The sequence below is a fragment of the Curtobacterium sp. MCBA15_009 genome (assembly GCF_001864895.1).
Taxonomy (GTDB): domain Bacteria; phylum Actinomycetota; class Actinomycetes; order Actinomycetales; family Microbacteriaceae; genus Curtobacterium.
Window position 1 is genome coordinate 309,122 of record NZ_MJGO01000039.1, and the last position, 41,995, is coordinate 351,116.

Consider the following 41,995-nt stretch of genomic DNA (forward strand, 5'->3'; position numbering starts at 1 on the left):
GGACTCGGCGAGGTAGCGGTAGGCGGCCGGGTTGCTGCTCGACAGCCGGGCGATGCCGGGGAGCACCCGCTTGAGGTAGGTGCCGTAGCCGACGCGCAGCAGCGCACGCGGCGGCGTCGAGAACTCGCAGATGACGACGCGGCCACCGGGCTTGAGGACCCGGAGCATCTCGGCGAGCGCCTGCTTCGGGTCGTTGACGTTGCGCAGGCCGAACGAGATCGTGACGGCGTCGAAGGTGTCGTCGTCGAACGGCAGGCGCTCGGCGTCGCCCTCGACGAAGGTGATCTCGGGGTGACGCTCACGCCCGACGGCGATCATGCCGGCCGACAGGTCGAGTGCGGTGACCTCGGCACCCTTCTTCGCGAAGGCAGCGGCGCTCGTGCCGGTGCCGGCCGCGATGTCCAGCACCTTCTCGCCGGGTTGCGGGTCGATCGCCCGGACCGTCGCGACGCGCCACAGCGGGGCGTTGCCCGCCGACAGGATGTCGTTCGTGAGGTCGTACTTGGCCGCGACGTCGTCGAACATCGCCGCCACCTCGTCCGGCCGCTTGTTCAGGTCCGCTCTGCTCACACCAACGATCCTAGAGGTCCCGGCCGGACGTTCACCGGACTCGCAGCGACCCGGGCGGTGCGCGCGGGACGTCGGGCGGTCGCGGAGCCGGGACACCGCCCGTGCACGGCCCCGTCACCGACCGCGTACGGCCCGGTCACCGACCGCGCACGGCCCCGTCGCCGACGGCGCACGGGCCTGTCGCCGTCCGCGCGTAGCATCGGACCCGTGACCCGAACCACCACGGCGGCGCCCCCGCTGACGGTCTCGACCCGGATCCTCGACGACCCGGGCGCCGTCCTCCGACACACCCTCCGCGACCGTCCGCTCGCCTTCGTCCGGAACGGCGACGGCATCGCCGGCATCGGCGAGGCGCTCCGGTTCACCTTCACCGGCCCGGACCGGATGCGCGACGCGGCGGCCGCCTGGCGCGCCGTCGTCGCGTCCGCGACCGTGGACGACCCGGTGCAGCTGCGCGGCTCCGGCCTGGTGGCGTTCGGGTCGTTCGCCTTCGCCGACGACTCGGCAGAGGAGAGCGTGCTCATCGTGCCGCGTGTCGTCATCGGCCGTCGCCGGGGCAAGGCCTGGCTCACCGCGATCGACACGACCGCCGGCGCCGAGCCGCTCGCGTTCTCGCGCACCTCGGTGCCCGTCCCCCTCGTCGGACCGCACGTGTCCGTCGCGCTGCGGGCCGGACACACCGACGAGGCCGCGTACGCCGCCGCCGTCGACGAGGCCGTCCACCGGATCGTCGCCGGTGAGGCGCAGAAGGTCGTGCTCGCGCGCGACCTGGTCGGCACCCTGCCCGACGGCGCCGACCGGCGTGCGGTGCTCCTCGACCTCGCGGCGTCCTACCCGCAGTGCGTCGTGTTCGCCGTCGACGGGCTCGTCGGGGCGACGCCGGAGACCCTCGCGCGGACGGACGGCACCCGACTGACCGCCCGGGTGCTCGCCGGCAGCGCGGCGCGCGGCGACGACGAGGTCTCCGACCGCGCCGCGGCCGAGGCCCTCGCGTCGAGCGCGAAGGACGTCGAGGAGCACGCCTTCGCGATCGACAGCCTGCTCGCGGCGCTCCGGCCGCTCGCGACCGACCTGCGGGCCGATGCCGAGCCGTTCCGGTTGCAGCTGCCGAACCTGTGGCACCTGGCGACCGACGTGCAGGCGACGCTGCCGCCGGACACGACCTCGCTCGACGTGGCGGACGCCCTGCACCCGACGGCCGCGGTCGCCGGCACGCCGACCGACGTCGCCGTGCGCCTGGTCGCCGAGCTCGAGGGCGTCGACCGCGGGCGGTACGCCGGGCCCGTCGGCTGGATGAGCGCGACGGGTGACGGCGAGTGGATGCTCGCCCTGCGGAGCGCCCGCATCGACGACGACGGCACGGTTCGCGCGTGGGCCGGCGCCGGGATCGTCGCCGGGTCCGACCCGGCGCGCGAGGTCGCCGAGACCGCCCTGAAGTTCCGCCCGATCGCCGACGCCCTGGCCTGACGACGGCCGGGAGGCGCGGCGCACGCCCGTCACGTCGGCCGCGGCCCGACGCGGTGCGGCTGGGCGAGACGCCACGGCCCGCGTGGACCGCCGCTCAGTCGGAGGCTCCGTGCGGTCCGCGCCCCGGTACGGCCGTCGCGCCCCGACTCACCGGGGCGCGACGGCTGTGAGCGGGCGCGGTGCTGCCGGATCGCACCCGGGCGCGCAGTGACGGTGCGACGCTCCGCCGGGCATCCCCGGTCAGTCGACCAGCGGGACCTCGATCACCACGCGTTCGGCGGGGTCGGTGAGCACGCGCTCCAGGTCGCCCCAGGTCGCTGCCCGGCGGTACTCCCACCCGAGCCCGGTGACGACCCGTTCGACGTCGACGTGCTGCGGCGTCGACATCATCCGTCGCATGTCGGCGTCCGGCGTGGTCTTCGCGACCTCGAGCCCGCGGAAGATCGCGCCGCCGTGGTCGTTGCCGACGACGACCTGCACCCGGTGCGTCGGTTCCTCGGTGCCGGTGACGAACGCGCCGAGGTCGTGCAGCAGCGTCAGGTCGCCGAGCAGCACGCGTGTGGTGCCGACCGACGCCGAGGACCGCTCGAGCGCCGCCGCGATGCCGAGCGCGGTCGAGACGGTCCCGTCGATGCCGGCGAGGCCGCGGTTCGCGTGCACCCGGATCTTCTTGCCGAGCACGCGGGCGTCGGCCTCGCGGATGAGCTGCGAGGCGCCGAGGACGAGCCGGTCGTGCGGCCACGTCACCCCCCAGACGGCCTCGGCGAGCATCACCCGGTCGACCGGTCGGCGACGGAGTGCGACCTCGTCACGGAGGAACTTGTTCCGCTCGGCGCGGTCGGCCGAGCGCTTCGCGTCGAGGTCCGGGCCGGCGTCGCCGTCTCCGAGCACCCGTCGGCTCGCGCCGACCCACCGGCCGACCCACGCACGGTGCTCCGGCCGGGTGCGGCCCGTCACACGGACTTCGGACACGAAGGTGGTCGCGGCGTCCGGACGGGAGGCACGGGCCGGGTCGAACGGGTCGGCCGTGTGTCCGCGGACCACGATCGTCTCCACGTCGGCGCGCTGCAGGAGTGCCGGGACCTCGCGGCTGAGCGTCGGGTGCCCGAGCACCACGGCGCGGCGCACCGCGCCGCCGAACGCCGCGTCGCGCAACAGTTCGCGGTAGGTGATGACGAGGTTCCGGCCGAAGCGCGCGCCGCTGGTCACCTCGGCGAGCAGCGGCGCTCCGAGCTCCCACGCGATGCGCTCGGCGTCCTCGCCGGCGTCGTGCCCGGCGATCACCACGGTGGCCGGCTCGTCGTCGGGCGTGAGGTCCGCGACGGGCAGGCCGGTGTGTGCACGACGGGTGGCGTGTGCCAGGTCGACCTCGTCGTCGGGGACGCCGTCGACGCCCTCGTCCGGGAGCCCGGCGGAGAGCGGTTCGCGGAAGGCCACGTTGAGCTGCGCCGGACCCGGCTGGCCGGTGTGTCCGGCGGCGGCCGCCACGGCCTGTCGCGCGAGGGTGCGCAGCGCGGTGCGCGCGGACTCGTCGAGACGGTGCGCGGACGGGGCCTCGACGTCGCGGACGAACGGCACGGCCGGGCCGAAGATCCCTGGCTGGACGGTGGTCTGGTTGCTGCCGATCCCCCGGAGCTCGTCGGGGCGGTCGGCGCTGAGCACGATCATCGGGACGCCCGAGTGGTGCGCCTCGAGCACGGCGGGGTGCAGGTTCGCGACGGCCGTGCCCGACGTCGTCACGACCGCGGCCGGCCGGTTGCTCTCGACCGCGAGGCCGAGGGCGAAGAACCCTGCGGTGCGCTCGTCGAGCCGCACGTGCACGGAGATGCCGCCGGCACGCTCGAGGGCGACGGCGGCCAGGGCGAGCGCCTGGGAGCGCGAACCCGGGCTGACGACGACGTCGGTCACGCCGGCGCGGGCGAGTTCCTGCAGCAGCGCCAGCGCGGCGTCGGTCGCCGGGCTGCCCGACCCGACGGGGCCGTCAGCGATCGGCGCGGCCGTCGTCGTCGCGGTCGTGGAACTGGTCTTCGAGGTCTCGGAGGGTGGCGTCGTCCTGGTCCTTGTCCGTGAGGGTGGAGCCCGGCGCAGGCGTGCCGCCGAGGAAGTCCGGGTCGTCTTCCGGTCCACGGTACCGGCGCCCGGTGCCGGGGTCGGTCGCCGGTGCGCGGCCGAGCAGGAACCAGAGCAGTCCGCCGAGCACGGGGAGGACGATCACGAGGAGGATCCAGATGCCGCGCCGCAGGGAGCGGATGCGCTCACGGGGCATGGTGGCGCAGTCGATGGCCGCGTACACCGTGAAGGCGACGGCTGCCACGGCGACGATCAACCACAGTCGGACCATGCCGGCGAGTCTAGGAGCCGACCCTGTGATCGTCCTGCCCGCCGACCGTCCGTAGACTTGCCGCGTGAAAGCGTGGCTCCTGTACACCCTCGCCCGGCTCGGCATCTTCGCGGCAGCCCTGGTGCTGCTCCTCGCGCTGACCCCGATGCCGTGGTACTGGGCGACGATCGTCGCCGCGCTCGTCGGGCTGCTCGTCTCCTACATCGCACTGGCGCGGCTCCGCACGCAGGTCGCGACGAGCCTGGCGAACCGCCGCACCGCGCCGGCCGCCGACGCGGACTCCGACTTCGAGGACGGCGTCGTCGACGCCTCGGCCGCCGACCAGCGGTTCGCGCCCGAGGTGCGTCCGGTCTCCGACGCCGACCGGCACGCGGCGCGGAAGGACGACGGCGCCCGCTGACCCGTCAGGCGCGGCCGGCCGCGCCGCTCAGGGCTGGACGGCCAGGGTGGTGCCGAGCACGACGCCGAAGACGAGCGACGCGAACGAGGACAGCTGCAGCGCGGTGATGAGCTCTCGGGGCTTCCGCGAGGTCACCCCGATCACGAGTGCCGGCAGGGCCAGCAGCAGCGAGAAGTACGTGAACCCGCTGCGGAAGTAGAGCAGCACGAACCAGAGCAGCACCACGTACGGCAGCATCAGGAACAGGCCGTAGAGCACGCGGGCGACCGGTCGGCCGACCACGACCGCGAGCGTGCGCTTGCCGGCCGCGGTGTCCTCGTCGATGTCGCGGATGTTGTTCACCATGAGCACGGCGCAGGCGAAGGACCCGGCCGCGACCGCGGCCGCCCACCCGCTGACCGTCACCTGCTCGATGAGGACGAACTGCGTGCCGAGGACGGCGACGAGTCCGAAGAAGACGAACACGAAGACCTCACCGAGGGCGTTGTACCCGTAGGGCTTCTTGCCGCCGGTGTAGAACCACGCCGCGACGATCGCGGCGGCACCGACGAGCAGCAGCCACCACAACTGGGTGAGGACGACGATGACCAGTCCGGCGACGGCCGCGAGCCCGAAGAAGGTCAGGGCGACGGTGAGGACCGTCCGCGGCTTCGCCATCCCGGCACCGGTCAGGCGGGCCGGTCCGACGCGGAACTCGTCGGTGCCCCGGACGCCGTCCGAGTAGTCGTTGCTGTAGTTCACGCCGATCTGCAGGAACAGTGCGACCGCCAGGGCGAGCAGGGCGATGGTGAGGTGCCCGTCCTGCCCGATCCACGAGCCGAAGTCACCGGGGGTCGTGCTGTCGACGAACGCGACCGCGGTGCCGAGCACCACCGGCACCACGCCGAGCGTCAGGGTGCGGAGGCGGGCACCGCCGATCCAGTCGCGAGCCGTCGCACCGCCCTTCGCGCGCTGGGGGGCAGCGGCCTTCGCCGGGTTGCCGGACCGGCCCTTCTTCTGGGTCGCGTTCTTCGTTCGTGCCACGACCATCGATCCTATCCGCGACCCGGCGGCGCCGGGCTCGCCGTCAGTCGGATGCGAGGGCCTGGACCGCGCGACGGTCGGGCTTGCCGGTCGGGAGCATCGGCATCCGCTCCACCAGGACGACGGCGGTCGGCCGGGCAGCGCGGCCGAGGGCGGACCCGACGTGCTCGCGCACGGTGTCGAGGTCGAGCGGGCGCTCCGTCACGACGACCGGGACCTCGCCCCACTCCCCCGACGACCGCCGCGTGACGACCGCGCCGTCCTGCCCGGGCAGGTCCCGCACGAGCCGTTCCACCGCGCCGAGCTGGACCTTCTCGCCGCCGGAGATGACGACGTCGTCGAGTCGACCGAGGACCTGGACGCGGCCGTCGTCGAGCGTCGCGGCGTCCCCCGTCCGGTACCAGCGGGCGTTGTCGCGCTCGACGAAGGCCGCGGCCGTCCGGCGGTCGTCGTCGAGGTACCCCTCGGCCAGCATCGGACCGGACAGCAGCAGCTCGCCGTCGTCGAGCGCGGTCCGCACGGTGCCGAGCGGCGTGCCGTCGTACACGCAGCCGCCGCTCGTCTCGCTCGCCCCGTACGTGGTCACGACGCGGACCCCGACCCCGAGCGCCCGTTCCCGGAGCGCCGCCGGGGTGGCCTGTCCGCCCACGAGCACCGCGTCGAAGCCGGCGAGGGCCGCCGTCGCACGCTCGTCGTCGAGCACCCGGGCGAGCTGGACGGGCACGAGCGACGTGTACCGGCGCGGGGCGGCCGGCCCCGTGACGAGCCGGTCGGCGGCGTCCGCGAACGCCGCCGCGTCGAAGTGCCCCGGCGGGACGACCGCGGGTTCCGTCCCGGCGGTGATGGACCGGGTCAGCACGTTGAGGCCGGCGATGTAGTGGGTCGGCAGCGCGAGCACCCAGCCGCCGGGGCCGCCCAGTGCGGCGTCCGCTGCCGCGGCACCGGCGAGCAGGGCCTCGGACGAGAGCGCCACGCGCTTGCCGGTGCCGGTGGACCCGCTCGTCTCGACGACCAGGGCGACCCCCTGTCGGACGTCGGCCGGTGGCGGGGTCGGCAGCGCCGGGGCGTCCGGTGCGACGGGGAGCAGTGCGGGGCCGCCGGCGAGGGCAGCCTCCAGGCCGCGGAGCACGACCAGCGGATCCGACGTGCCGAGCGCGACCAGCGGACGGGGCATCAGTAGTGCCAGGGGAACGCGGTCCACTCGGGTGCGCGCTTCTCGAGGAAGGAGTCGCGTCCCTCGACGGCCTCGTCGGTGCCGTAGGCCAGGCGGGTCGCCTCGCCGGCGAAGACCTGCTGGCCGACCATGCCGTCGTCGACCGCGTTGAAGGCGTACTTGAGCATCCGGATCGCCGTCGGCGACTTGCCGAGGATGGTCTCGCCCCAGCGGACGGCCTCGCGCTCGAGGTCCGCGTGCGGCACGACCTTGTTCACCGCGCCCATCTCGTACGCACGCTGCGCCGAGTACTCCTCGGCGAGGAAGAAGACCTCGCGCGCGAGCTTCTGACCGATCTGCTTCGCGTAGTACGCGCTGCCGTACCCGCCGTCGAACGAGCCGACGTCGGCGTCGGTCTGCTTGAACCTGCCGTGCTCCGCACTCGCGATGGTCAGGTCGCAGATGGCGTGCAGCGAGTGCCCGCCGCCGGCGGCCCAGCCGGGCACGACGGCGATGACGACCTTCGGCATCATCCGGATGAGGCGCTGCACCTCGAGGATGTGCAGCCGGCCCATCGACGCCTGCGCCGCGGCGGGGTCGACGCCCTCGGGTGGTGCGCCCTCATCGCCGACGTACTGGTAGCCGCTCCGGCCACGGATGCGCTGGTCGCCGCCGGAGCAGAACGCCCAGCCGCCGTCCTTCGGGCTCGGGCCGTTGCCGGTGAGCAGGACGACGCCGACACGGGGGTCCTGACGGGCGTCGTCGAGGGCCCGGTACAGCTCGTCGACCGAGCGCGGGCGGAACGCGTTGCGCACCTCGGGGCGGTCGAACGCGACGCGGACGATGCCCTTGGAGACGTGCTTGTGGTACGTGATGTCCGTGAAGTGCTCGGCGATCGGGGCCTCGGCCCAGACGGCGGGATCGAACAGGTCGGAGACGGGGGCAGCCATGCTCCCAACGTACCGCCGCGGCACGGGCGGGCGTCGCGGTCGGTGCGGGTCAGCCGCCCATGTCGGTGAGGACCTCGGGGGCCACGAACACCAGGATCACGATGAGGATCACGGGGTTCGCGAAGAACGCCACGACGACCCCGACCGCTCCGTACCACCGGCCGAAGGACCCGACGGCGGCGACGAAGCCGAGCACGGCGGCGATGAGGGTGAGGAACACGACGACGAAGCAGATGCCGAACGCGAAGTTCGTGTCGCCGCCCATGAAGACCGCGAACGCGCTGGCGTCGACCGCTGCCGACACCACCGCGAGGCCGAGGGCGATCTTGCCGACGACCGGGTTGCGGCGACGACGGTCGGCGGTGTGCCGGACGTCGACGGTGTTCTGCTGGAGCAGGCGCGAGAACTCGTCGGGGTCGCGGCCCGGGGCCTTCGCGGCGGCTCCGCGGGCGCCGGGGTTGCGGGCGACCGACGGGGCGGGCGCTCGCCCGGTCTCCGGTCGCGACGAGCCGGTCGGTCGCGGGTTCGACGAGCGCGAGTTCGACGAGCGCGGTGTCGACGCACGCTGCTGCGGATCCGGCGCCACCGAGCCTCCCTCGTTCCGGTTCGTTCCACCGTCGACCTGGGCCGACCGGTGCATGCTAGTGCCCTGCCCTGGCGGTCGGCTCCGAGGAACCGGCGGGTGGGCTGGACGGCGTCCGGACTGGGATGATGGCGACGTGCTCCCCGACCTCGCCGACCTCCTCGCCGATGCGCACGTCGTCGCCCTGCCCATGCGCGTCCGGTTCCGCGGCATCACCACCCGCGAGGCCCTGGTGCTCCGCGGGCCGGCCGGCTGGACCGAGTTCTCGCCCTTCGTCGAGTACGACGACGCCGAGGCCGCGTCCTGGCTCCGGGCCGCGATCGACTTCGGCTGGACCGACCACGCCGCCGCCGCCGAGTCGGTGCCGGTGAACGCGACCGTCCCGGCGATCGCCCCCGGTGCCGTCGCCGACCTGCTCGCGCGCTACCCGGGCTGCACGACCGCGAAGGTCAAGGTCGCCGAACCCGGCACCACGCTCGACGACGACGTCGCCCGGGTCGCCGAGGTCCGCCGGGTGATGGGTCCCTCGGCCACGGTGCGGGTCGACGCCAACGGGCTCTGGAGCGTCGACCGGGCCACCGCCGCCCTGGAGCGGCTCGCCCCCTACGACCTGCAGTACGCCGAGCAGCCGTGCGGCACCGTGCCGGAGCTCGCCGAACTCCGCTCCCGCACCGCCGGGCTCGGCGTCCGGATCGCCGCCGACGAGAGCGTCCGCCGTGCCTCCGACCCGCTCGCGGTCGCCCGGGCCGGTGCCGCGGACGTGCTCGTGGTCAAGGCGCAACCGCTCGGCGGCATCACCGCTGCCCGCTCCCTGGTCGCCGAGGCCGGGCTGCCCTGCGTGGTGTCCAGTGCACTCGACACGTCGGTCGGGCTCGGCATGGGGGCGTTCCTCGCGGCCGCCGCGATGTCGCCGGGCTACGCCGCCGGGCTCGGCACGGCCGCGATGTTCGACACCGACGTCACGACCGAGCCCCTGCTGCCCGTTGACGGCCGGGTGCCGGTGCGCCGCGCCGCGGTGTCCCGTGACCTGCTCGAGCGGAACGCGGCCTCGCCCGAGCGCACGGCGTGGTGGCAGGCACGGCTCGAGCGCGTGCACGCGGTGCTCGCGGACGCGTAGGCGCGGCAGCCGAGCGGCGGGTGGCCGGGCGGGCGGCCGCGCGGGCCGATCGCGCTCGGCCGGGGTCGCACGACGCGCCGCTCGCGTCCGCCGGGGTCGCACGTCCGGCCGCTCGGCGGCGGACGGAGCGGCAGATCGCGCGGCCTCGAGGGGCAGCCGGCCGGCCGGCGGGTGGCCGGCGGGTGGCCGGGCGGCCGGCCGGCGGGTGCCCCGCCGACCGAGCCGATCGCGCGCGCCGCGGTCGCACGACACGCCGCTCGCGTCCGCCCAGGTCGCACGTCCGGCCGCTCGGCGACGCCCGGAGCGGCAGATCGTGCGACCTCGGCGCTCCGCCGAGCGACTGCGCGCCAACGGTCCGGACGGGGCCGGCACCTGCGCGGATCGGGCCGGACGACGGACGGGAGGCACGGTGCCAGCTGGCACCGTGCCTCCCGTCCGGTCGTGGTGGCGACCCGGCCCCGTCAGCGGACCCGGCGACTCACAGACCGGAGTAGCTGTGCAGCCCCTTGAAGAAGACGTTGACCACGGAGAAGTTGAACATGACCGCGGCGAAGCCGATCAGGGCGAGCCACGAGGACCGGGCGCCCCGCCAGCCGCGGGTCGCGCGGGCGTGGATGTAGCCAGCGTAGATGACCCAGATGATGAAGGTCCAGACCTCCTTCGTGTCCCAGCCCCAGTAACGGCCCCAGGCGCTCTGCGCCCAGATCGCACCGGCGATGAGCGTGAAGGTCCAGAGCACGAAGCCGACGAGCAGGACGCGGTAGGTCAGGACCTCGAGCCGGTCGGCGTTCGGCAGCGTCGCCATGAAGCGGAGCTTCTGCTCGGCCGAGCGGCCCTGCCGGTAGGTCTGCACGAGCTGTGCGATCGCGAGGCCCGCGCCGAGGGCGAAGAACCCGGTGCCGGCGATGGCGACGAACACGTGGATGACGAGCCAGTAGGACGTCAGCGCCGGCACGAGCGGCCGGACGGGGACGTAGTAGTTCACCGTCGCGATGCCGAGCAGGATGATCGTCAGCCCGCTGATGAAGACGCCGAGGAACTTCAGGTTCTGCCAGAACTGCACGAGCAGGAAGATCAGCGTGATGAGCGCCGTGCCCGTCAGCGAGAACTCGAACATGTTGCCCCACGGCACACGGTCGGCCGCGATCCCGCGCAGCACCACCGCTCCGACGTGCAGCACGAGCGCGAGGACGGTCATCGCCATCCCGACCCGCTCGAACGTCGTGCCGCGGCCGGACGCACCGCTGCCGTTCGCGGGCGGAGCAGTGACCTGCTCGAGGACGACCGTGCCGCCGCGGACGGTGGCGACGGTCTTGCCGGACCGGGCGGCCGTGGTGGTCGCCGTGTCGTCGGCACCGTCGGTACCGACCGCCTTCGCAGCGGCCGCGACCTCGCCCGATCGTTTCGCCATGTCCAGCGCGAACGAGATGAACGCGATGACGTAGACCGACATCGCGGAGTACGTCAGCACGACCGAGTAGGTCGCCAGGTTCGTGGTCAAGTCGCTCACTGGGGCATCCTAACGCCGAGGTCCGACAGGTGGCGGTGTGCGAGGTCCGCGACGGCACGCTCGAGGTTCGGGTCCTCGCCGCGGGCCAGGCCGGCGTACTCGAGGTCGTACTCGCCGTGCTCGGCGCCCGTCCGGGGCACCGCCTTCACCCACACGCGGCGGCGCGGCACGAACAGCGACGTGAGCAGGCCGAGCGTGGAGAGCAGGGCGAAGCCGGCGACCCACACCGAGGACGGGTCGTGGTGCACGTCGAGCGAGACGTACCGCTTCACGCCGTCGAAGGTGATCGACCCGGCACCGTCGGGCAGCTGCTTCGTCTGGCCGGGCTTCAGCATGATCGAGGGCGCGTCCGACTGACGGCCGGCGATCTGCTGCAGGCCGCCGGTGTCGAGCGTGTAGACGCTCTGCGGCACACCGCTGTCGAGGCCGAGGTCGCCGGTGTAGACCTGCAGGCTCAGCAGCGGGTTCTGGGCGTCCGGGTAGGCGCTCCTGAAGGCGCCGGAGGCCTGCTTCGTCGCCGTCGGGTAGAAGAACCCCTGCATGCCGAGCTGGTCCGGTACCGAGTCCGGCACCTTGATGACGCCGACCGAGGTGTAGTTGGAGTCCTCCGGCAGGAAGGGCACGACGTCCTGGAAGGCGACGTCGCCCTTGCCGTCGCGCACCGTGACGGACATCGCGTACCCGTTGCCGAGCAGGTAGACGTTCGTCCCGCCGACGTGCAGCGGGCTGTTCACGCCGAGCCGCTTGGTCGCGGCCTCGCCGCCCTGCTCGCGGGTGGTGACGGTGGCGGAGTAGTCGAGCGCCTGCCCGAGGGCGTCGAGGTTCTTCTCCTCGTACGTCGTCGTGAACTTGTCGAGCGTCAGGTTGTAGCCCTGCAGGTCGGACTGGTGGAACCAGCGCCCCGGGTTGAACGAGTCGTACGAGCCGAGGACGTTCGAGAAGGTCTGCCCCTCGACGAGCAGCCGCTGCCCGGTGTAGCCGAACCCGCCGCCGACACCGACGGCGAGGAGCACGCCGACGAGCGCCGCGTGGAACACGAGGTTGCCCGTCTCGCGCAGGTAGCCGCGCTCCGCGCTGACCGAGTCCCCGAAGCGCTCCACCCGGTAGCCGGACCGCTTGAGGATCGCCATCGCGCGCGTCACGGCGTGGTCGACGGACGGGAGGCCCGTGGCCGCGTCCGTCGTCCCGGCGTCGCCCGCCACCGTGTCCGGTTCCACCGCCACCGACCGGAAGCCCGCCAGGCGCGTCAGGCGCGCGGGCGTGCGGGGCGGTCGCGTCCGGAGCGCCTGCCAGTGGTGCTTCGTCCGGGGCAGGATGCACCCGATGAGCGAGACGAACAGCAGCAGGTAGATCGCGGAGAACCACACCGACGTGTAGGTGTCGAAGACCTGCAGCTTGTCGAGGATCGGGTAGAGCGTCGCGTGCTCGGTCTTGTACTGCACGACGCCGTTCGGGTCGGCGGTGCGCTGCGGCACGAGCGAGCCCGGGATCGCCGCGAGCGCGAGCAGCATGAGCAGGAAGAGCGCGGTGCGCATGCTCGTGAGCTGACGCCAGGCGAAGCGGAGAGACCCGACCAGACCGAGCTTCGGCTGGACGATCTCGGAGTCACCCGGGCCGGAGCCGTCGACGTGGTCGGACGGCCGCTGCGGGTCGGCCACGAGGTCGGTGCCGTCGTCAGATCGCGGGGACATAGCTCTGGATCACCGCCCCGACGCTCGACATGATGGCCGACCAGATGCCGGTGACCATGAGCAGACCGATGACGATCAGGATCGCTCCTCCGATGATGTTGACGGTGCGCATGTGGCGCTTCACGGCACGCACGGCGCCGGTGGCCCACCCCGCGCCGAGGGCGACGAGCAGGAAGGGGATGCCGAGCCCCAGGCAGTAGGCCACCCCGAGCCACATGCCCTGCCAGGCGCTGCCGGACTGCACGCTGAGCAGGTTGATGGCCGCCAGCGTCGGACCGAGGCACGGGGTCCAGCCGAGGCCGAAGACGATGCCGAGCAGCGGGGCGCCGACCAGACCGGTGGCGGGTGTCCAGCCGGGCTTGATCGTGCGCTGCATGAAGGTGAAGCGACCGACGAAGACGAGCCCCATCGCGATCACCACGACGCCGAGGACCTGCGTGATGAGGTCGCGCCAGCGGACGAGCCAGAAGCCGAGCGCGCCGAACACGGTCGTGTAGGCGACGAAGACCGCCGTGAAGCCGAGGATGAAGAGCAGCACGCCGAGCACGACGCGCCCCCGCCGCTGCCCGCCCTCGGCCACGCCACCGACGTACCCGAGGTAGCCCGGCACGAGCGGGAGCACGCACGGCGACAGGAACGACACGAGACCGGCGAGCGCGGCCACGGGCAGCGCCACGGCCATCTGCCCGCTCAGGATCGCGTCGGCGAAGGGGTTGGAGGCCACGGGTCAGGAGGCCTTGCCCGCGTCGAGCTCGTCGCTGACCAGGGTCTTCAGGATGCTCGTGCCGTCGACGGCGCCGAGCACCCGCGCCGCGACCCGGCCCTTCGTGTCGAGGACGATGGTCGCGGGGACCGCGTTCGGAGCGACCTGACCGGACATCGCGAGCTGCATGGTGCCGGTCCGTGCGTCGAGGACGGTCGGGTACTCCACGCCGAAGGTCCGCTCGAACGCGGCGGCCGTGCCTGCTTCGTCGCGGACGTTGACGCCGATGAAGGCGACGTCGTCCGAGTCGGCGTAGTCGTCGTGGACCTCGTTGAGGTACTTCGCCTCGGCGCGGCACGGCGGGCAGCCGGCGTACCAGAAGTTCAGCACGACGACCTTGCCGCGCAGGTCCGCTGCCGAGACGGCGTCACCGTCGGTGTCCTCCGCCGAGAACTCGACCGGCGAGGCGCGCTTGTCCACGGCGACCTCGGTCACCGCGCCGTTGCCGGAGATGTAGTTCTGGGTGGTGCCGCTGCCGTACTGCTTCGACAGCGAGTCGTTGCCCGACGAGCACCCGGTCAGGACGAGGGCCGCGGCGACGGCCGCCACCCCCGCGATCGTCGCGAGGCGCCCACGGGTCCGCCGCACGCTGCTGCCGTTCTCGCTGGTGGTGCCGGTCACACTGCTCCCTCGTCGATGGCCCGCGCGCGGAGTTCCTGCGCGGGGTCCGCGTACCCGACCTCGGTGAACCGACCGGTCGACGTGGCGGGCACACGTTCGACGGTGGTGATGCTCGACAGGTCGCAGCGGCGCTTGCGCGGGTCGTGCCAGAGCGACTCCCCCGCGAGCTTCCGGTGGACCATCCAGATGGGCAGCTGGTGGCTGACGAGCACGACGTCGCCCTCGTCGACGCTCCGCCAGGCCGTGTCCACGGCGGCGAGCATGCGGTTCGCGATCGACTCGTAGGCCTCGCCCCAGCTGGGCCGCAGCGGGTTGGCGATCCAGGGCCACTCCGCCGGGCGCCGGAGCGACCGCTTCGTGAACCCCGGGGGCTGCCCCTCGTACCGGTTCGTCGGCTCGATGAGGCGCTCGTCGAGCGTGACCTCGAGGTCGTAGGCCGCAGCCCACGGCGCCGCGGACTCCTGCGTGCGCTGGAGCGGCGAGGCGACGATCCGCCGCACGTCGACACCGACGTCGCGCCACGCGTTCGCCGATGCCAGGGCCATCTGCCCGCCGAGATCGCTCAGACCGAAGCCCGGGAGCCGACCGTAGAGGACGCGGTCCGGGTTGTGCACCTCACCGTGCCGGACGAGGTGGATTCGGGTGGCGGGCATGGGTTCCAGTCTAGGTCGCCCTCGCGTTCCCACCGGCCCCTCAGGCGATTCACGGATGCGGAAGCGCTCAGCCGAGCTCGCCGGAGAGCCGCCCGTGCAGCGCGACCGACGCCGTGTTCAGGTTGACGACCTCGACCGTGGAGCCGTGCTTCGCGAAGCGCTGCTCGACGCCGTCGAGTGCTGCCACCGTGCTCGCGTCGAAGACGTGCGCGTCCGACATGTCGATGACGACGTGCTCCGGGTCCTGCGCGTACGAGAACCGGGTGACCAGGTCGTTCGACGACGCGAAGAAGAGCGCCCCGCGGACCCGGTACCGGACGGTCCGGTCGTCCACGGGCTCCCGGACGACGGTGACGACGTGGGCGACGCGGCGCGTGAACACGAGGGCCGCGACGACGACGCCGACGAGCACCCCCGTCGCCAGGTTGTCGGTCGCGACGACGACCACGACCGTGATCACCATGACGGCCGTCTCGCCGAGCGGCATCCGGCGCAGGGTGCGCGGTCGGATGCTGTGCCAGTCGAACGTCGCGACGCAGACCATGAGCATGACCGCGGTGAGCGCCGCCATCGGGATCTGCGCGACGAGGTCGTGCAGCACGATGGTCAGGACGAGCACCGAGGCGCCGGCGGCGAAGGTCGAGATGCGGGTCCGCGCGCCGGCCGTCTTCACGTTGATGACGGTCTGCCCGATCATCGCGCAGCCGCCCGTCCCGCCGAAGAACGCCGACGCGATGTTCGCGACGCCCTGCCCCCACGACTCGCGCCACTTGCTCGAGCCGGTCTCGGTGATCGAGTCGACGAGCTGGGCGGTGAGCAGGGTCTCGATGAGGCCGACGATCGCGACGCCGACCGCGTAGGGCGCGACGATCTGCAGCGTCTCGAGGGTGAACGGCGTCGTGATGCCCCCGAACCCGGGCAGTGCGGTCGGCAGCTCGCCCTCGTCCCCCACCGTCGGTACCGCGACGCTGAACAGCATCGTGATGGCGGTGATCACGACGACGGCGACGAGCGGTGCCGGGATCGCCTTCGTCAGGAACGGGAAGCCGACGATGAGCGCGATGCCGAGCGCGGTGAGCGGCCACACGACGAACGGGACGTCGTCGCCGAGCAGGTTCGGCAGCTGCGCGGTGAAGATGAGGATCGCCAGGGCGTTCACGAACGCCACGTTGACGCTGCGTGGGATGAACCGCATGAGCCGGGCCACCCCGAGGAACCCGAGCACGAGCTGCAGGACGCCCCCGAGGACGATCGCCGGCACGAGGTAGGCGATGCCGTGCTCGCGGACCAGCGGCGCGATGACGAGCGCCACCGAACCCGCGGCGGCGGAGACCATCGCCGGGCGTCCGCCGACGATCGAGATGACGATGGCGATGACGACGCTCGAGAACAGCCCGACGGCCGGGTCGACCCCGGCGACGACGGAGAACGAGATCGCCTCGGGGATGAGGGCGAGCGCGGTCACGACACCGGCGAGGACCTCGCGGGTGAGCAGGCGCGGCGAACGGAGCGCGGTGAGGACGCTCGTGGCGGCCGGGGCGGAGGAGGTCACTGACATCGTCGGCAACCCTACCCTCACGTGAGGGTAGGGTTGAACCATGCACCCCGACGACGCCGCCGACGCCCCTGACACGATGCACATCGGCGAGCTCGCCGACCGTGCCGGCATGTCCTTGCGGACGATCCGGCACTACGACGAGGTCGGGCTGCTCGTGCCGAGCGGCCGGACCTCCGGGGGCTTCCGCGTGTACACCGAGCAGGACCTCGAGCGGCTGCTCGTGATCCGGCGGATGAAGCCCCTCGGCTTCACCCTCGACGAGATGGCCGAACTGCTCCGGGTCGTCGACGCCCTGCGCACCCGCGCCGTCGACGACGAGCCCGTGCTCGCCGCACGCCTGGACGAGTTCCTCGAGGACGCGCGCGCCCGGCACGCGAAGCTCGTCGAGCGGGCGGGCATGGCCGAGGAGTTCCTCGGCACGCTGGGGTCACTCCGCGCGTCGCTCCCCTGAGCCGGCATCGTGCTCCGCGAACACCTGGGCCCGCATGCGCTCCCGCGCCAGCTCGAGCTTGAGCTCGCCTTCCTCAACGTGGAGCTGCCACTCGATCGCTCCGCGTTGCGCCCAGTCCCACATGCTCTCGCCCGGTGCCGGACCGATGGGCGCACGTGGATCCGCGGACGCCGCCGGCTCCCGCCGGACCAGTTCTCGCCATGCGCGTCGCAGTCGGCTCGTCATCACTGTCTCCTTCGCTCGATGAGGAGTTCCGCCAACACCCTCGCAGCGGGTTCTTCTCCAGCGGGCACCTTCTGCATGTCGTACATCGCCTGCGCCAGGTTGCGGCCGATCTCACGGCGGCCGACCTCGGTCGCGGTGACGAGGTCGAACACCACCGTCAGCCGTGACCAGTAACGGTCCCGCTGCTCGCGCGCGACGTCCTGCCGCCACCTGACGACCGCCCACACTCCGCCGACGACGGCCACGAGCATCGTCAGGGTCGCCGTGCAGAACGCGGCGACGACCAGCGCCACCGCCGCAGGCGGCCAGGCCGCGAGTACCCCCGTTCCCGTCCCCATCGGTCCCCTCTCCGGCCCGCGACCCGGCCACGTCGAGGACGCTACGGATCCCGCCGGGGCCGCGGTGGGCCTCCTGGCCGGTCTGTGGACGACGACGGACGCGTGCCGCCCTGTGGAGGAGCAAGGGGACGACCCACGCGGCAGACGCAGACGGTTAGACTCGACCACCGTGATCGAACGCACCCGCATCGCCGACCTGGCAGCCCTCCCCGACGGCCCCGTCTCCGTGGCCGGATGGGTCGAGACCGTCCGAGACCAGAAGAAGGTGCAGTTCGTCGTGCTGCGCGACGAGTCCGGCGCCGTCCAGCTCGTGAACCCGGCGACGCGCGAGGCCGAGGACGGCGACGACGCCGCCCAGGCCGCCCTCGCGACGACCAACGAGATCTCCGGCCTGGCGCACGGCACCTTCGTGCACGCCACCGGCACGCTGAAGCACGACGAGCGCGTGAAGCTCGGCGGGCTCGAGGTCAAGATCGGTGCGCTCGAGGTGGTGAGCGCCGCGATCCCGGAGACCCCGATCGCCGACGACTCCTCGCTCGACAAGCGGCTCGACTGGCGCTTCCTCGACCTGCGCAACCGCAAGCAGAACCTCATCTTCCGCATCCAGACGACGCTGGAGCACGCGTTCCGCACGTACTGGGTCGACCGCGACTACATCGAGATCCACACCCCGAAGCTCATGGCGTCGGCGTCCGAGTCGCGCGCAGAGCTCTTCCAGCTCGAGTACTTCGAGACGACCGCCTACCTGGCGCAGTCCCCGCAGAACTTCAAGCAGATGGCGCAGCCGGCCGGCTTCGGTGCCGTGTTCGAGATCGCCGACGCCTTCCGGGCCGACCCCTCCTTCACGAGCCGGCACGCCACCGAGTTCACGAGCGTCGACGCCGAGTTCTCGTGGATCGAGTCCCACGAGGACGTCATGGCGATGCACGAAGAGGTCCTGGTCGCCGGCATCACCGCCGTCAAGGAGAAGTACGGCAAGGACATCGAGGAGGTCTTCGGCTTCGAGCTGCAGGTCCCCGCGACGCCGTTCCCCCGCGTGACCCTGGCCGAGGCACGGACGATCGTCGCGGACAGCGGCTACGACGTCGTGCGCGCCGACGGCGACCTGGACCCCGAGGGCGAGCGTCGTGTCGCCGCCTGGGCGAAGGAGCACCACGGCTCCGAGTTCGTGTTCGTCACCGAGTACGACGCCTCGATCCGGCCGTACTACCACATGCGCAAGCCGGGCGACCCGTCGGTCACCAACAGCTACGACCTCATCTTCAACGGCGCCGAGATCTCCACGGGCGCCCAGCGCGAGCACCGCGTCGACGTGCTCGAGGCGCAGGCCGTCGAGAAGGGCCTCGACCCCGAGGAGCTCGGCTGGTACCTCGACTTCTTCCGCTACGGCGTCCCGCCGCACGGCGGGTTCGGCATGGGCCTGGCACGCGTGCTCATGCTCATGCTCGGTGAACCGTCGATCCGCGAGGTCACGTACCTGTTCCGCGGCCCGACGCGCCTGACCCCGTAGGTCCCGCGCTGCGCGGCGACGCCGCGCGCACATGGTGAACAGCAATGGTCGCCTCCCGACGCGGGAGGCGACCATTGCTGCTCACGAAGCGCCGCAGCGTACGGCGCGACAGGGCGGACGGGAGGCTCGGTTCAGCTCTGCCAGTCGATGGCGGCACGCGACGTGACCAGTCCACGGATCTCGGCCGCCGCGGCCTGGTGCTCCGGGTGCACCTGGTACGCGTCCAGCCCGGCGAGGTCGTCGAACGAGGCCACGACGGCGACGTCCTGGTTCTTCCCGGGGTAGGCGACGTTCTCGACGACCTCGAGCGAGCGGATCGAGTCGATGGTGCCGGTGAGCCCGGTCAGGAGCTCGCGGATGCGTGCGATCGCCGAGGCGCGGTCGAGGTCCTCGCGCAGGGTCCAGGAGACGACGTGGGAGATCATGCGCGCGCCCCCGCCTGCTCGAGTGCACGGGCGAGCCGGTCGGCGTCCACGCGCCAGTTGCTGTGCACGCGGCCGTCGACGAGGACGACCGGGATGTCCTCGGCGTACTCCTGGCGCAGCGCCTCGTCGTCGAGGATCGACTGCTCCTGCAGCGTCGCGTCGGGGTGCTCGGCCACGACCCGTTCCACGACGGGTCGTGCCTCGTCGCAGAGGTGGCAGCCGGGCTTCGTCAAGAGCGTCACGGTGGGCATGCCCCCAGCGTAACCCGCACCGGACCGCGGCCCGGCGGGGGCGGAAGGACGCCCCCGGGAAATGCGAAAGCCCCGGCGAACCGGGGCTTCAGCTGTTGGTCCTTCGACCTACTTCTTGTTGCGACGCTGGTGACGCGTCTTGCGAAGGAGCTTGCGGTGCTTCTTCTTCGCCATGCGCTTGCGACGCTTCTTGATGACAGAACCCATGTGGACCTCGCTCGGACTGATGCTGATGTACGGACACCGGGCCGAAGAGACCGCGGAAAATCAACCTGGTGGAGTCTACCGGGTGGCCGCTGTGATGTCGAACGGGCGGTCAGCCGACGTCGGCGACGCCACCGCGCAGGACCGCGGCCACGGCGGACTCCGGCACGCGGAAGGACCGTCCGAAGCGGATCGCGGGGAGTTCCCCGGCGTGCACCATGCGGTAGACGGTCATCTTCGAGACGCGCATCATCTCGGCGACCTCAGCGACGGTGAGGAAGCGCACGTCGTCGAAACTGCCGGTCATGGTCCGCCTCCGGGTGGCCCGCCCGCCGGCCCTGTCGACGCGGCGTGCGGGATCGATGTGACCTGTGTGGTCACTGGTCACTGTAGAGGCGCGTGGGACCCGGTGTCCAGGCTCACTCGCCGTCCTCGTCGCCGCGGCGGGCGAACCGCTTGCGGCTGCGGTCGACGACGCGCTCCCACCCGTGCTGGGCGCCGGAGATCGCGGCGTTCGCCCGGTGCGAGGCCTCGGCCATGACCCGCCCGAGCTCGGTGCCGACTTCGACCGTGGCCTTGCCCGCGGCGCCGCTCCGACGGACGGAGACCGGTTGCCCGTCCGGCGTCCAGGCGGTGGTCGCCGGGGTGCCGTCGGCGTCGACGGCCCCAATGAACGGGAGCACCCAGTCCTCGAGGCGGACGAGGGGTTCCGGGTCGAGCCGGTAGAACCGGTGCTGTCCCTCTTCCCGGCTCGTGACGAGGCCGATGTCGCGCAGGACGCGGAGGTGCTTCGACACGGTCGGCTGGCTCACGCCGAGCCGCTCGACCAGTTGCCCGACGCTGAGTTCGCCGGCGGTGGCGTCCGATCCGTAGGCGGTGAGGAGCGCCCCGAGCAGCTCGCGCCTCGTCGGGTCCGCCACGACGGAGAAGATGTCGGCCATGGGGGCAAGGCTAGCCGGGGCGTCACGGATGTACCATGACGAACCGACCCGGCCCATGTCCTCGGAGGCATACGATGCTCGACCGCACCGAGCCGCTCACGCAGCAGGTGAGCGTGCCCCGTCGGCAGGTCGGACGCATCGCCACGGTGCTCCGCTCCTCCCCCTCGCGACTGGCGATCCTCGTGTTCGTCGCGCTCGTCTTCCTGTTCACCGTGCTGTTCATGACCCCGTGGGCCTCGGCGGACGGCACCGGGACGCACTTCTCCGACGCCCTGTTCACCGCGGCCTCGGTGGTGTGCGTGACCGGGCTCGCCACGGTCGACATGGCGACGCACTGGTCGGTGTTCGGCAAGACCCTCGTGGTGATCGGCACCCAGATCGGCGCGGTCGGGGTCCTGACCTTCGCGTCGATCCTCGGGCTGTTCGTCACCCGCAAGCTCGGGCTCCGCGCCAAGCTCATGGCCGCCGGCGACTCGAACCCGCTCCGCACCCACCACGGGGCGGTCCCGGAGGGCCAGGCCGTCCGGCTCGGCGAGGTCGGGACGCTGCTCGCGACCGTCGCGGTGAGCACGCTGTCCATCGAGATCGTGCTCGGCCTGCTGCTCCTGCCGTCGGTCCTGCTCGCCGGCATCCCGTTCTGGACGGCGGTCGGCGACTCCTTCTACTACGCGGCGATGGCGTTCACGAACACGGGGTTCGCACCGAACGCCGAGGGGCTGACACCGTTCGCCCACGACTACTGGTTCCTCTCGCTCCTCATGGTCGGCGTCGTGGCCGGCTCGATCGGTTTCCCGGTGATCCGGGCCCTGACGAAGCAGCTCCGCACGCCCCGGCGGTGGCCGATCCACGTCAAGCTGACGCTCGCGACCAGCGCGGTGCTGCTCGTCGGCGGCGCGATCGTCTACATCGCCCTCGAGGCCTCGAACCCGACGACCTTCGGCGACGAGGGCGCCGGCCGCACGGCGTTCCAGGCGCTCTTCCTGTCGACGATGACGCGGTCCGGCGGGTTCTCGCTCGTCGACTTCGACCAGCTGAACGGCTCGAGCCTGCTCGTCACGGACATGCTCATGTTCATCGGCGGCGGCTCGGCGTCGACCGCCGGCGGCATCAAGGTGACGACGCTCGCCGTGCTGTTCCTCGCCGCGGTCGCCGAGGCCCGCGGCCGGCAGAGCATGGAGGCGTTCGGCCGCCGGATCCCGAGCGACGTGCTCCGCGTGGCCGTCGCGGTCGTGCTCTGGGGCGCCACGATCGTCGCCGTCGCCACCGTCGTGCTCCTGCAGATCACGCACGAGTCGCTCGACCGGGTGCTGTTCGAGGTGATCTCGGCGTTCGCGACGTGCGGGTTGTCCTCCGGGGTCTCGGCCGAGCTGCCAGAGTCCGGCAAGTACGTCCTCGCCGCCACCATGTTCCTCGGCCGGGTCGGTACAGTGACGATCGCCGCTGCCCTGGCCGCCAGCCAGAGCCGGCAGCTGTTCCGCCGTCCCGAGGAGAGGCCGATCGTTGGCTGACCGAACACGTCGATCGCACCCGACCGGTGCGATCAGTCACGACGCCCCCGTCCTGGTCATCGGCCTGGGCCGCTTCGGCGCCGCCACCGCCGGGCAGCTCGAACGACAGGACCGCGAGGTCCTGGTCGTCGACACCGACGCCGGCCTCGTGCAGAAGTGGTCCGACCGCGTGACGCACGCGGTGCAGGCGGACGCGACGGACATCGACGCGCTGCGCCAGATCGGCGCGCAGGACTTCGCGATCGCGGTCGTGGGCACCGGCAGCGACCTCGAGTCGAGCGTCCTCATCACCGCGAACCTCGTCGACCTCGGCATCCCGCAGATCTGGGCGAAGGCGATCAGCCGCTCGCACGGCACGATCCTGTCCCGCATCGGCGCGAACCACGTCGTCTACCCGGAGCGCGAGGCCGGCGAGCGCACCGCGCACCTGGTGTCCGGGCGGATGCTCGACTTCATCGAGTTCGACGACGACTTCGCCGTGGTCAAGATGCACCCGCCCAAGGCGGTGCGCGGCAAGGACCTCGCGACGACGGTCATCCGCACCCGCTTCGGCCTCACCGTGCTCGGCATCAAGCCGCCGGGCAGCCCCTTCGTGCCGGCGACGCCGGAGAGCGTCATCGGCGAGGACGACGTCATCATCGTCTCCGGGTCCGAGACGGACCTCGAGCGCTTCGCCGGGTTCGAGTAGCGCTGCCCGCTCAGCGGCGACCCGCTACGACGCGGCGATCTCCTCGGCCCGCGCGATCGCCGCGCGGGAGGCGCGGAGGAACGTGTCGGACAGGTCGGCGTCCTGCAGGACGGCGACGGCGCGCTCGGTCGTGCCCTTCGGGCTCGTCACGGCACGGCGCAGGTCGGCGGGTTCCCGCCCGGACCGTCCGAGCAGCTCGACGGCGCCGCGCACCGTGCCGCGCACCATGGTCGCGGCCTGCTCCGGCGTGAAGCCGAGGGCCTCGGCGGCCTGCTGCCACTGCTCGACGAGCAGGAAGACGTAGGCGGGCCCCGACCCGGACACCGCGGACAGGGCGTCGAGCTGCGACTCCGGCACGGAGACGACCTCGCCGGACGCGGTGAAGACCGACGACGCGAGCGCGACGGCCGCGTCGTCGGCGGAGGCACCCGCGCTGATGCCGGTGACGCCGAGACCGACGCCGACGGGGGTGTTCGGCAGCGCCCGGACGACGCGCACGCCGGCGGGGACGAGCGCCTCCATGCTCGCCGTGGTCGTGCCGACGGCGACGCTCACGACGACCGCACCAGGGGCGAGGTCGGACGCGACCTCGGCGAGCAGGTCGGCGATGCCGTACGGCTTGACACCGAGCACGACGAGGGCCGCGCCGCGGACCGCGGCGCGGTTCGCGTCCGGGTCGGTGTCCGTCGCGACTGCGTCGAGCCCGCGCTCGCGGTGCGCGGCGGCCGATGCCTCGGACCGGGTGGTCAGCGTCACGGTCGCCGGGTCGAGCCCGGCGGCGAGCAGGCCGTCGAGGACGGCCCCGGACATGGAGCCGACGCCGAGCATGGCGGTGCGGGGCAGGTCGATGGTCATGCTGCCGACCCTACCGACCGCGCTCCCCTAGGATCGTCATCCAGAACCGGGAGAAGGGGACGGCCGTGAGCGCTTCTGGAGGCACGAGGGCGATCTTCGCCGCGCTCGGTGCGAACGTCGGCATCGCGATCGTGAAGTTCGTCGCCGCGGCGATCAGCGGCTCGGCCTCGATGCTCGCCGAGGGCGTGCACTCGCTCGCCGACTCCGCCAACCAGCTCCTGCTGCTGCTCGGCGGCCGTCGCGCCCGTCGCGCCGCCGACCAGGAGCACCCGTTCGGCTACGGGCGCGAGCGGTACGTGTACGCCTTCGTCGTGTCGATCATCCTGTTCTCCGTCGGCGGGGTGTTCTCGCTGTACGAGGGCATCGAGAAGCTCCGGCACCCGCACCCGCTCGACAACTGGTGGTTGCCGCTCGTGGTCCTCGTCATCGCGATCGGGCTCGAGGGCTTCTCGCTGCGGACCGCCCTGCGCGAGGCCCGCCCGCACAAGGGCACGCAGAGCTGGGTGCAGTTCGTCCGGCGGGCGAAGGCGCCGGAACTGCCGGTCGTCATGCTCGAGGACACCGCGGCCCTGCTCGGCCTGGTCTTCGCCCTGTTCGGCGTCGGCCTGACCGCGCTCACCGGGGACGGTCTCTACGACGCCCTCGGCACGATCGCCATCGCGGTGCTGCTCATCGCCGTCGCCGTCGTCCTCGGCATCGAGACGAAGAGCCTGCTCGTCGGCGAGGGCGCGACGGCGGCCGACGCCGAGCGGATCCGCCACGCCGTGCTCGACGGCCCCGAGGTCGACTCGATCATCCACATCAAGACGCTGTACCTCGGCCCCGACGAGCTCATGGTCGGCGTCAAGGTCGCCGTCGACGGCGACCGCCGGCTCGGGGACGTCGCTGCCGGCATCGACGCCGTCGAGCAGCGTGTCCGTGCCGCCGTGCCGATCGCGCGCGTCATCTACGTCGAGCCGGACGTGCTCCGGACCGGTCCGCAGCCGCCGACCGAGTCGATCGTCATCCGCGCCGCCGACTGAACCCGGCCCGTCCCGGCGGGCGTCGCGTCACCGCCGTCGCGGGACCCCTCAGCGTCGCTCGGCGAAGAACGCGTCGAGCACTCCGGCGCACTCCGCCTCGAGCACGCCCCCGACCACCTCGGACCGGTGCGGCAGCCGGCGGTCCCGCGCGACGTCGTAGACGCTGCCGCTCGCTCCGGCCTTCGGGTCCCACGCACCGAACACCACGCGGGGCACCCGCGCCGCCAGGATCGCGCCGGCGCACATGACGCACGGTTCGAGGGTGACGACGAGCGTGTGGTCGGACAGACGCCAGTCACCGGTCGCCCGCGCCGCGGCGCGCAGCGCCAGCACCTCGGCGTGCGCGGTCGGGTCCTGCAGTGCCTCGCGCTCGTTCCGCCCGGTCGCCACGACCGCGCCGTCCCGGTCGAGGACGACCGCACCGACGGGGACGTCGCCGGTCGCCAGGCAGGCCCGGGCCTCGTCGAGCGCCCGCTGCATGGCGGGGACGAACGGGCGGGCTGCTGGGGCTTCCACGGTCTCTCCTGGCGGTCGGCGGCACGGTAGGCTCGACCCTATGCGAGTCCACGTCGCCGACCACCCGCTCATCACCCACAAGCTCTCGGTGCTCCGCGACCGGACCACACCCTCCCCCACGTTCCGCGCCCTCACCGAGGAACTCGTCACGCTCCTGGCGTACGAGGCCACGCGCAACGTCCGGGTCACCGCGACGCCGATCGACACCCCGGTCGCCCACACCATGGGCGTGGCGATCGCGAAGCCGCGCCCGCTCGTCGTCCCGATCCTGCGTGCCGGGCTCGGCATGCTCGAGGGCATGGTCAAGCTGGTCCCGACGGCCGAGGTCGGGTTCCTCGGCATGGCGCGCAACGAGGAGACCCTCGAGCCGCAGACCTACGCCGAGCGCCTGCCGGACGACCTGTCCGGTCGCCAGTGCTTCGTGCTCGACCCGATGCTCGCCACCGGCGGCACGCTCGCGGCGGCCATCGACTTCCTGTTCGCCCGCGGCGCGGAAGAGGTCACCTGCGTGTGCATCCTCGGCGCGCCGGAGGGCCTCGCGATGGTCGAGCAGGCGGTCGGCGACCGCAACGTCTCGATCGTGCTCGGCGCGCTCGACGAGAAGCTCGACGAGAACGGCTACATCGTGCCCGGCCTCGGGGACGCCGGCGACCGTCTCTACGGTCTGGCCGAGTAGGCGGTCGACGACACCGACGATCGACGGGAGGCCCGTGGCGACACCGCCACAGGCCTCCCGTCGTCCGTCACCCCTGATCGCCGCCTCCTGCGTTCGGCGGACCGTCCGCTCGGACGGTTGACACCGTCTTGGTATACCGCCGATACTCGTCTCATGACTGCAACCGTGTCCACCCGCGTCCTCACCGAGGCCCAGGGGACTGCCGGCATGATGATGCCGGTCGCTGTCATGCGTTGTCGAATGTGTGCCTGATCGGTACCCGTTCCAGCCGGATCCCCCGCGACACCATCCCCGTCGCGAGCGCGTGATCCCCGGGTGACCACCACGGTCGACGACGAGCACGTCGCGACGAGGTCCTTCACCCCTCTCCCCGGGTCCGCCCCGGTCCGCAGCAGGACCGCAGGGCTCGACGGCGTCAGCCGTACCCGGGTCGACGCATTCGACACCGGCCGCCGCGCCACCCGCGAACCGGCCACACCGCACGGAAGACACCCCATGTCGCTCACCATCGCCCAGCCCCGCCCCTCGCTCCGCACCGCAGCCCCGGCCTCGACCGATCTCGGCACCGTGACGCCGATCCGCCCGCGGCCGGTGTCGCCGGCACCGGTCTCGGCCGCCGTCCCGACCAGCCCCGTCGTCGCCCCGCAGCGGAACCGCTCGCTGCCGGAGGGCACCGAGGCCCGCGGCTTCGCCCTGTACGTCGGCCTCGACGAGGCGAAGGCCGCCGCGGCCGGCACCACCCTCGCCGCGGTGGTCGAGCAGCTCAAGGCGCTCACCGCGCAGCTCGTGCCCGGTGCCGAGACGTACGCCGCGGTCGCGGTGGCGGCCGAGCACTCCGGGGGCCGTGACGTCGACGTGGTGCGGCTCGCGCTGCAGGACCGCTCCGCCGTCGCCGCACGCAAGCAGGCCGAGAAGCCGGAGCCCGAGGAGACCGGTGTCGTCATCGACATCTCGCGCAAGCGGGTCGCCCTCGACGGCGAGGTCGCTCCCCTGACCTACAAGGAGTTCGAGCTCCTGCAGTTCCTCGTCCTGCGCGAGGGCCAGACGGTCGAGCGCGCCGCCATCATCGAGGGCCTGTGGTCCGACGGCGAGGACGAGACCCCGAACGAGCGCACGATCGACGTGCACGTCCGCCGGCTCCGCTCGAAGCTCGGTGCGTTCGAGGAGATCGTGCGGACGGTCCGCGGGGTCGGCTACCGGTTCGACCGGCACGCCGACGTCGCCGTGCGCTACGCGTCGACGCCGTCGCCCGACCTCTTCTGAGGCGCATCGGGAGCTCTTGGTGAACTCCCAGGGGACGACCGCTCGTCGGGCTGGCGCGCCGTTACCGCTTCGTTATACAGTCGGTCGTGCAGTCGGTGTTTGCTGTGGCACCGGCTGTGGAATGTGATTGCAGGAAACTCTTGGTGCAAGGGAGAGGGCCGGTCGTCCGCGAGGGCGGCCGGCCCTCGCGCACGTCCGGGCCCGGTCACCGGCCGGCACGAGGTCACCCGTCCGGCCCTGATCAGCAGCGGACGCGAGGTCGCACGTCCTGCCGGGTCGCCGGCGCTCGGCCGACACGTCGTGCGACCCCGGCGGACGCGAGCGGCACGTCGTGCGACCGGGGCGCACCGGACGGGAGGCGCGGGGCGGCCGACAGCGAGCCTCCCGTCCGCCTCGGACGGCGCGCGCACGCCCCCGGTGCCGTGTCAGCGCCCGTCGGTACTGTGGACGGACCGTACGACCGGAAGGAGCGCGACCGTGAGCGAATCACGCCGCACGGAGAAGGCGACCGCCGTCGCCGCCTGGGAAGCACTGTTCCGGGCGCAGGTGACCGTGATGCGGAGCCTCAACGCGGACTTCCCCGGCGGTGAGATCTCCTTCAACGAGTACGACGTCTGCTTCAACCTGTCGACACAGCCGGGTCGCCGCTGCCGCATGCGCGACCTCACCGGGCACCTCCTGCTCACCCAGCCGAGCGTCAGCCGCCTGGTCGACCGCCTGCTCGCCCGTGGGATCGTCGAGAAGCAGCCGGACCCCACGGACGCCCGTGGCGTCATCGTCGCCTTGACGCCGCACGGCTTCGACGTCTACCGACAGGTGGCCGTGCAGCACGCCGCGAGCATCGCCCAGCAGGTCGGTGCCGGGCTCTCGGACGCCGAGCTGCGCACCCTCACCGAACTCTGCACGAAGCTCCGCGTGGCGGTCGGGTCGACCCCGGCCCGGCGACCCGCTCGGGCGCTGGCCGACGCCGACACGGTGACGGCATGACCGGCGCCGTCGTCTGGCTGCGGGACGACCTGCGCCTGGCCGACAACCCGGCCCTGCGCGCCGGTATCGACCACGGCGGGCCCCTCACCGTGGTCTACGTCCTCGACGGCGAATCGGACGGCATCCGTCCCCTCGGCGCCGCGAGCCGCTGGTGGCTCCACCACTCGCTGACCGCCCTGGACGCCGAGCTGCAGGACCGCGGCTCGCGACTCGTCCTGCGTCGCGGTCCCGCGGCCGATGTCGTCGACCAGCTCGTCACCGACGCCGACGCCGACGCCGTGTTCTGGAACCGACGGTACGGGTCCGCGGAACGCGACCTCGACACCGGCATCAAGAGCGCCCTGCACGACCGTGGGGTCGAGGCCCACAGCTTCGCCGCGAACCTGCTCTGGGAACCCTGGACCGTGCTCACCGGACAGGGCGAGCCGTACAAGGTCTTCACGCCGTTCTGGCGCGCGGCCCAGGCGATGCCCGAGCCGCGGCACCCGCTGCCGAAGCCCCGTGACCTGCCCGACCCGACCGGGGTCGCGAGCGACACCCTCGACGACTGGGGCCTGCTCCCGACGAAGCCCGACTGGGCGGGTGGGCTCCGCGACGCATGGGAGCCGGGCGAGCTCGGCGCCCACCGTCGACTCGAGCACTTCGTCGACGACGCGCTCGAGGACTACGACCAGCGCGACGAACCCGCCATGGCGGCCACGAGCGACCTGTCCCCGCACCTGCGCTGGGGCGAGGTCAGCCCGTACCAGGTCTGGCACCGCCTGCACGGTCGGCTCGAGCCGGAACAGCGCCAGAACGCCTCGGCGTTCCTGCGCCAGCTCGCGTGGCGCGAGTTCAACTGGAACGAGTACTTCCACTGCGAGGACATCACGACCGTCAACGTGCGTCGTGAGTTCGACGCGTTCCCGTGGCGCGACGCGTCGGAGGACGAGGTCGACCGCTGGCGACGGGGGACGACCGGGATCGACCTCGTCGACGCCGGCATGCGCGAACTCTGGCACTCCGGTGCGATGCACAACCGCGTCCGGCTGGCGACCGCGAGCTTCCTGGTGAAGAACATGCTCGTCGACTGGCGGGTGGGCGAGCAGTGGTTCTGGGACACCCTGGTCGACGCCGACTCGGCCAACAACGCCGCGAACTGGCAATGGGTCGCCGGGTCCGGGTTCGACGCCGCGCCGTACTTCCGCGTGTTCAACCCCGATCGACAGCTCGAGCGGTTCGACCCGCACCGCGAGTACGTCCGGCGGTGGGTCCCCGCCGACGAGGACCGCCCGGAGCCGATGGTCGACCTGAAGGCCACCCGGCAGCGCGCGCTCGACGCCTACGACCAGATGCGCCGGTCGTGAGCCCACAGCCGTCCGTCGACCCGGCCGTCGTCGAGCAGGTCGACGCCGTCTTCCGGGAGCGTGTCGAGCGCGGCACGGCGCCGAGCAGCGTCTGGGGCGTGTTCGACCGCACCGGCCTCGTCGCGTCGGGTGGGCACGGCGACCGGGGCGACGGACGCCGGCCGGACGCCGACACCGTCTACCGCATCGCGTCCTGCACGAAGAGCGTCACCGCGGCCACGCTCCTGACCCTCGTCGCCGACGGGCGGCTCGACCTCGACGCCCCGGTCACCGCGTTCGTGCCGGCCTTCGCCGCGGTCGCCCTGCCCGGCCCGGACGCCCCGGTGCCGACCGTGCGGATGCTGCTGACGATGTCCGCCGGGTTCCCCACCGACGACCCGTGGGCGGACCGGCAGGAATCGATGCGCGACGACGAGCTGGACGACGTCCTGCGCGACGGACTGCTGTTCGACTCGGTGCCGGGCACCCGCTTCGCCTACTCGAACACCGGCTACGCCCTGCTCGGCCGGGTCGTGGCCGCCGTCACCGGCCGTCCGTTCCCCGAGGTCGCCACCGACACGGTGCTCCGGCCGCTCGGACTCGACCGGACGGTGTTCGCGGCCGAGCACGCCACCGGGCACGTCGTCACCGGCTTCCGCCCGCACGAGGGGACGTGGGAGCCCCTGCCGTCCACGGGGCCCGGGGCGTTCTCGTCGATCGGCGGGCTCTTCTCCACCGTCGCCGACCTCGCCCGGTGGGGCGCACACCTGGCCTCCGCGTCCTCGGACGCCCCGGAGACCGGACCGGTGTCGCCGGCCGACCGTCGCCTCATGCAGCAGGCGATGCGGGTGGTCCCGCCGTCTGTCGTGCCGACCTCGACCCGGGCGACCGCGTACGGCTTCGGGTTGTTCGTCGAGCAGGACGACCGGTTCGGCGAACTCGTGTCGCACTCCGGCGGGTACCCCGGGTTCTCGGCACACATGCGGTGGTCCGTGCGCGACGGCCTCGGCGTCGTCGCGTTCGAGAACGCCACGCAGGCCAAGGTGTCCGTCGCCGCACAGCAGGCGCACGACCTCGTCCTCGCGGCGGCTGCGGCCGACGACGAGGTGCACGCCGGCGGCGGTGCGGCCGCCGCAGCCGTCGGGGTGCAGGCGACCGCCCGTGCGACGCGGGCGGCGCAGGTCGCCGTGACGGGCCTCCTGGCCCACTGGCGCGACGACGTGGCGGACGCGATCTGCACGCCGAACGTGGCGATGGACGTGCCGTACGACCGACGGCGGCGTGCCGTCGCGGCCGCGGTCGCCGAGGTCGGGGCGGACCTGACCGCCGCGCCGGTGCAGGAGCAGTCCTCCGCGCCGTCGCACCTGCGCTGGTGGCTGCCGGGCAGCAGCGGCCGACTGCGGATCGAGCTCCGCCTCGCGCCCCTCGCCGCCGGGCGGGTCCAGACCCTGACCGTCGTCGCCGAGCCCGCCGAGCGCTGACCGCCGTCGTCGCCCGCGGGCCAGACCCGCAGCGCTTCCGCGCGCCTGCCGGCCCACTGATATACTTGCCGTCTACATGTAACCGGTCGAGCGACCGCCGCCCACCGACGGAGAAGCGATGCCCAGGAAGCCCGACCCCACGCTCAAGCCGGCGATCCTCGAGAAGGTCACCGAGCACCTGCTCGACACCAAGCTCGAGGACGTCTCCGTCCGCAGCCTCGGCCGGGTCCTCGGCACGAGCGCCTACCCGATCGTGTACCACTTCGGCACACGAGAGGCCCTGATCCAGGCGGTCGTCGACCACCTCGCCGAGACCGTCACCGCCGCCGACCTCGACCCGGCGTCGGACCACGCAGCGCTGACCGACTGGCTCGTCACGACCTTCGGCGGCCTCGACCACCCGGAGCGTGCGCTCGCAGCCCGACTCACCTTCGAGCTCGGCTCGGTCGAGGCGCTCGACGGCCACCGCCACCAGCACGCCGCACACCGCTGCCGGGTCGAGACGATCACCGCGTGGGTCGTCGCCCACGGCACTCCCCCGGACGACGCCGAGCTCCTCGCGCAGGACGCCGTCCTCGCCGCGCGCGGCGCACAGTGGGGGTCCCTCGTCGATCCCGAGCACACCGACGTGGACGCAGCCCTCCGGGCGGTCGCGGACGAACTGGCCGCGAGCACCGGAGCCGTCCGGGCCTGACGACGACCACACCGACGACGGAGCGGTCCGGCGCCGACCACCCCGCTGCGGGGACGACGACGGGGCACGGTGCCGTCGGCACCGTGCCCCGTCGTCAGGGTCGGGTCAGCGTCGTGGCCCGTCGCGCACGTCTCAGACCGTGACGAAGGACTGCGACTTCGCGTTGGCGAAGCGCGCCGCGACGTTCTCCCAGTCGACGATGTTCCAGACGGCCTTCACGTAGTCGGCCTTGACGTTGAGGTAGTCGAGGTAGAAGGCGTGCTCCCACATGTCGAGCAGGAAGATCGGCACGAGACCGAACGGCACGTTGGCCTGCTGGTCGAACAGCTGGAAGGTGGTCAGCTTCTGGCCGACGGTGTCCCAGGCCAGGACGGCCCAGCCGGAGCCCTGGATGCCGTTCGCGACGGCGGCGAACTGCGCCTGGAACTTCTCGAACGAACCGAAGAACTCGTCGATCGCCGCGGCGAGCTCGCCCTCGGGGACCTTGGTGTCCGGGCCGAGGTTGGTCCAGAAGATCGAGTGGTTGACGTGGCCACCGAGGTGGAACGCCAGGTCCTTCTCGAGCTTGTTGATCGCACCGAAGTTGCCCGACTCGCGAGCCTCGCCGAGCTGCTGCAGGGCGGTGTTCGCGCCGGTGACGTAGGCCTGGTGGTGCTTGTCGTGGTGCAGCTGCATGATCTTGCCGCTGATGTGCGGCTCGAGTGCGGCGTAGTCGTACGGCAGCTCCGGCAGGGTGTACTCAGCCATGTGAGTTCCTTTCGATCAGTGGGTTGCGGATGGGATCCCGCGGCTCACGAGAGCCGGGAACGATCGGTGAGGGAGTGGAATTCCCGGTTGTGGTAGACCAGCGGCTCGCCGCGGTCGAGTCCGACGATGATGTCCAGGACCTCGGCGACGACGACGGTCGAGCTGCCGATGGGGGTCGTGGACAACGGGCGGCAGCGCAGTGCACTCGCGGCGCCGGGCAGGTAGCGGTCGCCGGAGGGCAGCGTCCCCCAGATCGGGTCGTCGGCGGCCGGGCTGCCGGTCGAGGCGAAGCGACGGGCGAGGTCGACGCCGCGGGAGTCGACGAGGTGCACGACGAACACGGGGGCACCGAGCACGACGCCGGCGGAGCCGGAGTTCGTCGAGAGCGAGAACACCAGGACCGGCGGGTCGACGGCGACGCTCGCGACGCTCGAGGCGGTCAGTCCGGTGGGGCCGTCGGGCCCCTCCGCCGTGATGACGGCGACTCCGGCCGGGTGGCCGCGGAAGGCGGACTTGTACGCGTCGGCGATCGTCGCGGGGGCTTCGTCGGGCATGGTGTTCGTGGTCGTTCCTCCGGTGGGGGTGGTCACCACGCGGTGGCCAGGTCCCAACGTATGACCTGAACCATGGTTGAGGTCAACGATTCACAGGTTCGGCGGCTCCCGGGCGTGCCGCACGGGCCCCGCCGCGCCCCGCGCAACGCGTCGCCGGGCTCGGCGGAGGGACTTCGTGAGCAGGAACGGTCGGGTCGCTCGCGGCGACCCGACCGCTTCTGCTCACCGAGCGCGCACCGGCCGGCCCCGGCGCGAGCGCGCACGGCAGCCCGGGCGCGCACGGCCCGGCGTCAGCGGCGCTTGAGCATGACGACCGCGCCGGCGGCAGCGACCACCATGAGCACGGCGGCGACGCCGGCGGTGATCGTCACGCCGGAGTCGAAGGCCGCACGCGCCGACTCCAGGAGCGCCTGCCCCGCCGGGCCGCCGAGCGTCGAGGCCGCCGACACCGCGCCGCCGAGGGTCTCCTGCGCCGCGACGTGCGCCCCGGCCGACAGCCCGTCGGGCACCAGGACGTTCGCGCGGTAGGTCGTCGCCAGGATCGTGCCGAGCACCGCCGTGCCGAGGACGGCGCCGATCTCGTACGCCGTCTCGGACATCGCCGAGGCGGCCCCGGCCTTGTCCGCCGGCGCGGTCGAGATGATGAGGTCGTTCGTCACCGTCTCCGACGCGCCGATGCCGATGCCGAGCAGGACGAACGCGAACGCCAGCGCGGCGATCGACGCGTGGTGCCCGAGCACGGCGACGAGCGCGTAGGCCGCCGCCGAGAACAGCAGCGAGACCGACACGACCCAGCGCGGCGCGACCCGGGCGACGACCGGCACCACCGCGAGCCCGGCGATGATCGTGAGCACGGACCCCGGGATGAGCACGAGTCCGGAGGCGAACGGGTCGAGGCCGGCGACGAGCTGCAGGTGCTGCGCGATGAAGAACAGGAACCCGGTCAGCGAGAACATCGCCGCGAGGTTCATGAGCACGCTGCCGGTGAAGGCGGTGCTGCGGAAGAGCCGGAGGTCGAGCATGGGCGTCCGGGAGCGCAGCTGCCGCCGGACGAACGCGATGCCGCAGACCACGCCGACGGCGAGCAGGGCGACGGCGAGCCCGCGCTCCTCGGGGTGCACGACGGACTTGATCGCCCAGACGGTCGGCGCGAGGGCACCGAGCGACAGCACCATGCTCGGCACGTCGACAGGGCCGGGCAGCGGGTCCCGCGACTCCGGCACGCAGAACGGCACGCCGACGAGCATGAGCACGAGGATCGGCACCGCGACCACGAAGACGCTGCCCCAGTGGAAGTGCGCGAGCAGGGTCCCGCCGACGAGCGGACCGAGTGCGTTCCCGGCGGCGAACATCGTCGACCAGACGGCGAGCGCCATGCGCCGCTCCCCCGCGTCGACGAAGACGTTGCGGATGATGGAGAGCGTCGCCGGCATGAGCATCGCACCGAAGACCCCCATCGCGACCCGGGCGGCGACGAGCATCCAGGCGTCGGTGGCGAACGCTGCGGCGACCGAGAACAGGGCGAAGCCGGTGGCCCCGATCACCAGGATGCGGCGCCGGCCGATGCGGTCGCCGATGCTGCCCATCACCACGAGCAGGCCCGCAAGCACGAGCGGGTAGGAGTCGACGATCCAGAGCTGGGTGGCGGCGTCGGGCTCGAGCGCCCGGCTGATGGACGGCAGCGCGAAGCTCAGCACGGTGTTGTCCACCGAGATGAGCAGCACCGGCAGCATGAGGACGGCGAGCGCGAGGAAGCGTCGGGCGCGGCTCCCCCGGACACGGGTGGCGACGGGGCTGGTGAGCAGTGCGGACACGGCGGACTCCTGGGACTTCGAGCCGGACCAGGTCGACGGCGGGTGGTACGTGGGGCAGACGAGACGGGACGCGGGATGGACACGCGCCCCGTCAGGACTCCGTTAGTGTACCGTCTGGACGGTTTTGGTTGCAACCGCAACCAAGCGCCGGTCGGGAGGCTCGTCACCAGACCGCCCCGCGCCTCCCGTCCGTCAGGCGCTCGGTACCGGGTCGGGCCGCCGTCCGCAGCGCGCGCCGCGGGGGGCGTCGCGCTAGGCCGACTCCCGCAGGAGCAGCCGGTGCCGGACCGTCCGCTGGACCTCCGGACCGGAACGCGGCAGCTCCCCCGCCAACATGCCGAGCGCGAGGTCGATGGCCGCACGCGCGACCTCGTCGAGGTCGACCGCGAGCGTCGTGAGCGTCGGCGCCACGAGCTCCCCGAGCGGCAGCCCGTCCACCCCGACCACGCGCACGGCGCCCGGCACGTCCACCCCCGCACGTCGGCAGGCCTGCAGGACGCCGAGCGCCGTGACGTCGTTGAACGCCACGAACGCGTCGAGCCGACGGAACCGACCGAGCGCCCGTGTCGCCTCGGCCGCACCGCACTCCGCCGTCGCCTGCGCGGCGTGCACGAGCTCCGGCAGGTACCCGCGGCGGCGCAGGGCATCGGTGACGAGCGCACCGCGGACGCTCGGCCGGCCGGCCTCGGAGTGGTCGAGCACCACCGGGTGCCGCACACCGGCGGCGACCAGGTGGTCGGCGAGGGCCTCGACGGCGTCGGTGGGGTCCAGCCGCACCGCTGCCGTCGACGGTTCGGTGTGCGGGTCGAGCTCCACCATCGGGACGGTGCCGAGCAACGCGTTCCAGCGCTCCCGGCGGGCGCCGAGGTACCCGATGACGACGTCGGTCTGGGCACCGAGCGCCTGCACCATCCGGTCGGCGTCGCTCGCCAGGTCGACGTCGGCGAGCATGACGTTCCAGCCCTGCTCGGCGGCGAGCCGGAAGACCGCCGACGCGAGCTGCGGTGTATAGGGGTTGCGCAGGTCGTTGACGACGAGACCGAGCTGGTGGTCGCCGCCGGTGACGAGGCCGCGGCCGAACCGCGACGGACGGTAGTCCAACCGCTCGGCCGCCGCGAGCACGCGCTCCTTCGTCGCGGCACTGATGCCGCTCAGGCCGTTCACCGCGCGCGTGACCGTCTGCCGCGACACCCCGGCGGCCGCGGCGACGTCGAGGATCGTCGCGCGGCCGCCGGGTGCGGCGCCTTCGGTCAGTCGCGGAGGTCCAGCCATGCCACCTGTTCCGGGGTGAGGTCGACGGAGAGGCCCGTCATCGAGGACCGGGCCTCCGCGATCGTACGCGGACCGAAGAGCGGGAACGTCGGGAACGGCTGGTGCAGCACGTACGCCAGGGCGATCGCGGTGGCCGGCACGCCGAACCGCTCGCCGAGCTCGGTCGCGCGGCGGAGCCGCTCGAAGTTCGCGTCGCTGTAGTAACAGCGCACGAGCTCGGCGTCGCTGGTGTCCTCCGGCTTCGCCCGCCCGGTGAAGAACCCGCGTGCCTGCGACGACCACGGCAGCAGCGGGACCTGGCGCTCCTCGAGCCAGGCCTTCGACGCGGCGTCGGTCGCGTGCACGCAGCCGTCCCACGGCACGTCGTACGCCTCGGCGAGCCCGAAGTGGTTGCTGAGCACCTCGAACCCGTGCTTGCCGTTCGCGCGCGCCCACGCGTTCGCCTCGTCGAAGCGCGCGGTCGTCCAGTTCGAGCCGCCGTAGACCCGGATGCGGCCGGCGCGACGGTGCTCGTCGAGGACGTCGACGAACTCCCCCACCGGGATGTCCGGGTTGTCCCGGTGCATCATGTAGACGTCCGCGTAGTCGGTGCCCTGGCGGTCCAGGCTCTCGAGCAGCTGCCTCGTCAGCGACTCCGGGTCGCAGAAGGGCGTGTGCGCGCCCTTCGTGATGACGACCACGTCCTCGCGGATCCCGCGGTTCTGGATCCACCGGCCGAGGCGCCCCTCGAGCACGCCGCCGCCGTAGACGTAGCCGGTGTCGAAGACGTTGCCGCCCTGCTCGACGAACAGGTCGAAGATCGCGCTGGCGTGGGCCAGGTCGGGCTGGTTGTCGACGCCCATCACCAGGCGGGACAGCTGCTTGCCGACGCCCGGGACCTCGCCGTACCGCATCGGGTTGCCGGCGCGGTCCGGCTCGTGGGCGGCGACCGTGAGCGGCCGGCCGGACACGGTCGGGATGTCCGCGGTCTCGGCCTCGAACGGGTAGCGGAGACCGATCGCGGCACGCCACCGGTCGAGCGTGCGGGCCGTCGCGAGGGACTCGTCGAGCGTCATCTGCGCCGCGTCGACCGACCCCGTGCGCAGGGCGTCGGTGGTGGCGTCGGCCTCGAGCGCGTAGGGGTGCGCCCCGGGGAAGGTCAGCGTGCGGGGGTCCTCGTCGACGGTGTGGACCTGGATCGTGGGGGCGTCGCCGAGGGTCCACGGGTCGGTGAGCACGATGCGCCCGCGGCTGCCGTGCACGGTGACGGCGTTGTCGTCCTGCACGCGGACACCCGTGCGGACGGACGCGGTGATGCCGCCCCGGTAGGTCAGCTGCGCGACGGTCCACTCGTCGACCCCGGTCGGGCCGAGGGTGCCGTGCGCGCTGAGCTCGGTGGGCTCGGCGACGGCGACGCCGGTGGCGGCCTGCACGACCGCTGCAGCCATGGTCACCGGGTAGCCACCGACGTCGAGGATGCCGCCGCCGGCGGTGTTGACGTCGAACAGCCGACCGGTGCGCTCGCCCGCCCGGAAGGCGAACGCGGCGTCGACGTGCGTGACCTCGCCGACCGCACCCTCGCGCACGAGGTCGAGCAGTGCGGCGGTCTGCGGGTGGAACCGGTACATGTAGGCCTCGACGAGGGGCAGTCCGGCCTGCCGTGCGGCGTCCGCCAGCGCCATCGCGGTGCCGTGGTTCGGCGCGAGCGGCTTCTCGCAGAGCACGGCCTTGCCCGCCTCGAGCGCGGCGAGCACGAGTGCGGCGTGGCCCGTGTGCACGGTCGAGACGTAGACGGCGTCGACGCGGGGATCGGCGAGGGCGTCGGTGTGGGTCCCGGCCGCGACGTCGGCGAAGCCGTGCCCGACGGCCTCGTCGGCGAAGGCCCGTGCCCGCTCCGCCGACGTGCTGCCGGCGGCGGCGAGCACGGCACCGGACGCGCTGGCCGGCAGCTGGGACAGGAAACGGCGTGCGATCTGGCCGGGGCCGAGGACGGCCCACCCGGGGGTCTGCTCGCCGGTCGGGCTGTTGCTGGAGGTGGTCGCGGTCTGCGCTGACATGCGGATCCTTGTCGTGTCGTGAACCTTCACGGTCCCGTCGACCGTAGCGTCCCGAACGCGCCGGATCAACGGTTCGCGGCCACAGACGGCGTGTCCCCTCGTGGTGCACGGCAACGACTTCGTGAACGTTCACGAGAACCGGTGCCCGAAGCCGTGGACGCACGCGCGCTGGGGGCCGCTCCCGCATGGCAGACTCTCGGCATGGCCAGTGCCCGTGACCGCGTCCTCGACAGCTTCGTCGCCATCGTGTGCGAGGAGGGCGAGCGTCCCGCGACCCTCGACGCCGTCGCCGCCCGGGCCGGGGTGTCGAAGGGCGGACTGCTCTACCACTTCGGGTCCAAGGCGGCGCTGGTCGAGGGGCTCTGCGAACGGCTCTCCGACCTGTCCGCGATCGACGTCGAGCGGATGCGCGAGGCCGAGGACGGGCCCGCCCGCTACTTCGTCCGCAACTGCCTGTTCGTCGGCAGCGAGCTCGACCTCGTGCTCCTCGCCGCGAGCCGCCTGCAGCAGGCCGGGTACGAGGAAGCCGGTCGGACCCTCGACGACACCGAGAACGCGTGGCTCGAGACCCTGGTCGAGGCCCTCGGCGACGAGCCGACGGCCCAGGCGGTGAAGCTCCTCGGCGACGGCCTGTACCACCAGGCGTCGCTCGGGGCCGCGAGCGACGTCCGGCCGCACCGCGGCAGCGTCGACATGGAGCCGCTGCTCACCGTCGTCGACCGGCTCATCGCGACCCGACCCGGAGCGTGAACCGGCGTCCCCGCTCCTGGGGATAGACTGGGCGACGTTCCACTCGTCGACACCCGGAGGTATCCCGTGGGCCGCGTCATCGCCGCTGTTTTCTCGATCCTGCTGCTGCTGGTGTCGATGTACCTGTTCGGGTTCGCCTTCCAGGTCGAGTCCGGCCAGGCCTTCGTCTTCATGGCCGGCGTGCTCCTGATGAGCCTCTCGTTCTTCCTGCCGATCCACGTGTTCGGCAAGCGGTAACCAACCCGCACGACGGAACGGCCCCGCACCTCTCCGAGAGGCGCGGGGCCGTTCTGCGTGGTCGCACCGTCGGTGCGCGGTGTCGTGCCGGACTACGCCAGGACGCGCAGGGTCCGGAGGGTGACGGCCGTGCTGATCGCGGCGTGCGCAGCCTCGGCCCCCTTGTCCTCCTTCGAGTCGGGCAGCCCGGCCCGGTCGAGGCCCTGCTGCTCGTCGTCCAGCGTCAGCACGCCGAAGCCGACCGGCTTGCCGGTGTCGATCGCGACCCGGGTGAGCCCGCTCGTCGCCGCGTCGGAGACGTACTCGAAGTGCGGGGTGCCGCCGCGGATGATCACCCCGAGGGCGACCGCGGCGTCGAACCCGGCCTCGAGCGCGGTCTTCGCGACCACGGGCAGTTCGAAGCTCCCCGGGACCGGGATGACGTCGGCCGTGGCACCGAGGCGCTCGACCTCGCGCTGGGCCCCGGCGAGGAGCCCCGCCGCGATCTGGTCGTGCCACTGCCCGGCGATGATCGCCACCCGGATTCCGCTGCCGTCGACCTGGTCGCGGTCTGCCGCGCCTGCTCCGCTCATCGTGTCGTTCCTTCCGTGGGCACGGCATCGGATGCCGCCGCCCGGTCTGCCGCGTCCAGCCACTCGGCGAGCGCGGCGATGGTGATGACGGGCACGCCCTCGCGTGCCCCGAGTGCGACGAGCGCCGGCAGCCGCATCATGCCGCCGGCCTCGTCGACGATCTCGCAGATCGCCGCGGCGGGCCGGAGCCCGGCCGCGGTGACGAGCTCGATCGCTGCTTCGGTGTGGCCCGCGCGTTCGCGGACCCCGCCCGGGCGTGCGCGCAGGGGCACCACGTGTCCGGGGCGGTGCAGGTCGTCACGCCCCGACGTCGGGTCGGCCAGGACGCGCAACGTGTGTGCTCGGTCGTGGGCGCTGATGCCGGTGGTGACACCGACGGCGGCGTCGACCGTCACCGTGTAGGCGGTGCCGCGGACGTCCTCGTTGTGCTGCACCATCGGCGGCAGGTCGAGGGCGTCGGCGATCTCGGTGCTCACCGGCGCGCAGATGAAGCCCGACGAGTGTGCGACGGTCCAGGCGATCCACTCGGGGGTCGCGAGCTCGGCGGACAGGATGACGTCGCCCTCGTTCTCGCGGTCCTCGTCGTCGACGACGATCACCGGGCGCCCCGCCGCGACGGCGGCGATCGCCTCGGGGACGCTCGCCAGCCCTGCGGCGGCGACCGAGGTCGTGGTGTCGGGCGCCCCGGGGCGCTGGCCGGTCTCCGTGACCATCACCGGGCCTCCTGTGCGGGCGCCGTCGCGGCGTCGAGCCGCAGCATCCGCCGGACGTGACGGGCCAGGACGTCCGTCTCCACGTTCACCCGGTCGCCGGGGACGCGGAGTCCGAGGGTCGTCGCCTCGAGCGTCTCGGGGATCAGGCTGACCTCGAACCAGGCGGCGTCGGGGGCGGTGTCCTCCGGCGAGACCGCGCTGACCGTGAGCGAGACGCCGTCGAGGGCGACCGACCCCTTGTCGACGATCAGCGGGCTGAGCGCCGGGCTGAGCGAGAAGCGCACACGGCGCCAGCCGTCGCCGTCGGCCGTCTCGAGCACGGTCGCCGTGCCGTCGATGTGGCCCTGCACGATGTGTCCGCCGAGCCGGTCCCCGACCGACGCGGCACGCTCGAGGTTCAGGCGGTCCCCCACGCGGAGCGCACCGTGGGCGCTCATGTCGAGGGTCTGCTTCATGACGAAGGCGGTGAAGGTCTCGGGGGTCTGCTCGACGACGGTCAGGCAGACGCCACTGGTCGCGATCGAGTCGCCGTGCCGGGCGTCCTGCACGACGACGGGGCCGTGCACGGTGAGCGCGACGGAGTCGCCCTGCTGCTCGACGGCGGTGACGGTGCCGAGTTCCTCGATGATGCCGGTGAACACTGGTGTCCTCTCAACGGGACTCCGGGGGCGTTCGACGATCGTCGGCATCGACGGACGACACGCCACCACGGGTCGTGGGACGTCCTGTCCGTCAGCGCGCCTCCCATCCGGACTCTCACCGTCGGTCCCGGATTTCCACCGGGTCAACCTCAGTCGGGTTCGCACCCGTCATCAGTTCGTGGACTGTCACCACCGGTTCGGAATTACACCGACCCCGGAGCGCTTGCGTAGTCCGAACGATACCCCACCCGGTCCTGGGTGCGTGCGGGTGTGACGGAGGGCGGCTGCGGGGCGGGGCGGAGCTGGCGGTCGGTCGGACGGTCGGGCCGTCGGGCGGTCGCCGCACTTTGCGACGGACCACGCGACGATCGACACGTGTGCTGTCGGAAGGTGCACGTGCATCCGATGCGTCGACACCTTCCGACAGAGCACGCGTCGATCGACCGGTGCTTCGTCGGTGGATGCACACGCACACCCGCATCCCGGACACGCCGGCGAGGGGCGCCGCTGCTGCGCGACGCCCCTCGTCGACCCGACGGTCAGTGCCGACGACGGAGCACGAGCGTGCCCGCACCGGCGAGGAGCAGCAGGAGCGCGAACCCGAGGGGCAGCACCGGCGAGGACGCTCCGGTGTAGGCGAGCTGCCGCTGGCCGGCACCCTCGGCTGCCGTCGTCGCGTCCCCCGCCGCCAGGGTGGTCGTCCCGCCGACGGTCGCTCCGGTGGTGCGGACCACCGAGGTGGTCACCACGGCCGGAGTGGAGGCCCGGGGCACGTCGGTCGTGCCCGTGGACGTCCCGGGGGTGGTCACGGTGCCGGGCGTGGTGCCGTCGCCAGGGGTCGTGCCGTCACCAGGAGTGGTGCCGTCACCAGGAGTGGTGCCGTCACCAGGAGTCGTACC

Annotated in this window: 46 protein-coding genes and 1 riboswitch (1 of these 47 only partly in view); of the genes, 16 read left to right on the top strand and 30 right to left on the bottom strand. The window is 72.7% G+C overall.

What is annotated here, in order from left to right; translation table 11 throughout:
- Positions 1-570, bottom strand: the 5' portion of a protein-coding gene (locus BIU97_RS14680; protein WP_071261161.1) for a demethylmenaquinone methyltransferase. 219 nt of this gene lie to the left of the window's left edge; only the first 570 of its 789 coding nucleotides appear in the window; its start codon is at positions 568-570; its stop codon lies beyond the left edge, outside the window.
- A 207-nt stretch (positions 571-777) separates the two neighbouring features.
- On the opposite strand from BIU97_RS14680, the gene BIU97_RS14685 reads away from it, so the two are divergent.
- Positions 778-2,037 (top strand): isochorismate synthase, encoded by a 1,260-nt coding sequence (locus BIU97_RS14685; RefSeq protein WP_071298029.1) that lies wholly within the window; start codon positions 778-780, stop codon positions 2,035-2,037.
- Positions 2,038-2,277: 240 nt separating this feature from the next.
- Here BIU97_RS14685 and menD read toward each other — a convergent pair whose 3' ends face one another.
- Both menD and BIU97_RS14695 read right to left on the bottom strand, forming a co-directional pair.
- The gene (gene menD, locus BIU97_RS14690) at positions 2,278-4,026 is read right to left on the bottom strand and encodes a 2-succinyl-5-enolpyruvyl-6-hydroxy-3-cyclohexene-1-carboxylic-acid synthase (RefSeq protein ID WP_071298072.1); all 1,749 of its coding nucleotides are present in this window, start codon (positions 4,024-4,026) and stop codon (positions 2,278-2,280) included.
- Complete coding sequence (locus tag BIU97_RS14695) at positions 4,019-4,378, bottom strand: PLDc N-terminal domain-containing protein (RefSeq protein ID WP_071261159.1); 360 nt, start codon at positions 4,376-4,378, stop codon at positions 4,019-4,021. Before BIU97_RS14695 ends, menD begins: the two co-directional genes overlap by 8 nt.
- Before the next feature lie 64 nt (positions 4,379-4,442).
- Here BIU97_RS14695 and BIU97_RS14700 point away from each other — a divergent pair, with 64 nt between their 5' ends.
- Positions 4,443-4,778, top strand: a complete 336-nt coding sequence (locus BIU97_RS14700; protein ID WP_071261157.1) for a DUF4229 domain-containing protein — start codon at positions 4,443-4,445, stop codon at positions 4,776-4,778.
- A gap of 27 nt (positions 4,779-4,805) precedes the next feature.
- Here the strand turns inward: BIU97_RS14700 and BIU97_RS14705 are convergent, their stop codons facing one another.
- From BIU97_RS14705 to BIU97_RS14720, 4 genes are read right to left on the bottom strand one after another with little or no spacing between them, the layout of a single operon-like run.
- Entirely contained in the window at positions 4,806-5,807 is a 1,002-nt protein-coding gene (locus tag BIU97_RS14705; RefSeq protein WP_071298030.1) for a 1,4-dihydroxy-2-naphthoate polyprenyltransferase, read from the bottom strand.
- Between the two features lie 37 nt (positions 5,808-5,844).
- Complete coding sequence (locus BIU97_RS14710) at positions 5,845-6,975, bottom strand: AMP-binding protein (protein ID WP_071298031.1); 1,131 nt, start codon at positions 6,973-6,975, stop codon at positions 5,845-5,847.
- Positions 6,975-7,904 (bottom strand): 1,4-dihydroxy-2-naphthoyl-CoA synthase, encoded by a 930-nt coding sequence (locus BIU97_RS14715; protein WP_071298032.1) that lies wholly within the window; start codon positions 7,902-7,904, stop codon positions 6,975-6,977. Before BIU97_RS14715 ends, BIU97_RS14710 begins: the two co-directional genes overlap by 1 nt.
- A 49-nt stretch (positions 7,905-7,953) precedes the next feature.
- Positions 7,954-8,490, bottom strand: a complete 537-nt coding sequence (locus BIU97_RS14720; protein WP_139196064.1) for a hypothetical protein — start codon at positions 8,488-8,490, stop codon at positions 7,954-7,956.
- A 133-nt stretch (positions 8,491-8,623) separates the two neighbouring features.
- Here BIU97_RS14720 and BIU97_RS14725 point away from each other — a divergent pair, with 133 nt between their 5' ends.
- A complete protein-coding gene (locus BIU97_RS14725) occupies positions 8,624-9,604 on the top strand; it encodes an o-succinylbenzoate synthase (protein ID WP_254783003.1) in 981 nt (326 codons plus the stop codon).
- Positions 9,605-10,082: 478 nt separating this feature from the next.
- On the opposite strand, the gene ccsB is transcribed toward BIU97_RS14725, so the two are convergent.
- The 6 genes from ccsB to BIU97_RS14755 form a co-directional block, all read right to left on the bottom strand.
- Positions 10,083-11,114 carry a c-type cytochrome biogenesis protein CcsB gene (gene ccsB, locus BIU97_RS14730; protein WP_254783004.1) on the bottom strand — a complete coding sequence of 344 codons (1,032 nt, stop codon included), beginning with the start codon at positions 11,112-11,114 and terminating at the stop codon, positions 10,083-10,085.
- Entirely contained in the window at positions 11,111-12,805 is a 1,695-nt protein-coding gene (resB, locus tag BIU97_RS14735) for a cytochrome c biogenesis protein ResB (RefSeq protein WP_071261148.1), read from the bottom strand. Before resB ends, ccsB begins: the two co-directional genes overlap by 4 nt.
- A complete protein-coding gene (locus BIU97_RS14740) occupies positions 12,789-13,487 on the bottom strand; it encodes a cytochrome c biogenesis CcdA family protein (RefSeq protein ID WP_071262084.1) in 699 nt (232 codons plus the stop codon). Before BIU97_RS14740 ends, resB begins: the two co-directional genes overlap by 17 nt.
- Before the next feature lie 45 nt (positions 13,488-13,532).
- A complete protein-coding gene (locus BIU97_RS14745; protein WP_254783005.1) occupies positions 13,533-14,189 on the bottom strand; it encodes a TlpA family protein disulfide reductase in 657 nt (218 codons plus the stop codon).
- On the bottom strand, positions 14,186-14,842 hold the full coding sequence (locus BIU97_RS14750; protein WP_071298033.1) for a histidine phosphatase family protein: 657 nt from the start codon (positions 14,840-14,842) through the stop codon (positions 14,186-14,188). The genes BIU97_RS14745 and BIU97_RS14750 overlap by 4 nt, the downstream gene beginning before the upstream one ends.
- A 67-nt stretch (positions 14,843-14,909) precedes the next feature.
- Entirely contained in the window at positions 14,910-16,400 is a 1,491-nt protein-coding gene (locus tag BIU97_RS14755) for a SulP family inorganic anion transporter (RefSeq protein ID WP_071261141.1), read from the bottom strand.
- A 40-nt stretch (positions 16,401-16,440) separates the two neighbouring features.
- Between BIU97_RS14755 and BIU97_RS14760 the strand changes: the two genes are divergently transcribed.
- Positions 16,441-16,851: a MerR family transcriptional regulator gene (locus tag BIU97_RS14760; RefSeq protein WP_071261139.1), complete on the top strand. Its 411-nt coding sequence runs from the start codon at positions 16,441-16,443 to the stop codon at positions 16,849-16,851.
- 224 nt (positions 16,852-17,075) lie between these two features.
- Here BIU97_RS14760 and BIU97_RS14765 read toward each other — a convergent pair whose 3' ends face one another.
- Complete coding sequence (locus BIU97_RS14765) at positions 17,076-17,414, bottom strand: hypothetical protein (RefSeq protein ID WP_071261137.1); 339 nt, start codon at positions 17,412-17,414, stop codon at positions 17,076-17,078.
- A gap of 169 nt (positions 17,415-17,583) precedes the next feature.
- Between BIU97_RS14765 and aspS the strand changes: the two genes are divergently transcribed.
- On the top strand, positions 17,584-18,924 hold the full coding sequence (gene aspS, locus BIU97_RS14770; RefSeq protein ID WP_071298034.1) for an aspartate--tRNA(Asn) ligase: 1,341 nt from the start codon (positions 17,584-17,586) through the stop codon (positions 18,922-18,924).
- Positions 18,925-19,055: 131 nt separating this feature from the next.
- Here the strand turns inward: aspS and BIU97_RS14775 are convergent, their stop codons facing one another.
- The 5 genes from BIU97_RS14775 to BIU97_RS14790 all read right to left on the bottom strand — a co-directional run bounded on the left by BIU97_RS14775 (position 19,056) and on the right by BIU97_RS14790 (position 20,745).
- Complete coding sequence (locus BIU97_RS14775; protein ID WP_071261133.1) at positions 19,056-19,349, bottom strand: Dabb family protein; 294 nt, start codon at positions 19,347-19,349, stop codon at positions 19,056-19,058.
- Positions 19,346-19,600, bottom strand: a complete 255-nt coding sequence (locus tag BIU97_RS14780; protein ID WP_071261131.1) for a glutaredoxin family protein — start codon at positions 19,598-19,600, stop codon at positions 19,346-19,348. Before BIU97_RS14780 ends, BIU97_RS14775 begins: the two co-directional genes overlap by 4 nt.
- Positions 19,601-19,708: 108 nt before the next feature.
- Complete coding sequence (locus tag BIU97_RS17385) at positions 19,709-19,807, bottom strand: 30S ribosomal protein bS22 (protein WP_003792170.1); 99 nt, start codon at positions 19,805-19,807, stop codon at positions 19,709-19,711.
- A gap of 109 nt (positions 19,808-19,916) precedes the next feature.
- Positions 19,917-20,111, bottom strand: coding sequence for a helix-turn-helix domain-containing protein (locus BIU97_RS14785; RefSeq protein ID WP_071261129.1), 195 nt, complete (start codon positions 20,109-20,111; stop codon positions 19,917-19,919).
- A gap of 112 nt (positions 20,112-20,223) precedes the next feature.
- On the bottom strand, positions 20,224-20,745 hold the full coding sequence (locus tag BIU97_RS14790; RefSeq protein ID WP_071261123.1) for an ArsR/SmtB family transcription factor: 522 nt from the start codon (positions 20,743-20,745) through the stop codon (positions 20,224-20,226).
- Between the two features lie 74 nt (positions 20,746-20,819).
- Here BIU97_RS14790 and BIU97_RS14795 point away from each other — a divergent pair, with 74 nt between their 5' ends.
- Together BIU97_RS14795 and BIU97_RS14800 are read left to right on the top strand one after the other, a co-directional pair.
- Positions 20,820-22,253: a TrkH family potassium uptake protein gene (locus tag BIU97_RS14795; RefSeq protein WP_071298035.1), complete on the top strand. Its 1,434-nt coding sequence runs from the start codon at positions 20,820-20,822 to the stop codon at positions 22,251-22,253.
- On the top strand, positions 22,246-22,941 hold the full coding sequence (locus tag BIU97_RS14800) for a potassium channel family protein (RefSeq protein WP_175472224.1): 696 nt from the start codon (positions 22,246-22,248) through the stop codon (positions 22,939-22,941). Before BIU97_RS14795 ends, BIU97_RS14800 begins: the two co-directional genes overlap by 8 nt.
- 24 nt (positions 22,942-22,965) lie before the next feature.
- Here the strand turns inward: BIU97_RS14800 and proC are convergent, their stop codons facing one another.
- Entirely contained in the window at positions 22,966-23,796 is an 831-nt protein-coding gene (proC, locus tag BIU97_RS14805) for a pyrroline-5-carboxylate reductase (protein WP_071261121.1), read from the bottom strand.
- A 65-nt stretch (positions 23,797-23,861) separates the two neighbouring features.
- Between proC and BIU97_RS14810 the strand changes: the two genes are divergently transcribed.
- On the top strand, positions 23,862-24,818 hold the full coding sequence (locus BIU97_RS14810) for a cation diffusion facilitator family transporter (RefSeq protein ID WP_071261119.1): 957 nt from the start codon (positions 23,862-23,864) through the stop codon (positions 24,816-24,818).
- 48 nt (positions 24,819-24,866) lie between these two features.
- Here BIU97_RS14810 and BIU97_RS14815 read toward each other — a convergent pair whose 3' ends face one another.
- Positions 24,867-25,298 carry a nucleoside deaminase gene (locus BIU97_RS14815; protein WP_071261116.1) on the bottom strand — a complete coding sequence of 144 codons (432 nt, stop codon included), beginning with the start codon at positions 25,296-25,298 and terminating at the stop codon, positions 24,867-24,869.
- 76 nt (positions 25,299-25,374) lie between these two features.
- Between BIU97_RS14815 and upp the strand changes: the two genes are divergently transcribed.
- The 6 genes from upp to BIU97_RS14845 all read left to right on the top strand — a co-directional run bounded on the left by upp (position 25,375) and on the right by BIU97_RS14845 (position 31,760).
- Entirely contained in the window at positions 25,375-26,010 is a 636-nt protein-coding gene (upp, locus tag BIU97_RS14820; protein ID WP_071261113.1) for a uracil phosphoribosyltransferase, read from the top strand.
- A gap of 495 nt (positions 26,011-26,505) precedes the next feature.
- Positions 26,506-27,273: a winged helix-turn-helix domain-containing protein gene (locus tag BIU97_RS14825; protein ID WP_071262054.1), complete on the top strand. Its 768-nt coding sequence runs from the start codon at positions 26,506-26,508 to the stop codon at positions 27,271-27,273.
- Positions 27,274-27,750: 477 nt separating this feature from the next.
- On the top strand, positions 27,751-28,260 hold the full coding sequence (locus tag BIU97_RS14830) for a MarR family winged helix-turn-helix transcriptional regulator (protein ID WP_175472223.1): 510 nt from the start codon (positions 27,751-27,753) through the stop codon (positions 28,258-28,260).
- Positions 28,257-29,606 (top strand): cryptochrome/photolyase family protein, encoded by a 1,350-nt coding sequence (locus BIU97_RS14835; protein WP_071261111.1) that lies wholly within the window; start codon positions 28,257-28,259, stop codon positions 29,604-29,606. Before BIU97_RS14830 ends, BIU97_RS14835 begins: the two co-directional genes overlap by 4 nt.
- Positions 29,603-31,066 (top strand): serine hydrolase domain-containing protein, encoded by a 1,464-nt coding sequence (locus BIU97_RS14840; RefSeq protein WP_071261109.1) that lies wholly within the window; start codon positions 29,603-29,605, stop codon positions 31,064-31,066. Before BIU97_RS14835 ends, BIU97_RS14840 begins: the two co-directional genes overlap by 4 nt.
- A 118-nt stretch (positions 31,067-31,184) precedes the next feature.
- Positions 31,185-31,760: a TetR/AcrR family transcriptional regulator gene (locus BIU97_RS14845; protein ID WP_071261104.1), complete on the top strand. Its 576-nt coding sequence runs from the start codon at positions 31,185-31,187 to the stop codon at positions 31,758-31,760.
- Positions 31,761-31,892: 132 nt separating this feature from the next.
- On the opposite strand, the gene BIU97_RS14850 is transcribed toward BIU97_RS14845, so the two are convergent.
- The 5 genes from BIU97_RS14850 to BIU97_RS14870 form a co-directional block, all read right to left on the bottom strand.
- Positions 31,893-32,507 carry a superoxide dismutase gene (locus BIU97_RS14850; RefSeq protein ID WP_071261102.1) on the bottom strand — a complete coding sequence of 205 codons (615 nt, stop codon included), beginning with the start codon at positions 32,505-32,507 and terminating at the stop codon, positions 31,893-31,895.
- 44 nt (positions 32,508-32,551) lie between these two features.
- Positions 32,552-33,061, bottom strand: coding sequence for a flavin reductase family protein (locus BIU97_RS14855; RefSeq protein ID WP_071261098.1), 510 nt, complete (start codon positions 33,059-33,061; stop codon positions 32,552-32,554).
- A gap of 290 nt (positions 33,062-33,351) precedes the next feature.
- Positions 33,352-34,875, bottom strand: coding sequence for an MFS transporter (locus tag BIU97_RS14860; protein ID WP_071261096.1), 1,524 nt, complete (start codon positions 34,873-34,875; stop codon positions 33,352-33,354).
- Between the two features lie 252 nt (positions 34,876-35,127).
- Positions 35,128-36,147, bottom strand: coding sequence for a LacI family DNA-binding transcriptional regulator (locus BIU97_RS14865; RefSeq protein WP_071261094.1), 1,020 nt, complete (start codon positions 36,145-36,147; stop codon positions 35,128-35,130).
- The gene (locus tag BIU97_RS14870; protein WP_071261082.1) at positions 36,126-38,183 is read right to left on the bottom strand and encodes an aldo/keto reductase; all 2,058 of its coding nucleotides are present in this window, start codon (positions 38,181-38,183) and stop codon (positions 36,126-36,128) included. Before BIU97_RS14870 ends, BIU97_RS14865 begins: the two co-directional genes overlap by 22 nt.
- Before the next feature lie 201 nt (positions 38,184-38,384).
- Between BIU97_RS14870 and BIU97_RS14875 the strand changes: the two genes are divergently transcribed.
- Positions 38,385-38,933: a TetR/AcrR family transcriptional regulator gene (locus BIU97_RS14875; RefSeq protein WP_071262041.1), complete on the top strand. Its 549-nt coding sequence runs from the start codon at positions 38,385-38,387 to the stop codon at positions 38,931-38,933.
- Positions 38,934-38,999: 66 nt separating this feature from the next.
- Complete coding sequence (locus BIU97_RS18180) at positions 39,000-39,170, top strand: hypothetical protein (RefSeq protein ID WP_017888559.1); 171 nt, start codon at positions 39,000-39,002, stop codon at positions 39,168-39,170.
- Between the two features lie 92 nt (positions 39,171-39,262).
- On the opposite strand, the gene ribH is transcribed toward BIU97_RS18180, so the two are convergent.
- The 4 genes from ribH to BIU97_RS18185 form a co-directional block, all read right to left on the bottom strand.
- Complete coding sequence (ribH, locus tag BIU97_RS14880; RefSeq protein ID WP_071261080.1) at positions 39,263-39,742, bottom strand: 6,7-dimethyl-8-ribityllumazine synthase; 480 nt, start codon at positions 39,740-39,742, stop codon at positions 39,263-39,265.
- The gene (gene ribB, locus BIU97_RS14885) at positions 39,739-40,455 is read right to left on the bottom strand and encodes a 3,4-dihydroxy-2-butanone-4-phosphate synthase (protein WP_083404831.1); all 717 of its coding nucleotides are present in this window, start codon (positions 40,453-40,455) and stop codon (positions 39,739-39,741) included. Before ribB ends, ribH begins: the two co-directional genes overlap by 4 nt.
- Positions 40,455-41,096, bottom strand: a complete 642-nt coding sequence (locus BIU97_RS14890) for a riboflavin synthase (RefSeq protein WP_071261078.1) — start codon at positions 41,094-41,096, stop codon at positions 40,455-40,457. The genes ribB and BIU97_RS14890 overlap by 1 nt, the downstream gene beginning before the upstream one ends.
- 91 nt (positions 41,097-41,187) lie before the next feature.
- A riboswitch (FMN riboswitch) is annotated at positions 41,188-41,322 on the bottom strand.
- A gap of 313 nt (positions 41,323-41,635) precedes the next feature.
- Positions 41,636-41,995, bottom strand: a 360-nt coding sequence (locus BIU97_RS18185) for an LPXTG cell wall anchor domain-containing protein (protein WP_217640115.1), incomplete at its 5' end; no start/stop codon positions are given.

Coding starts and splice junctions, on each gene's coding strand:
- BIU97_RS14695 (WP_071261159.1), bottom strand. CDS start 4,378: ATGGTCCGACTGTGGTTGATCGTCGCCGTGGCAGCCGTCGCCTTCACG.
- BIU97_RS14705 (WP_071298030.1), bottom strand. CDS start 5,807: ATGGTCGTGGCACGAACGAAGAACGCGACCCAGAAGAAGGGCCGGTCC.
- BIU97_RS14710 (WP_071298031.1), bottom strand. CDS start 6,975: ATGCCCCGTCCGCTGGTCGCGCTCGGCACGTCGGATCCGCTGGTCGTG.
- BIU97_RS14715 (WP_071298032.1), bottom strand. CDS start 7,904: ATGGCTGCCCCCGTCTCCGACCTGTTCGATCCCGCCGTCTGGGCCGAG.
- resB (WP_071261148.1), bottom strand. CDS start 12,805: ATGTCCCCGCGATCTGACGACGGCACCGACCTCGTGGCCGACCCGCAG.
- BIU97_RS14740 (WP_071262084.1), bottom strand. CDS start 13,487: ATGGCCGTGGCGCTGCCCGTGGCCGCGCTCGCCGGTCTCGTGTCGTTC.
- BIU97_RS14750 (WP_071298033.1), bottom strand. CDS start 14,842: ATGCCCGCCACCCGAATCCACCTCGTCCGGCACGGTGAGGTGCACAAC.
- BIU97_RS14755 (WP_071261141.1), bottom strand. CDS start 16,400: ATGTCAGTGACCTCCTCCGCCCCGGCCGCCACGAGCGTCCTCACCGCG.
- BIU97_RS14760 (WP_071261139.1), top strand. CDS start 16,441: ATGCACCCCGACGACGCCGCCGACGCCCCTGACACGATGCACATCGGC.
- BIU97_RS14765 (WP_071261137.1), bottom strand. CDS start 17,414: ATGGGGACGGGAACGGGGGTACTCGCGGCCTGGCCGCCTGCGGCGGTG.
- BIU97_RS14775 (WP_071261133.1), bottom strand. CDS start 19,349: ATGATCTCCCACGTCGTCTCCTGGACCCTGCGCGAGGACCTCGACCGC.
- BIU97_RS14780 (WP_071261131.1), bottom strand. CDS start 19,600: ATGCCCACCGTGACGCTCTTGACGAAGCCCGGCTGCCACCTCTGCGAC.
- BIU97_RS17385 (WP_003792170.1), bottom strand. CDS start 19,807: ATGGGTTCTGTCATCAAGAAGCGTCGCAAGCGCATGGCGAAGAAGAAG.
- BIU97_RS14785 (WP_071261129.1), bottom strand. CDS start 20,111: ATGACCGGCAGTTTCGACGACGTGCGCTTCCTCACCGTCGCTGAGGTC.
- BIU97_RS14790 (WP_071261123.1), bottom strand. CDS start 20,745: ATGGCCGACATCTTCTCCGTCGTGGCGGACCCGACGAGGCGCGAGCTG.
- BIU97_RS14795 (WP_071298035.1), top strand. CDS start 20,820: ATGCTCGACCGCACCGAGCCGCTCACGCAGCAGGTGAGCGTGCCCCGT.
- proC (WP_071261121.1), bottom strand. CDS start 23,796: ATGACCATCGACCTGCCCCGCACCGCCATGCTCGGCGTCGGCTCCATG.
- BIU97_RS14815 (WP_071261116.1), bottom strand. CDS start 25,298: ATGCAGCGGGCGCTCGACGAGGCCCGGGCCTGCCTGGCGACCGGCGAC.
- upp (WP_071261113.1), top strand. CDS start 25,375: ATGCGAGTCCACGTCGCCGACCACCCGCTCATCACCCACAAGCTCTCG.
- BIU97_RS14825 (WP_071262054.1), top strand. CDS start 26,506: ATGTCGCTCACCATCGCCCAGCCCCGCCCCTCGCTCCGCACCGCAGCC.
- BIU97_RS14835 (WP_071261111.1), top strand. CDS start 28,257: ATGACCGGCGCCGTCGTCTGGCTGCGGGACGACCTGCGCCTGGCCGAC.
- BIU97_RS14845 (WP_071261104.1), top strand. CDS start 31,185: ATGCCCAGGAAGCCCGACCCCACGCTCAAGCCGGCGATCCTCGAGAAG.
- BIU97_RS14850 (WP_071261102.1), bottom strand. CDS start 32,507: ATGGCTGAGTACACCCTGCCGGAGCTGCCGTACGACTACGCCGCACTC.
- BIU97_RS14855 (WP_071261098.1), bottom strand. CDS start 33,061: ATGCCCGACGAAGCCCCCGCGACGATCGCCGACGCGTACAAGTCCGCC.
- BIU97_RS14865 (WP_071261094.1), bottom strand. CDS start 36,147: ATGGCTGGACCTCCGCGACTGACCGAAGGCGCCGCACCCGGCGGCCGC.
- BIU97_RS14870 (WP_071261082.1), bottom strand. CDS start 38,183: ATGTCAGCGCAGACCGCGACCACCTCCAGCAACAGCCCGACCGGCGAG.
- BIU97_RS14875 (WP_071262041.1), top strand. CDS start 38,385: ATGGCCAGTGCCCGTGACCGCGTCCTCGACAGCTTCGTCGCCATCGTG.
- ribH (WP_071261080.1), bottom strand. CDS start 39,742: ATGAGCGGAGCAGGCGCGGCAGACCGCGACCAGGTCGACGGCAGCGGA.
- ribB (WP_083404831.1), bottom strand. CDS start 40,455: ATGGTCACGGAGACCGGCCAGCGCCCCGGGGCGCCCGACACCACGACC.